This window comes from Uniformispora flossi (assembly GCF_049534875.1).
GTDB lineage: Bacteria > Actinomycetota > Actinomycetes > Streptomycetales > Streptomycetaceae > Yinghuangia > Yinghuangia aomiensis.
In genome coordinates this window covers 132,531-187,696 of record NZ_JBMULZ010000004.1, presented here as the reverse complement: position 1 = coordinate 187,696, position 55,166 = coordinate 132,531, and the positions used below count along the sequence as shown (strand labels likewise).

The following is a 55,166-nucleotide window of genomic DNA, read 5'->3' as shown; positions in this document are numbered from 1 at the left end:
CGACCTACCAGGTCCCGGTCGAGGTCCGCCCCGGCCGCTCCACCACGCTCGCTCTCCGCTGGCTCGTCGGTTACTCCCGCGCCCGTCGCGAGAAGACGATGACCGAGCGTCTGATGAACGAGCTGCTGGACGCCAGCAACGGTCTTGGCGCTGCTGTGAAGAAGCGCGAAGACACGCACAAGATGGCCGACTCCAACAAGGCCTTCGCGCACTACCGCTGGTAGTCGTCACCCCGTCGAACGAGATACGAGAGAGAAAGCCACATGGCTACCACTGCTCTTGACCTGGCCAGGGTCCGGAACATCGGGATCATGGCTCACATCGACGCGGGCAAGACCACGACGACTGAGCGGATCCTGTTCTACACGGGCGTGAACTACAAGATCGGCGAGGTCCACGAGGGCGCCGCCACCATGGACTGGATGGAGCAGGAGCAGGAGCGTGGTATCACCATCACCTCCGCTGCCACCACCTGTCACTGGACGCTCGAAGATGTAGACAACACGATCAACATCATCGACACCCCGGGCCACGTGGACTTCACGGTCGAGGTGGAGCGTTCGCTCCGCGTCCTCGACGGTGCGGTCACCGTGTTCGACGGTGTCGCGGGTGTCGAGCCGCAGTCCGAGACGGTGTGGCGTCAGGCCGACCGTTACGGCGTCCCGCGCATCTGCTTCGTGAACAAGCTGGACCGCACCGGCGCGGAGTTCTTCCGCTGTGTCGACATGATCGTCGACCGCCTGGGCGCGACCCCGCTCGTCATGCAGGTGCCGATCGGTGCCGAGGCCGACTTCCAGGGCGTCGTGGACCTGGTCCGCATGAAGGCCCTGGTGTGGTCCGCCGAGGCGGCCAAGGGCGAGATGTACGACGTCGTCGACATCCCGGCCACGCACACCGAGATCGCGCAGACCTGGCGCGAGAAGCTCGTGGAGACCATCTCCGAGCACGACGAAGAGATGATGGAGATGTTCCTCGAGGGCCAGGAGCCCACCGAGGAGCAGCTGTTCGCGGCCATCCGCCGCGCCACCATCGCTTCGACGAGCGAGGAAAAGAAGGACGAGCCGACCTTCACCCCGGTCTTCTGCGGAACCGCCTTCAAGAACAAGGGCGTTCAGCCGCTGCTCGACGCCGTCGTGCGTTACCTGCCGTCGCCCCTCGACCGTGAGGTCATCGAGGGCCACAAGGTGGGCGACGAGTCGACGGTCATCGAGCGCCGGCCGGCCGAGACCGAGCCGCTGGCCGCTCTCGCGTTCAAGATCATGAGCGACCCGCACCTCGGGAAGCTCACCTTCGTCCGGGTGTACTCGGGCCGCATGGAGTCGGGGTCGGCTGTCCTCAACTCCGTGAAGGGCAAGAAGGAGCGCATCGGCAAGATCTACCGGATGCACGCGAACAAGCGTGAGGAGATCCCGAGCGCCGGTGCCGGCGACATCGTCGCCGTCATGGGCCTGAAGGACACCACCACCGGTGAGACGCTGTCGGACAACGCGAACCCGGTCATCCTCGAGTCGATGACCTTCCCGGCCCCGGTCATCCAGGTCGCCATCGAGCCCAAGTCGAAGGGCGACCAGGAGAAGCTCGGCGTCGCGATCCAGCGGCTCGCCGAAGAAGACCCCTCCTTCCAGGTGCACACCGACGAGGAGACCGGCCAGACCATCATCGGCGGCATGGGCGAACTGCACCTCGAGGTGCTGGTCGACCGCATGAAGCGCGAGTTCAAGGTCGAGGCCAACGTCGGCAAGCCGCAGGTGGCTTACCGCGAGACGATCCGTTCGGCTGTCGAGCGCGTGGACTACACGCACAAGAAGCAGACCGGCGGTTCGGGTCAGTTCGCCAAGGTGCAGATCGGCATCGAGCCGCTCGACGCCGGTGGCGACGACAACTACGAGTTCGTCAACAAGGTCACCGGTGGCCGTATCCCCCGGGAGTACATCCCGTCGGTGGACTCCGGTTGCCAGGAGGCCATGGAGTTCGGCGTTCTCGCCGGCTTCCCGCTGGTGGGTGTGCGGGTCATCCTGCACGACGGTGCCTACCACGAGGTGGACTCCTCCGAGCTGGCCTTCAAGATCGCCGGTTCCATGGCGTTCAAGGAGGCGGCCCGCAAGGCGAACCCGGCGCTTCTCGAGCCGATGATGGCCGTGGAGGTGACGACGCCCGAGGACTACATGGGCGACGTCATCGGCGACCTGAACTCGCGCCGCGGCCAGATCCAGGCCATGGAGGAGCGCAGCGGAGCCCGCGTTGTGAAGGCTCTCGTTCCGCTGTCGGAGATGTTCGGCTACGTCGGCGACCTCCGGAGCAAGACCTCGGGCCGGGCCAGCTACAGCATGCAGTTCGACTCGTACGCCGAGGTTCCCAAGAACGTCGCGGACGAGATCATCGCCAAGTCCCGCGGCGAGTAAGACACACCGTCACGGGACATGGGGCCCGGAGTCCTTCGCGGGATTCCGGGCCACCGGCCCGCCCCAGATCACCCCGACGTCGTACGGCGTAAAGAACCAGTCCACAGGAGGACCCCAGTGGCGAAGGCGAAGTTCGAGCGGACTAAGCCGCACGTCAACATCGGCACCATCGGTCACATCGACCACGGTAAGACGACCCTTACCGCGGCGATCACCCGCGTGCTGCACGACGCGTACCCGGACCTGAACCCCTTCACGCCGTTCGACCAGATCGACAAGGCGCCGGAAGAGCGTCAGCGCGGTATCACGATCTCCATCGCGCACGTGGAGTACCAGACGGAGAACCGTCACTACGCCCACGTCGACTGCCCGGGTCACGCGGACTACATCAAGAACATGATCACCGGTGCCGCGCAGATGGACGGCGCCATCCTCGTGGTCGCCGCCACCGACGGCCCGATGCCGCAGACCAAGGAGCACGTGCTCCTGGCCCGCCAGGTCGGCGTTCCGTACATCGTTGTCGCCCTGAACAAGGCCGACATGGTGGACGACGAGGAGATCCTGGAGCTCGTCGAGCTCGAGGTCCGTGAGCTGCTCTCCGAGTACGAGTTCCCGGGCGACGACCTTCCGGTCGTGCGCGTCTCGGCGCTCAAGGCCCTCGAGGGCGACGCGGAGTGGGGCGGCAAGCTCCTCGAGCTGATGGCCGCGGTCGACGAGTCGATCCCGACTCCCGAGCGCGACGTCGACAAGCCGTTCCTGATGCCGGTCGAGGACGTCTTCACGATCACCGGTCGCGGTACGGTCGTCACCGGCCGTATCGAGCGCGGTATCGTCAAGGTCAACGAGACCGTCGACATCGTGGGCATCAAGAACGAGAAGACCACCACCACGGTCACCGGCATCGAGATGTTCCGCAAGCTGCTCGACGAGGGCCAGGCGGGCGAGAACGTCGGTCTGCTCCTCCGCGGCATCAAGCGCGAGGACGTCGAGCGCGGCCAGGTCATCATCAAGCCGGGTTCGGTCACGCCGCACACCGACTTCGAGGCCCAGGTCTACATCCTGTCCAAGGACGAGGGTGGCCGTCACACGCCGTTCTTCAACAACTATCGTCCGCAGTTCTACTTCCGGACGACGGACGTTACCGGCGTGGTGACCCTCCCCGAGGGCACCGAGATGGTGATGCCCGGTGACAACACCGGCATGACCGTCGCCCTGATCCAGCCGATCGCCATGGAGGAGGGCCTGCGCTTCGCCATCCGCGAAGGCGGCCGTACCGTCGGCGCCGGCCAGGTCGTCAAGATCCTCAAGTGATCATCGTCCCGCCCGTCGGCCCGCAAGGGCCGGCGGGCGGGACTTTGTTCGTGCCGAAAGGCATGGGAGATCACACCCCCGTTTGTTGGCGGGGCGGACTCCCCACTGTGACTACGGGGCCGCGTGTGCCGGCATCGCGCTAGCGCACGGACCTCGATTGGCCAAGGCGGCACTCCGTGTTGCATACTGGTCAAGTTGCCCGGTTCGGCCAAGGGGCCTTTGTGTGCCTTTGCCGCGAGCCCTGGCTGTGCGTTCTCACGTGTGAGGGCGTCCGGTTCGGTCGACGGGCTTCAGTGTGGACCAGCCTCCCCGCCGCCCATCGCGTGTTTGCGCGCGTGGTCGTCTCGTGGACGCATCGATGCTCAGCCGCTTGCCGCAGCGGCGCGGGCAGTGCGTTCCGTTGCTTGCTCCGGCTCCCCGAGCCTCCCCTGAAGGGGTGTTCAAGGGTGCCATGCGGGCAACAAGGCGACACGCCCGACCGCGGGGGTCGGAGGACGAGGAGCCCGGAAGGGCTTCCGGACAACACTTCCTCCCGCGACAGCGGGGGTGATCCGCAGCGGTACGAGAGAAGGAATCCAAAGCAGCCATGGCGGGACAGAAGATCCGCATCCGGCTCAAGGCCTACGACCACGAGGTCATCGACAGCTCGGCGCGCAAGATCGTCGAGACGGTGACCCGTACGGGTGCGCAGGTCGCGGGCCCGGTGCCGCTGCCGACCGAGAAGAACGTGTACTGCGTCATCCGCTCGCCGCACAAGTACAAGGACTCGCGCGAGCACTTCGAGATGCGCACTCACAAGCGGCTCATCGACATTCTCGACCCGACGCCGAAGACCGTCGACTCGCTCATGCGTCTCGACCTGCCGGCCGGTGTCGACATCGAGATCAAGCTCTGAGGACGCACCGACGATGACGAAGCAGATGAAGGGCATCCTGGGCACCAAGCTCGGCATGACCCAGGTCTGGGACGAGAACAACCGCGTCGTTCCGGTGACCGTCGTCCAGGCCGGGCCGTGCGTCGTGACCCAGGTCCGTACCTCCGACACGGACGGCTACAGCGCCGTCCAGATCGCGTACGGGCAGATCGACCCGCGCAAGGTCAACAAGCCGCTGGCCGGCCACTTCGCCAAGGCGAACGTGACGCCGCGCCGCCACCTGGTGGAGCTCCGCACCTCCGACGCCGGCGACTACGCGCTCGGCCAGGAGATCAACGCGGACGTCTTCGAGCCCGGCCAGAAGGTCGACGTCTCGGGCACCAGCAAGGGCAAGGGCACCGCCGGTGTCATGAAGCGCCACGGCTTCCACGGCCTCGGCGCCTCGCACGGTACCCAGCGCAAGCACCGCTCGCCGGGTTCCATCGGCGGCTGTGCCACCCCGGGCCGCGTGTTCAAGGGTGTGCGCATGGCGGGCCGCATGGGCAACGTGCGCGTGTCCACTCAGAACCTGACCGTCCACGCTGTCGACGCCGAGAAGGGCCTCATCCTGGTCAAGGGTGCGGTTCCCGGTCCGAACGGCGGCCTCGTCCTGGTCCGCACCGCGGCCAAGGGGGCGTGAACCACATGACCAGCATTGACGTTCTCTCGCCGGCCGGCGAGAAGACCGGCTCCGTCGACCTCCCCGCGGAGATCTTCGGCGTCCAGGTGAGCATCCCGACGATCCACCAGGTCGTCGTGGCGCAGCTCGCCGCCGCCCGCCAGGGCACGCACAAGACGAAGACGCGTGGCGAGGTCCGCGGCGGCGGCCGGAAGCCGTACCGCCAGAAGGGCACCGGCCGCGCCCGTCAGGGCTCGACCCGCGCCCCGCAGTTCGCGGGCGGCGGCGTGGTCCACGGACCCGTGCCGCGCGACTACGCGCAGCGGACCCCGAAGAAGATGAAGGCTGCCGCGCTTCGCGGTGCACTGACCGACCGTGCCGTGCACGCGCGCATCCACTGCGTGTCCGCGCTGGTCGACGGTGACGCCTCCACCAAGGCCGCCAAGACCCTTCTGGGCAAGATCAGCGAGCGCAAGCACGTGCTCCTGGTCGTCGAGAAGGACGACACGGCCGCCTGGCTGAGTGCCCGCAACCTCCCGCAGGTGCACATCCTCGAGCCGGGTCAGCTGAACACCTACGACGTGCTCGTTTCCGACGACGTGGTCTTCACCAAGGCCGCTCTGGACCGGTTCATCGCCGGCTCGCCCTCGGGCAAGTCCGCGACGGCCGTTGCCACTTCGAGCGAGCTTGAAGGGAGCGACGAGGCGTGAGCGAGACCACGCAGGTCACCAGCAAGACCTTCACCGACCCGCGCGACGTGCTGCTGAAGCCGGTGATCTCGGAGAAGTCCTACGGGCTCCTCGACGAGAACAAGTACACGTTCATCGTCCACCCGGACGCGAACAAGACCCAGATCAAGCAGGCCGTCATCGCGGTCTTCGGGGTCAAGGTCACGGACGTGAACACGATCAACCGGCAGGGAAAGCGCAAGCGTTCCAAGACCGGCTTCGGTAAGCGCAAGGACACGAAGCGAGCGATCGTCACCCTGGCCGAGGGCGAGCGGATCGACATCTTCGGTGGACCCGTCGGCTGACGGCCGCTGATACGGACGAGGACTAAGAGAAGCCATGGGCATCCGCAAGTACAAGCCGACGACTCCGGGCCGTCGTGGCGCCAGCGTCGCCGACTTCGTCGAGATCACGCGGTCCACGCCGGAGAAGTCGCTGGTCCGCCCGCTGCACAGCAAGGGTGGTCGTAACAACCACGGTCGCGTGACCACGCGCCACCAGGGTGGCGGCCACAAGCGTGCGTACCGCGTCATCGACTTCCGCCGGAACGACAAGGACGGCGTGCCGGCCAAGGTCGCGCACATCGAGTACGACCCCAACCGCACCGCGCGCATCGCGCTGCTGCACTACGCGGACGGCGAGAAGCGCTACATCCTGGCGCCGAACAAGCTCCGCCAGGGCGACCGGATCGAGAACGGCCCGACGGCCGACATCAAGCCGGGCAACAACCTGCAGCTGCGCAACATCCCGGTCGGTACGGTCGTGCACGCGATCGAGCTGCGTCCGGGCGGCGGCGCCAAGATGGCCCGCTCCGCCGGTGCCAGCGTCCAGCTGCTGGCCAAGGAAGGCGCGTTCGCGACCCTCCGTATGCCGTCGGGTGAGATCCGCCTGGTCGACGTCCGCTGCCGCGCCACTGTCGGCGAGGTCGGCAACGCCGAGCAGTCGAACATCAACTGGGGCAAGGCCGGCCGCATGCGCTGGAAGGGCAAGCGCCCGACCGTCCGCGGTGTGGCGATGAACCCGATCGACCACCCGCACGGTGGTGGTGAGGGCAAGACCTCCGGTGGTCGCCACCCGGTTTCGCCGTGGGGCCAGAAGGAAGGTCGCACCCGCCGGCCGAAGAAGGCCAGCGACAAGCTGATCATCCGCCGCCGCAAGACGAACAAGAAGCGCTAGGAGCAGGTCTGATGCCGCGCAGTCTGAAGAAGGGGCCCTTCGTCGACGACCACCTGATCAAGAAGGTGGACGTGCAGAACGAAAAGGGCACCAAGAACGTCATCAAGACCTGGTCCCGCCGCTCGATGATCATCCCGGCGATGCTGGGTCACACCATCGCGGTACACGACGGCCGTAAGCACGTCCCGGTGTTCGTCACCGAGGCGATGGTCGGCCACAAGCTCGGCGAGTTCGCCCCGACCCGGACCTTCCGTGGCCACGAGAAGGACGACCGCAAGTCGCGTCGTCGCTGACCGGCGAGCTACAAGGAAACCGAACTGAGATGAACAAGGGGACTTCAATGGAAGCCAGGGCCCAGGCGCGGTACATCCGCGTCACGCCCATGAAGGCTCGCCGGGTTGTCGACCTGATCCGCGGCGTCGACGCCGCCGATGCGCAGGCAATCCTGCGCTTCGCGCAGCAGGCCGCGAGCGAGCCGGTGGGCAAGGTGCTGGACAGCGCCATCGCCAACGCCGGGCACAACCACAACCTCGACACGAACAACCTGTACGTGTCCGAGGCGTACGTCGACGAGGGCCCGACCCTGAAGCGGTTCCGGCCGCGTGCCCAGGGCCGCGCGTACCGCATCCGCAAGCGCACCAGCCACATCACCGTGGTTGTCGCCGAGAAGGAGAGGACCCGCTAGTGGGCCAGAAGGTTAACCCGCACGGGTTCCGCCTCGGTATCACCACGGACTTCAAGTCGCGCTGGTACGCCGACAAGCTGTACAAGGACTACGTCAAGGAAGACGTCGCCATCCGCCGGATGATGACGCAGGGCATGGAGCGGGCCGGCATCTCCAAGGTGGAGATCGAGCGCACCCGCGACCGCGTCCGCGTCGACATCCACACCGCCCGGCCGGGCATTGTCATCGGCCGCCGCGGCGCGGAAGCCGACCGCATCCGGGGCGACCTCGAGAAGCTGACCGGCAAGCAGGTCCAGCTGAACATCCTCGAGGTCAAGAACCCCGAGATCGACGCGCAGCTCGTGGCGCAGGGCGTCGCCGAGCAGCTTTCGTCGCGTGTCTCCTTCCGCCGCGCCATGCGCAAGGCGATGCAGACCGCGATGAAGTCGGGTGCCAAGGGCATCAAGATCCAGTGCGGCGGCCGCCTCGGCGGCGCGGAGATGTCGCGCTCGGAGTTCTACCGCGAGGGTCGTGTGCCGCTGCACACGCTGCGCGCGAACGTCGAGTACGGCTTCTTCGAGGCCCGCACCACCTTCGGCCGTATCGGCGTGAAGGTCTGGATCTACAAGGGCGACGTCAAGAACATCGCCGAGGTCCGCGCGGACAACGCCGCGGCGCGTGCGGGCAACCGCCCGTCGCGTGGCCCGGGCGGCAGCGACCGTCCGCGTGGCGGCCGCGGTGGCGAGCGTCGTGGCGGTGGCCGCGGCGGACGCCCGCAGAACGAAGCGCCGGCGACCGAGTCCGCTGACTCCGCCGCGCCGGCTGCCGAGGCTGCGACCCCGGCGCCCGAGACCGGAACGGAGGCCTGACCCCGATGCTGATCCCCCGCAGGGTCAAGCACCGCAAGCAGCACCACCCCAAGCGCGGTGGGCGCGCCAAGGGCGGAACGGAACTCGCGTTCGGCGAGTACGGCATCCAGGCCCTGGGCCAGGCGTACGTGACCAACCGGCAGATCGAGTCGGCCCGTATTGCCATCACCCGGCACATCCGCCGTGGTGGCAAGGTCTGGATCAACATCTACCCGGACCGTCCGCTGACCAAGAAGCCGGCCGAAACCCGCATGGGTTCCGGTAAGGGCTCGCCCGAGTGGTGGGTCGCGAACGTCAAGCCCGGTCGGGTGATGTTCGAGCTGTCGTACCCGAACGAGAAGGTGGCTCGCGAGGCGCTTCTGCGCGCCACGCACAAGCTGCCGATGAAGTGCCGGATTGTCCGGCGCGAGGCAGGTGAGGCGTGATGGCGGCCGGGACCAAGGCGTCCGAGCTGCGCGACCTGGCGGACGAGGAACTCGTCGCCAAGCTGCGTGAGGCCAAGGAGGAGCTGTTCAACCTCCGTTTCCAGGCGGCGACCGGGCAGCTCGAGAACCACGGGCGGCTCAAGGCGGTCCGCAAGGACATCGCCCGCATCTACACGCTGATGCGCGAGCGCGAGCTCGGGATCGTCAGCGTGGAGGAGACCGGAGGCGCGGCGTGAGCGAGAAGACTGAGATGACTGACACCCGGGGATTCCGCAAGACCCGTGAGGGCCTCGTCGTCAGCGACAAGATGGACAAGACCGTCGTCGTCGCCGTCGAGGACCGCGTGAAGCACCCGCTCTACGGCAAGGTCATCCGCCGCACGAGCAAGCTGAAGGCTCACGACGAGCAGAACGCCTGCGGCGTCGGCGACCGCGTCCTCCTCATGGAGACCCGGCCGCTGTCCGCCAGCAAGCGGTGGCGCATCGTCGAGATCCTCGAGAAGGCCAAGTAGCGAGCGCCGGGCAGGCCCACTGAGGTGGGCCTGCGCCGCGACGTGACGATCAGGAGTTAGACGTGATCCAGCAGGAGTCGCGACTGCGAGTCGCCGACAACACGGGTGCCAAGGAGATCCTTTGCATCCGTGTGCTCGGCGGGTCCGGCCGGCGCTACGCGGGCATCGGGGACGTCATTGTTGCCACCGTTAAGGACGCGATCCCCGGTGGCAACGTGAAGAAGGGCGACGTCGTCAAGGCTGTCGTCGTGCGGACCGTCAAGGAGCGCCGCCGTGTGGACGGCTCCTACATCCGCTTCGACGAGAACGCCGCCGTCATCCTCAAGAACGACGGAGAACCCCGCGGTACCCGCATCTTCGGCCCGGTCGGCCGTGAACTGCGCGAGAAGAAGTTCATGAAGATCATCTCGCTCGCGCCGGAGGTGCTGTAAGCCATGGCGAAGAGCATGAAGATCAAGAAGGGTGACCTGGTCCAGGTCATCACGGGCAAGGACAAGGGCAAGCAGGGCAAGGTCATTGCGGCCTACCCGCAGCTCGACCGCGTCCTCGTCGAGGGTGTCAACCGGATCAAGAAGCACACCAAGGTCGGCCAGTCCGCCAAGGGTGCCAAGACCGGCGGCATCATCACCCAGGAAGCCCCTGTCCACATCAGCAACGTGATGCTGGTCGTGGAGCAGGACGGCAAGAAGGTCCCCACGCGCGTCGGCTACCGGTTCGACGACGAGGGCAACAAGATCCGGATCGCCAAGCGGACCGGTGAGGACATCTGATGACTGTCACCACTGAGGCACGGGCGCTTCCGCGTCTGAAGCAGCGCTACCGGGACGAGATCCAGGGCAAGCTGCGTGACGAGTTCCAGTTCGAGAACGTCATGCAGATCCCGGGCGTCGTCAAGGTCGTCGTCAACATGGGTGTGGGCGACGCCGCCCGCGACTCCAAGCTGATCGACGGTGCGATCAAGGACCTGATGGCCATCACCGGCCAGAAGCCGCAGGTCACCAAGGCCCGCAAGTCCATCGCGCAGTTCAAGCTGCGCGAGGGCCAGCCGATCGGCGCGCACGTCACGCTGCGCGGCGACCGCATGTGGGAGTTCCTGGACCGCCTGGTCTCCGTCGCGCTGCCGCGTATCCGCGACTTCCGCGGGCTTTCGCCGAAGCAGTTCGACGGCCGCGGGAACTACACCTTCGGTCTCACCGAGCAGTCGATGTTCCACGAGATCGACCAGGACAAGATCGACCGGGTTCGCGGCATGGACATCACTGTGGTGACCACGGCCACGAACAACGACGAGGGCCGGGCTCTGCTGCGCCACCTCGGCTTCCCGTTCAAGGAAGCGTGAGCAGCCGTCTAGGCTGAGCGTCGCAATAAGGAGAGCTGAAGTGGCGAAGAAGGCCCTGATTGCCAAGGCCGCTCGCAAGCCGAAGTTCGCGGTGCGCGGTTACACGCGCTGCCAGCGGTGCGGTCGTCCGCACTCGGTGTACCGCAAGTTCGGCCTCTGCCGCGTGTGCCTTCGCGTGATGGCGCACGCCGGCGAGCTGCCCGGCGTCACCAAGAGCAGCTGGTAAGCGAACCCCGCTTGCCGGCACCACTCCGCCTCGGCGGGGTGTCCGTTTCAAACGCTGTAGGTCCCGTCCCGCAGTCGCCTGTGGTGCCGCCCCTCTTCCGGGAGGGGCGGCCCCGGGACAGATCGCATTTCGGGAAACCGCGGCGAGAAAGGCCCTGAGGCCGTCATGACCATGACCGACCCCATCGCAGACATGCTCACGCGTCTGCGGAATGCCAACTCGGCATACCACGACGATGTCGTGATGCCGTTCAGCAAGATCAAGTCGCACATCGCGGAGATCCTCCAGCAGGAGGGTTACATCCAGGGCTGGCGCGTCGAGGACGCCGAGGTCGGCAAGAACCTCGTCATCGACCTGAAGTTCGGCCCGAACCGCGAGCGCTCGGTCGCCGGCATCCGCCGCGTTTCGAAGCCCGGTCTGCGGGTGTACGCAAAGTCCACGAACCTGCCGAAGGTGCTGGGAGGCCTCGGCGTCGCGATCATCTCGACGTCGCAGGGTCTGCTGACCGACCGTCAGGCTGCCAAGAAGGGCGTGGGCGGGGAAGTCCTCGCCTTCGTCTGGTAACGGGAAAGGAGGATAGGCAATGTCGCGTATTGGACGGCTGCCCATCCCGGTTCCCACCGGCGTGGACGTCACCATCAATGGCCGCGAGGTCGTCGTGAAGGGCCCCAAGGGCACCCTGTCGCACAATCTCGCCGCTCCGATCGAGATCGCCAAGTCCGAGGACGGCACCCTTGCGGTGACCCGCCCGAACGACGAGCGCCTCTCGAAGGCCCTGCACGGGCTGTCCCGGACGCTGGTGGCGAACATGATCACCGGTGTGACCCAGGGATACGTCAAGAAGCTCGAAATCAGCGGTGTCGGTTACCGTGTCGCGGCGAAGGGCTCCTCGCTGGAGTTCGCGCTCGGCTACAGCCACCCGATCGTCGTCGACGCCCCCGAGGGCATCTCCTTCGTCGTCGAAAGCCCGACCAAGTTCTCGGTCGAGGGCATCGACAAGCAGAAGGTCGGCGAGGTCGCTGCCAACATCCGCAAGCTTCGCAAGCCCGACCCGTACAAGGCCAAGGGTGTGAAGTACGCGGGTGAGGTCATCCGCCGCAAGGTCGGAAAGGCTGGTAAGTAGGCATGGCCGTCGGTGTGAAGATCGGCAAGGGCGTCGCGAAGAAGTCGACGTCCCGCAAGCGCCGGCACATCCGGGTCCGGAAGCGTGTTTCCGGCACCCCGCAGCGGCCTCGTCTGGTCGTGACCCGTTCCACGCGCCACATCGTGGTTCAGGTGATCGACGACCTGGCCGGTGTCACCCTGGCGTCCGCCTCGACGATGGACGAGTCCATCCGCGGCGGCGAGGGCGACAAGACCGCAAAGGCGCGCAAGGTCGGCGAGCTCGTCGCTGAGCGGGCCAAGGCCGCGGGCATCGAGACCGTGGTGTTCGACCGTGGTGGCAACAAGTACCACGGCCGTATCGCCGCGTTGGCCGATGCCGCGCGTGAGAACGGGCTGGCTTTCTGAGCCCGCTGGTCCGGACAAGCTTCGTACGACAGATGAGGATTTTCTGATGGCTGGACCCCAGCGCCGCGGTGGCGGCGCCGGCGGCGGCGAGCGTCGGGACCGGCGGGATCGGCGGGACGGCGGAGCCGCCGCCGAGAAGACCGCGTACGTCGAGCGCGTTGTCGCGATCAACCGTGTAGCCAAGGTCGTCAAGGGCGGCCGCCGCTTCAGCTTCACCGCGCTGGTCGTGGTGGGCGACGGCGACGGCACCGTCGGTGTCGGCTACGGGAAGGCCAAGGAGGTGCCGGCCGCCATCGCCAAGGGTGTGGAGGAGGCCAAGAAGCACTTCTTCAAGGTCCCCCGTATCCAGGGCACCATTCCGCACCCGATCCAGGGTGAGGCGGCGGCCGGTGTCGTGCTGCTCAAGCCGGCTTCCCCCGGTACCGGTGTCATCGCCGGTGGCCCGGTGCGTGCCGTGCTCGAGTGCGCCGGCATCCACGACGTGCTGAGCAAGTCGCTCGGCTCGGACAACGCGATCAACATCGTCCATGCGACGGTGGCGGCCCTCAAGGGTCTCCAGCGTCCCGAGGAGATCGCGGCTCGCCGCGGGCTTCCGCTCGAGGACGTGGCCCCGGCCGCTCTCCTGCGCGCCCGCGCGGGAGTGGGTGCGTGATGGCTCGCCTCAAGGTCACCCAGGTCCGATCCAAGATCGGCAGCAAGCAGAACCAGCGGGACACGCTCCGGTCCCTCGGTCTCAAGCGCCTTCACGACGTCGTCGTGAAGGAAGACCGTCCGGAGATCCGCGGGATGATTTTCACGGTGAAGCACTTGGTCACCGTCGAGGAGGTGGACTGACATGGCTGGGGAGAACCCGCTGAAGGTGCACCACCTGCGGCCCGCCCCGGGCGCCAAGACCGCCAAGACCCGTGTGGGTCGTGGTGAGGCGTCGAAGGGTAAGACCGCCGGTCGCGGTACCAAGGGCACCAAGGCCCGCTACCAGGTTCCGGAGCGCTTCGAGGGTGGGCAGATGCCCCTCCACATGCGGCTTCCGAAGCTGAAGGGCTTCAAGAACCCGTTCCGCACCGAGTACCAGGTCGTGAACCTGGACAAGCTCAGTGCCCTGTTCCCCGAGGGCGGCGACGTGACCGTCGACGAACTCGTGGCCAAGGGTGCGGTTCGCAAGAACCAGCTGGTCAAGGTGCTCGGCCAGGGCGAGATCACCGTTGCCGTCCGAGTGAAGGTGCACGCCTTCTCCGGTGCGGCGAAGGAGAAGATCGCGGCGGCCGGCGGCTCGGCCGACGAGCTGTAAAGCAACGGCTGTTTGGCAGGGGCGCCTCACCGGTAAGGTGGTGGCGCCCCTGCGTCGTCTGCGGCCAGGCCGCACACAGCACCAGGGTCCCGGTCGGAACCCCGGATTCCACTTCCGGGACCGCCGTAATTCCCCCGGTCCGTGCGACACTTCCGCGGTCCGACGCTGTTATTGTCCGTGAGGTTCCAACCGGTACCGGCCCGTACAACGCGGGACCGATCGATCAAACGACTCGCTCGCCTGAGCGAGGCGCAGGAGGCAGTGTGCTCACCGCTTTCGGCCGGGCGTTCCGCACGCCCGACCTGCGCAAGAAGCTGCTCTTCACGCTGGGGATCATCGTCCTGTTCCGGATCGGGTCGCACATCCCCGTCCCGGGCGTGTCCTTCCAGATGGTCCGCACGTGCGTCGATGCCGCGGACCAGGGCGGCCTCTTCGGCCTGGTGAACATGTTCAGCGGCGGCGCGCTGCTGCAACTCACGATCTTCGCGCTCGGCATCATGCCGTATATCACCGCGAGCATCATCCTTCAGCTGCTGACGGTGGTGATCCCACGCCTCGAAGCCCTCAAGAAGGAGGGCCAGGCCGGCACCACCAAGATCACCCAGTACACCCGGTACCTGACCATCGCCCTGGCGATCCTGCAGTCGACCGCGCTGGTCGCGACGGCGCGGAGCGGCGCGCTGTTCAACAGCGCGGGCGGCGGTGCGTGCGTCCCGTCGCAGATCGTTCCGGACCAGAGCCTGTTCCGGATCGTCGTGATGGTCGCCGTGATGACCGCCGGTACGTCGGTGATCATGTGGCTGGGCGAACTGGTCACGGACCGCGGCATCGGCAACGGCATGTCCGTGCTGATGTTCGTCTCCGTGGCGGCGGGCTTCCCGTCCGCGCTGTGGAACATCAAGCAGACCGGCACGCTGGGCGGCGGCTGGGTGGCCTTCTTCACGGTCATCGCGGTCGGCCTGCTCATGGTCGCGCTGGTCGTCTTCGTCGAACAGGCGCAACGCCGCATCCCGGTGCAGTACGCCAAGCGGATGATCGGGCGCCGTGCGTACGGCGGAACGTCGACGTACATCCCGCTGAAGGTGAACCAGGCGGGCATCATCCCCGTGATTTTCGCCTCGTCGCTGCTCTACATTCCGGCGCTCATCGCACAGTTCTCCGGCAGCAAGTCGGGCTGGGCGGTGTGGATCCAGAACAACTTCGTCAAGGGTGACCACCCGCTTTACATGATCACGTACTTCCTCCTGATCGTGTTCTTCGCCTTCTTCTATGTGGCGATCACGTTCAACCCCGAGGAAGTTGCCGACAACATGAAGAAGTATGGTGGTTTCATCCCGGGCATCCGCGCCGGCAGACCGACTGCGGAGTACCTGAACTACATCCTTACCCGGATCACGTGGCCCGGATCGCTCTACCTGGGCATGATCGCGCTCGTACCCATGATCGCGCTCGTGCTCTTCAACTCCACCAACAGCTTCCCGTTCGGTGGTACGAGCATCCTGATCATCGTGGGAGTGGGTCTGGAAACCGTGAAGCAGATCGAGAGCCAGCTCCAGCAGCGCAACTACGAAGGCTTCCTCCGCTAAATGCGTATCGTTCTTGTGGGCCCCCCCGGCGCGGGTAAGGGGACCCAGGCCCAGTTCATCGCGACAAACCTGTCGATCCCCGCGATCTCGACGGGTGACCTGTTCCGCAGCAACGTAGGCCAGGGCACTCCGCTCGGCCTCGAAGCGAAGAAGTACATGGACGCGGGAAACCTCGTCCCCGACGAGGTGACCATCGGCATGGTCCGCGACCGGCTCGCCCAGCCGGACGCCGCCGACGGCTTCCTGTTGGACGGCTTCCCGCGGAACACCGCGCAGGCCAAGGTGCTCGACGAGATTCTGGCCGGGCACGGCACGCAGCTCGACGCGGTCCTCGAACTCGAGGTCCCGTCGAAGGAGATCATCCAGCGGTTGTCCGGGCGCCGGCAGTGCCGGGCGAACGGCCACGTCTGCCACATAGTGTTCGATCCGCCGAAGACCGAGGGCGTCTGCGACGAGTGCGGCAGCGAGCTGTACCAGCGCGAGGACGACCGCGAGGAGACGGTGAAGCACCGTCTCGACGTGTACAAGGAGCAGACCGAGCCGTTGATCGGCTACTACTCCGAGAAGGCGATCCTCGTGGTGATCGACGCGACGGGACGGGTGGGCGACGTCACCGAGCGTGCGATGACCGCGTTGAAGCCCTTCGCGAAGCAGGACTGACGCGGGGGCCCTTCGGGGCATACACCCAGCGCCATGCGGCATGGGCGATCCGGGAGATCCGGGTCGCCCATGTTCGCGTTTCGGAGCGGGTATCGGGGGACCAGAGCATGACCGACGAGGCGACGCCGCACGCGGCGCGGAAGGACAGCAACCCGGTGATCAAGAGGCGGCGTAGCAAGATCGAGCGCAAGACCCCGGAGCAGATCGAGAAGATGCGCCGGGCGGGTGCGGTCGTCGCGGACACGCTGGCGAAGCTGCGCGCCGCCGCGGTGCCGGGGGCGACCACGCGGGAGCTCGACGCGCTGGCGGAGGCGTCGATCCGGGGGGCCGGGGCGGTGCCGTCGTTCAAGGGCTACCACGGGTTCCCGGCGTCGATCTGCGCGTCGGTGAACGACGTGGTGGTGCACGGGATTCCGGACGACACCCCGCTGCGGGACGGCGACCTGATCTCCATCGACTGCGGCGCGATCCTCGACGGGTGGCACGGCGACTCGGCGATCACCGTCGCCGTCGGCGCGGTGTCCGACGAGTTGGCCGAGCTGAGCCGGGTGTGCGAGGAGTCGATGTACGCGGGCATCGCGGCGGCGGTGCCGGGCGCGCGGCTGACCGACATCAGCCACGCGATCGAGAAGGCGATCCGCGCGAACGCGCCGGCGGGCGGCGGGCAGTACGGCATCGTCCAGGACTACGGCGGCCACGGCATCGGCACCGAGATGCACCAGGACCCGCACATCCTCAACTACGGGCGTCCGGGCCTGGGCCCGGAACTGCTGCCCGGCGTGTGCCTCGCCATCGAGCCGATGGTGACCCTGGGCAAGCCGGACACCTTCACCATGCCGGACGAGTGGACGGTGAAGACCACCGCGGGCGGTTTCGCCTCGCACTGGGAGCACTCCATCGCCGTCACGGCCGACGGCCCGGTCATCCTGACCCGCCCGCTGGACTGAGGGACGGGCGAGGCGCGGCGGGGTGTGCCGGCGGTCGGCTCACGGCCGGACGCTGCGGCCCCGTTGTCGCGGCGTGAACCGAGGCCGTCGGTCGGGGAGTTCGGGCCTCGCCCGGCACGCCCCCGGCGAGGCTGCCGTGGGCGTCTGCCCCGTCCTATCCTGTGCGCATGGACAGTGACGCGGCACGGCCGGTGACCGACGCGGAGCGCGAGCGGGTGACCGGCATTCTGCGGGAGCAGATGGCGTCCGGGCGCCTGGCGCTCTCCGACTACCAGGCCCGGCTGCGGCGGGTGCGTGCCGCGGCGACCGCGGGGGAGTTGGACGCCGTGCTGCGGGATCTGCCGGGGCGCCGCGACGACGGCGACGGGGAAGAGCCGCCCCACGCGGCCGCGAGCCCGTCGGCCGAGGCGGCACCCGAGCAGGCGGCGAGCGGCGCCAAGCGCGCGGGCTGCGGGGGAGCGGCCGCGACACTGGTCGCGGTGTCGGCTGTCGTCTGCGCGGCCGCCGGGTGGGCGAAGCGAACGGGCTGAGCCCGGAGGCCGCTCCACGGGTCGGCCCGACGCGGCCCCGACGACCGCCCGCGGGCCGACCGGGACCTGTGTACACCTCGTGCTGCTGCTCCTCGCCGCCCCGACCGGCATCCCGTAGGCCGTGACCCGCGTCGGCGGACCCTTCTCGCGTCCTTGCTGGTCACCCGCCGATTCCGTGGACGATTGAGCCGGTCGTGCGGCGTGTCGTGAGGCGGTGATGCGGTACCGTGCCCGGCTCGGTTTCCCATCTCGTGGGTATGTGGCTTAGACTGACTCGTCGGCTTGTCTGTGCCGCTTTTCACCACGCCTTCGACGAAGCGCCCGCTGCGCGGGTTTCGCGAGGTCCGGCTGCGGCAGTCACGGCAGCCACAGGTAGCTGATCCCGAGTAGATGAAGCGCGGAGGACATGCCCAAAAAGCAAGGGGCCATCGAGATCGAGGGCACTGTCATCGAGTCTCTCCCCAACGCCATGTTTCGCGTCGAGCTGCAGAACGGGCACAAGGTCCTCGCGCACATCAGCGGGAAGATGCGGATGCACTACATCCGCATCCTTCCGGACGACCGGGTTGTGGTCGAACTGAGCCCGTACGACCTGACCCGCGGCCGGATCGTCTACCGCTACAAGTAGGCGAGCCCCCGTCGCGCAAGCGCGGGTGCAAACCGATAACCGCCTCGGCGACGAGGGTGCCCCAGGGCGCCCTCGTCAGCACGTACCGGAGAGATCATGAAGGTCAAGCCGAGCGTCAAGAAGATCTGTGACAAGTGCAAGGTGATCCGCCGTCACGGCCGGGTCATGGTGATCTGCGAGAACCTGCGCCACAAGCAGCGCCAGGGCTGAGCAGTCACCGCGCACGCGGCACGCGATCGTCGCGCGACGCACGCACCACGTAAGAGTCGCAGCACCCGACCCCCGCAGTAGTCGAGCGCGGGACGCCACCCCCGGACGAAGGCCGGGGACCGAAGGACCCTGTGAACGGACCTTCCGGATCGGTGCTGTGCAGAACCTTCGACGAACCCAGGAGCCACGTACATGGCACGCCTTGTCGGCGTTGACCTGCCCCGCGACAAGCGGGTCGAGGTCGCACTCACCTACATCTTCGGCGTCGGTCGCACCCGCGCGCTGGAGACCCTGAGCAACACCGGCGTCAACCCGGACACCCGCGTCCGCGACCTGACCGAGGACGACCTCGTCAAGCTGCGCGACTGGATCGACGCGAACTACCGCGTCGAGGGCGACCTGCGCCGCGAGGTCCAGGCCGACATCCGCCGCAAGGTGGAGATCGGCTGCTACGAGGGCCTGCGCCACCGCCGCGGTCTTCCGGTCCGCGGACAGCGCACGCACACCAACGCGCGTACCCGCAAGGGCCCGCGTCGCGCCATCGCCGGCAAGAAGAAGCCGGGCAAGAAGTAGTCCGCTAACGCCGGATCACACGGTTCGCGTTACGCAGGACCGACGACCTCAGGAGTTTCCAGCAGATGCCTCCCAAGAGCCGCACCGGCGCCAAGAAGGTGCGCCGCAAGGAAAAGAAGAACGTCGCTCACGGGCACGCCCACATCAAGAGCACGTTCAACAACACGATCGTGTCGATCACCGACCCGCAGGGCAACGTGATCTCGTGGGCTTCCGCGGGCCACGTCGGCTTCAAGGGCTCGCGCAAGTCGACCCCCTTCGCCGCGCAGATGGCTGCCGAGTCGGCGGCCCGCCGTGCCCAGGAGCACGGCATGCGCAAGGTTGATGTCTTCGTCAAGGGCCCGGGTTCGGGTCGTGAGACCGCCATCCGCTCGCTCCAGGCGACCGGCCTTGAGGTGGGTTCCATCCAGGACGTCACCCCCGTGCCGCACAACGGCTGCCGCCCCCCCAAGCGCCGCCGCGTCTGACCTGAGTCCGAGTAGGAGTTAAAGAACCATGGCGCGTTACACCGGCGCTGACTGCAAGCGCTGCCGTCGCGAGAAGATGAAGCTGTTCCTCAAGGGCAGCAAGTGCGAAGGGCCGAAGTGCCCGATCGAGATCCGCCCGTACCCGCCGGGTGAGCACGGCCGCGGCCGTACCAAGGACAGCGAGTACCTGCTGCAGATGCGCGAGAAGCAGAAGTGCGCGCGCATCTACGGCGTCCTCGAGAAGCAGTTCCGCGGCTACTACGAGGAGGCGAACCGCAAGCAGGGCAAGACCGGCGAGAACCTGCTCCGCATCCTCGAGTCGCGTCTCGACAACGTGGTCTACCGTGCGGGCTTCGCCAAGTCCCGCGACCACGCCCGCCAGCTGGTCCGCCACGGCCACATCACGGTCAACGGCGTCAAGACGGACATCCCGTCGGCCCGCGTCAGCGAGAACGACATCGTCGAGGTCCGCAAGGACTCGCTGGAGCTGACCCCGTTCGTGGTCGCCCGTGCCGAGGCCGGCGAGCGCCCGGTTCCGGCGTGGATCGAGGTCATCCCGAGCAAGATGCGGATCCTCGTGCACTCCCTGCCCGCGCGTCAGGTCATCGACACGCAGGTGCAGGAGCAGCTCATCGTCGAGCTGTACTCGAAGTAATCCGCGGTTTTCCGCGAATTCCTTCGGGAACGTAGGACAGATTTTCGGGTCGGGCGGGCCGGGTTTTACCGGTCCGCCCGTACCCTTGCCATAGCCATCGGTGTCATATAGCGGGCACCGGAGACATGGAGGAAGACCATGCTGATCGCGCAGCGTCCCACGCTGACCGAAGATGTTGTCGACGAGTACCGCTCCCGGTTCGTCATCGAGCCGCTGGAGCCGGGCTTCGGCTACACCCTCGGCAACTCGCTCCGCCGTACGCTCCTGTCGTCGATCCCGGGTGCCGCCGTGACGAGCATCCGCGTCGACGGCGTCCTGCACGAGTTCACCACCGTGCCGGGCGTCAAGGAGGACGTCACCGACCTCATCCTCAACATCAAGCAGCTGGTCGTCTCCTCGGAGCACGACGAGCCGGTCGTGATGTACCTGCGCAAGCAGGGCCCGGGTGTGGTCACCGCCGGCGACATCGCGCCGCCGGCCGGGGTCGAGGTGCACAACCCCGAGCTGGTCCTGGCGACGCTGAACGCCAAGGGCAAGCTGGAGATGGAGCTGACCGTCGAGCGCGGTCGCGGCTACGTCTCCGCGGTGCAGAACAAGCAGGCGGGCCAGGAGATCGGCCGGATCCCGGTCGACTCGATCTACTCGCCCGTCATGAAGGTCACGTACAAGGTCGAGGCGACCCGTGTCGAGCAGCGCACGGACTTCGACAAGCTGATCGTGGACGTCGAGACCAAGCCGTCGATGCGTCCGCGCGACGCGATGGCCTCGGCCGGCAAGACCCTGGTCGAGCTGTTCGGCCTGGCCCGCGAGCTGAACGTCGACGCCGAAGGCATCGACATGGGCCCGTCGCCGACGGACGCCGCGCTCGCGGCCGACCTGGCGCTGCCGATCGAAGAGCTGGAACTGACCGTCCGCTCGTACAACTGCCTCAAGCGCGAGGGCATCCACACCGTGGGTGAGCTGGTCGCGCGCAGCGAGGCCGACCTGCTGGACATCCGCAACTTCGGTGCGAAGTCCATCGACGAGGTCAAGGCGAAGCTGGCCGGCATGGGCCTCGCGCTCAAGGACAGCCCGCCCGGATTCGACCCGACCGCCGCGGCCGACAGCTTCGGCGACGAGGACGACCACGGGTTCGCGGAGACCGAGCAGTACTGAGCGACGGATTCCCGTCGAGGGTCGCAACGCTGACCGACTCGTACGGATCACCGCTGATCGTCGCCCGGGGCTCCGGCTCCGGGCGGACCGCCCCCGGCAGGCATGCCGGGGGCTCGCGTCCGTGCCGTCCGGCACGGGCGGACTGACACCGGTACCTGATACGGCCGGTGCAGGGATATCAAGGAGAAAGAAATGCCCAAGCCCGCCAAGGGTGCGCGCCTCGGTGGCGGCCCGGCTCACGAGCGCCTGCTTCTCTCGGGCCTCGCGACCGCGCTGTTCGAGCACGGTCGGATCACCACGACCGAGGCCAAGGCGCGTCGGCTGCGTCCGGTCGCGGAGAAGCTGATCACGAAGGCGAAGCGCGGCGACCTGCACGCGCGCCGCCAGGTGCTCACCGTCGTCCGCGACAAGAGCGTCGTGCACACGCTGTTCGAGGAGATCGGCCCGCGCTACGCGAACCGTCCCGGTGGCTACACCCGTATCACCAAGGTCGGCAACCGCAAGGGCGACAACGCGCCGATGGCCGTCATCGAGCTTGTCGAGGCCCTGACCGTGGCGCAGACCGCGGTCGGCGAGGCCGAGGCCGCGACCAAGCGCTCCGTCAAGGAGCAGGAGGCCAAGGCCACCGAGGCAAAGGTCGAAGAGACCAAGGCCGAGGAGACCGAGGCTGCCGCCGACACGGAGGCGAAGGACGCCTGAGCGTCTCACCGCTGATGTAACGCAGGCCCGCTTTCCCCCTTCGGGTGGGGGAGCGGGCCTGTGGCTTTTGCGCGTGTGTCCTTTCCGCGCGGCACCTGCCGCGCCCGGTGAATGGGGTTGAGGGTGACTGCCGACGCGGGGCTGCTGCGGCTGCGGATCGATCTGGCGTACGACGGCGCCGAGTTCTCCGGCTGGGCGCGCCAGCCGGGGCTGCGGACCGTGCAGGGCACGTTGGAGCAGGCGCTGACCACGGTGCTGCGGCTGCCCAAGCCCGCGCAACTGACCGTGGCAGGGCGTACCGATGCCGGGGTGCACGCGCGCGGGCAGGTCGCGCACGTCGACATTCCCGTGGACAAGTGGACGATGGACGGCCACCAGTTGGTGCGGCGGCTGTCCGGGACGCTGCCGCGGGACGTCCGGGTGCGGTCGGTGTCCAAGGCGCCGGACGGCTTCGATGCGCGGTTCGCCGCGGAGTGGCGGCGTTATGCCTACCGGGTCAGCGACGCCGCGGGCGGCGTCGACCCGCTGCGGCGGGCCCACGTGGTGTGGCACGACCACCCGCTGGACGTGGCGCTGATGAACGACGCGGCCGGGCGGCTGCTCGGCGACCACGACTTCGCGGCGTACTGCAAGCGGCGCGAGGGCGCGTCGACGGTGCGGTGCCTGAAGGAGTTCCACTGGGTGCGCGAGACGCCGGGGGAGTCCGATGCGGGGCCGGGGTACACGCCGCTGGTGATCGCGTCGGTGCGGGCGGACGCGTTCTGCCACAACATGGTGCGGTCGCTGGTCGGCGCGATGCTGGCCGTGGGGTCGGGGCGGCGGCCGGTGGAGTGGCCGGCCGGGATACTCGCCGCGGGCAAGCGCGACTCGTCGGTGCACGTCGCGCCGGCGCACGGCCTGGTGCTGGAGGAAGTGGCCTACCCGTCGGACGAGAAACTGGCGGAGAGGGCGGCCAAGGCCAAGCGGCACCGGCTCGACGTGGTGTGACGGTCACGCTCCGTCAATTCGTGAGGGCCTTTTCCGCCGCGGACTTCGCGGCGTTGTAGATCTCCTGGGAGCGCTGTTCGCCGCGGGCGGTCAGGACGCCTTGGGCGGCGGCGTCGAGGTCGGCGCCCATCTGGTCGACCTTGGGATCGCTGCCCGTGGTGATGCGGTTCTCCGTGCCGGGGTAGCCGCCGATCAGGAAAATACCGTACCGGCCAAGGGAGTTCGTCTGCCGTAGGCAGACCACGCCCGGGGTTCCGGCGACCGGGTCGGGGCACAGCACCTGCACCGGGCCGCCGGGAAGCGCGGTGAGCGCGGAGGCGGGGTCGGCGTTGCCGTCGCCCGCGGCGGCCTGTGCGTCGCCGGGGTTCGCGAACGACGCGACCGCGACGGTGGCCGCGACGCCGTCCGGGCCCGACGCGGTGATCCGGATGAGCTGCACGCACTGGTGGCGGCGCAGGATCGTGCCGAGCGACTGGTTCGCGGCGTCCGCGCAGGTGTTGTCCAACTGCCGTGCGACGACGGTGTAGACCCGCCCCTGGACGGCGATCGTGGCGTCCGGGAAAAGCCCTTCGGCGGTGAACGGCGCGGTGTCCTTGGCCGGGTCGGCCAGTACCGCGGCGCTGCCCGGCGGGGGTGCGACGACCGGCACCGGTTTGAACGTGGGCTTGCCGCCCGCGGTGGGTGCCGAGGCCGGCTGCTTGTCCGTGCCGCTGTCGGGCCACAGGGCCCAGGCGGTGATGCCGCCGCTGACGAGGGCGAGGCCCAGCAGTGTGGCGGCGGTGCGGAGGCGCTGCTTGCGGCGTCTGCGGCGGCGCGTTTCGCGGTCCGCCATGGCGTTCCAGTCGGGTGTCCCGGAGCCGGACCGGCTTGCCGCGTACGGGGTTTGGGGCGTCGTGCCGGCGCCGTCGTACGGGTCGGCCTCGGCCCCGAATTCCGGCCCGCCGGGGCGCACCGACCATGCCATCGTCGTCTCCGACGGGCTCTCGTCGGGCACGGCGGATCCCGTGCCCGTCACGTCGTCGACGCCGCCGCCGCGGTTCGTGGTCTCCGCCACACCGCTGCGTCCGGCGTGCGCACGGCGACGGCCGCGGCCGCCCCGGCCCGTATGGTCCCCGCTCACGGCAGCCTCCCCGCGGTCGCCCGTCGGTCACAGTCCGTTTCTTCGCGCGGCAGCATAGTGGCGCGCGGGGGCCCGGGTTCGCCGCCGGTGGTCGGAACCGCTCCGCGGGCCGGATACCATGGAACCCTCGGAGGGGGCTCGGGGAGCACAGCCCCCCGACGCTCGTTTTGACCGGCACCCCGGAAACCCGGTATTCTGCCGGTTCGTTGTGCGTATTGGCTTGCTTGAGTGAAGTCGGTACGCCGGGCCGCACGAGGCCCCCGGCTGTACTTCCGGATCATTCGCGGAAGTCGCCGGGCTCAGCCCATGCGCCATCCCGTCAGCACACACTCACTGAAGAAGCGAAGGCTATCGACCGTGCGCACGTACAGCCCTAAGCCCGGCGACGTCCAGCGTCAGTGGCACGTCATCGACGCGACCGATGTCGTGCTCGGCCGTCTGTCCACCCAGGCTGCTGCCCTCCTCCGGGGCAAGCACAAGCCGGTGTACGCGCCGCACGTCGACACCGGTGACTTCGTCATCATCATCAACGCGGACAAGGTCCACCTGTCCGGCAACAAGCGGACCCAGAAGCTGGCCTACCGCCACTCGGGTCACCCGGGCGGCCTCCGCTCGGTGCGCTATGACGACCTGCTCGCGAACAACCCCGAGAAGGCCGTGGAGAAGGCCGTCAAGGGCATGCTCCCGAAGAACACCCTGGGTCGGCAGATGCTGTCGAAGCTCAAGGTGTACGCCGGTTCGGAGCACCCGCACCAGGCCCAGCAGCCGGTGCCGTTCGAGATCACCCAGGTCGCGCAGTAGTCACGGCCACAGCCTGACGATCGAAGTTTTGAACAGCCGTGTGAACGGCTGAGGATCGCAAAGAGGAGAATCGTGGCCGAGACCACTGCCGAGGTCCCCGTCGAGGAGACCGAAGAGGTCACCCTCGAGAGCTACACGTCCGAGTCCGTGGCTTCGCGTTTCAGCGAGCCGCAGCCGGGCGCCGCGACGGGCCGCCGCAAGGAGGCCATCGCCCGTGTCCGCATCGTCCCGGGCACCGGTAAGTGGAAGATCAACGGGCGCACGCTCGAGACCTACTTCCCGAACAAGGTGCACCAGCAGCTCGTCAACGAGCCGTTCAAGATCCTTGAGCTGGACGAGAAGTACGACGTCATCGCCCGCATCTCCGGCGGCGGCGTGTCCGGCCAGGCCGGTGCGCTGCGCCTGGGTGTCGCCCGTGCGCTGAACGAGGCGGACGTCGAGCTGAACCGTCCGGCGCTGAAGAAGGCCGGCTTCCTGACCCGTGACGCCCGCGCCACCGAGCGCAAGAAGCCGGGTCTGAAGAAGGCCCGTAAGGCTCCGCAGTACAGCAAGCGTTAAGTCGCCGGCTGGTCTGCATATTGCATCGGACCCCGGGGCACAGTTGTGTGCCCCGGGGTCCGATGCTTTTGTGGCAGCACTTCAGCAGCACCCTCAGCACCCTCAGCACCCTCAGCACTTCTGCACTTCTATCCACGGGAGGTCCGAAGGTGGGACGACTCTTCGGCACGGACGGGGTACGCGGCCTGGCCAACGGCCGGCTGACCGCCGAACTGGCCCTGGACCTGGCGGTCAGCGCCGCACGGGTCCTGGGTGCGGAACGCACCGGGCACGGCCGTCGGCCGTTCGCGGTCGTCGGGCGCGACCCCCGGGCGTCGGGCGAGTTCCTGGAGGCCGCGGTCGTCGCGGGCCTCGCGGGCGCGGGTGTCGACGTGTACCGGGCCGGAGTGCTGCCCACTCCCGCGATCGCCTACCTGACCGGCATGCTGGGCGCGGACCTGGGCGTGATGCTGTCCGCGAGCCACAACGCGATGCCGGACAACGGCATCAAGTTCTTCGCGCGCGGCGGCCACAAGCTCCCCGACGAGGTCGAGGACCGCATCGAGGCGCTGCTCGGCACCGAGTGGGACCGTCCGACCGGTGCCCAGGTCGGGCGCGTGCAGGACCACCCCGAGGGCCATGCCCGGTACGTCGAGCACCTGCTGGCCACGCTGCCGCACCGCCTCGACGGCCTGAAAGTCGTGCTGGACTGCGCGAACGGCGCGTCGTCGCGGGTCGCCCCGGACGCGCTGCGACAGGCGGGCGCCGAGGTCGTGACGATCCACTGCGAGCCCGACGGCCTGAACATCAACGAGGACTGCGGCTCGACGCACCTGGGCGGACTCAAGGCCGCGGTGCTGGAGCACGGCGCCGACGCGGGCATCGCGCACGACGGCGACGCCGACCGCTGCCTCGCGGTGGACGCGCACGGCAACGAGGTCGACGGCGACCAGATCCTCGCGGTGCTGGCGCTGGCGATGCGCGACTTGGGCAAGTTGCGCGAGGAGACGCTCGTCGCCACGGTGATGTCGAACCTGGGCCTCAAGCTCGCCATGCAGAGCGCGGGCGTGAAGATGGTCGAGACGGCCGTCGGCGACCGGTATGTGCTCGAAGCGATGCTGGGCGCCGGCTTCACCCTGGGCGGCGAGCAGTCCGGGCACGTGGTGCTGCTGGACCATGCGACGACGGGTGACGGCACGCTGACGGCGCTTCAGCTGCTGGCGCGCGTCGCGCAGACCGGCAAGCCGCTGCACGAGCTGGCGTCGGTCATGACCCGGCTGCCGCAGGTGCTGATCAACGTGTCCGGCGTGGACCGGGCGCGCGTGCACGTGTCGACGGGCCTGGCCGCGGCGGTCGCCGAGGCCGAGCAGCGCCTCGCGGGGGGCGGCCGGGTGCTGCTGCGGCCGTCCGGCACCGAGCCGCTGGTGCGGGTGATGGTCGAGGCGCAGACGCACGAGCAGGCCGAGTACGAGGCGAACCTGCTCGCCGATGTGGTGCGGGTCGAGCTGGCGGTCTGAGCCGCCGCGTTCCTGCCGAACGGCCTCCGCCCGGGAATCCCGGGCGGAGGCCGTTCCGCATTTCCAAATCTCTGTATTCCGGCATTCCGGCATTTCCGCATTCTCCGTAGGCCGCATGTGCAGCGGTGGGGGTGCGGTCGGACTGCGTCAGAGCTTGCGGAGCCGCAGCCGGCTCACCGAGTGGTCGGCGTCCTTGCGCAGCACGAGTGTCGCGCGCCCGCGGGTCGGCAACACGTTCTGCACCAGGTTGAGTTCGTTGATGTCCCGCCAGATGCCCTCGGCGTAGGCGACGGCTTCCGGTTCGGTCATCGCCGCGTAGCGCCGGAAGTACGACGCGGGGTCCCGGAACGCGGTCTGACGCAGCTTCAGGAAGCGGTCGAGGTACCAGCGGCGGATGTCCGTGGTGCGGGCGTCCACGTACACGCTGAAGTCGAAGAAGTCGGAGACCGCGAGGCGGGGCCGGCCGTCCGCGCCGACCAGCGCGGGCTGCAGGACGTTGAGGCCTTCGACGATGAGGATGTCGGGCTGCCGGACGACGAGGCGTTCGTCGGCGACGATGTCGTACGACAGGTGCGAGTAGACGGGGGCGGACACTTCGGCCTTGCCGGCTTTCACGTCGGAGACGAAGCGGACCAGCGCGCGCTGGTCGTACGACTCCGGGAAGCCTTTGCGGTGCATGATGCCGCGCCGTTCCAACTCCGCGTTGGGGTACAGGAATCCGTCGGTGGTGAGAAGCGCCACGTGCGGATGGTCCGGCCATCGTGCGAGCAGTTCGCGCAGGATGCGCGCGGTGGTGCTCTTGCCGACGGCGACGCTGCCCGCGACGCCTATGACGAAGGGCGTGGGGCGGCGCTCGTCGTTGCCGAGGAACGTCGTGAGCGCGGAATTGAGGCCGCGCGTGGCGCCCACGTACAGGTTCAGCAGCCGGGACAAGGGCAGGTAGACGTCGCTGACCTCGTCGAGGTCGACGACGTCGCCGAGGCCTCGGAGCCGTTCCAGTTCGTCGGCGGTCAGCGGCAGCGGTGTGTTCGCTCGAAGCCGGCTCCACGCCTCGCGGTCGAGTTCGACGTACGGAGACAGGTCGCGTGCCGTGCCGGGCGTGACAGAGGTGTGCACGGCACACATTCTCCCCGGGGCCGTCCGGCGGTCGCCTCCGGGGCGGATCCGGCGCTCCACCCCGTAGGCTGACACTCCAGTGCGGCTCGTGGGCAAACCCCACGGAAGGGATACCAGTCTGTGTGTGGGATCGTCGGATACGTAGGTGACAAGTCGGCGCTCGACGTCGTCATCGAGGGTCTGCGGCGCCTCGAGTACCGGGGTTACGACTCGGCGGGCGTGGCAGTGCTCGCCGACGGCGGCCTGGTGAGCGACAAGCGGGCCGGCAAGCTGGTCAACCTGGAGAAGGCCCTCGACGAGTCGCCGCTCGCCGAGGGGACCACGGGCATCGGGCACACCCGTTGGGCGACGCACGGCGCGCCGAACGACGTCAACGCGCACCCGCATCTGGACAACGCGGGCAAGGTCGCCGTCGTGCACAACGGCATCATCGAGAACTTCGCCGCGCTGCGCGCCGAGCTGGCCGAGCGCGGCCACACGCTGCTGTCCGAGACGGACACCGAGGTGGTCAGCCACCTGCTCGCCGACGAGTTCGGCGCGGCGGACGGCGACCTGGCCGAGGCCATGCGCCGGGTGTGCCGCCGTCTGGAGGGCGCGTTCACCCTGGTGGCCGTACACGCGGACGCCCCGGACGTGGTCGTCGCCGCGCGCCGCAACTCGCCGCTGGTCGTGGGCCGCGGCGAGGGCGAGAACTTCCTCGCGTCGGACGTCGCCGCGTTCATCGCGCACACCCGTGAGGCCGTCGAGCTGGGCCAGGACCAGGTCGTCGAGCTGCGCCGCGGCGGTGTCGAGATCACCGACTTCGAGGGCAACCCGGGCACGTTCCGCGAGTACCACGTGGACTGGGACGCGTCGGCCGCCGAGAAGGACGGCTACGACTACTTCATGCTCAAGGAGATCGCCGAGCAGCCGAAGGCGGTCGCCGACACGCTCCTGGGCCGCATCGGCACCGACGGGCGCCTGCACCTGGACGAGGTGCGCATCCCGGACCAGGTGCTGCGCGAGATCGACAAGGTCGTCATCATCGCGTGCGGCACGTCGTTCCACGCCGCGATGATCGCCAAGCTGGCGATCGAGCACTGGACGCGCGTGCCGTGCGAGGTCGAGCTGGCGAGCGAGTTCCGCTACCGCGACCCGATCCTCGACAAGCAGTCGCTGGTCGTCACGATCTCGCAGTCCGGCGAGACGATGGACACCCTGATGGCGCAGCGCCACGCCCGCGAGCAGGGCGCCAAGGTGCTGGCGATCTGCAACACCAACGGTTCGACGATGCCGCGCGAGGCCGACGCCGTGCTGTACACGCACGCGGGCCCGGAGGTCGCGGTCGCGTCGACGAAGGCGTTCCTCACCCAGCTGGTGGCGTGCTACCTGGTGGCGCTGTACCTGGGCCAGGTGCGCGGCACGAAGTGGGGCGACGAGATCACCGAGGTGATCCAGCAGCTCGCCGAGATGCCCAAGCACGTGGAGAAGGTCCTCGACACGATGGGCCCGGTGCGGGACCTGGCGCGGTCGCTGAAGGACGCCACGTCGGTGCTGTTCCTCGGCCGGCACGTGGGCTACCCGGTGGCGCTGGAGGGTGCGCTCAAGCTCAAGGAGCTGGCGTACATGCACGCCGAGGGCTTCGCGGCGGGCGAGCTGAAGCACGGGCCGATCGCGCTGATCGAGGACGGCCTGCCGGTCGTCGTCGTGGTGCCGTCGCCGCGGGGCCGCAGCGTGCTGCACGACAAGATCGTGTCGAACATCCAGGAGATCCGGGCGCGCGGTGCGAAGACGATCGTGATCGCCGAGGAGGGCGACGAGGCGGTCGTGCCGTACGCCGACCATCTGGTGCGCATCCCGGCGACGCCGGTGCTGCTGCAGCCGCTGGTGGCGACGGTGCCGCTGCAGGTGTTCGCGTGTGAGCTGGCCACGGCCAAGGGGCACGAGGTCGACCAGCCGCGGAACCTGGCGAAGTCGGTGACCGTCGAGTAGGGGTTTCGTCCGGTCGTTTCGTTCGATCGTTCGTGGGGGCGGGTCGGCCGGGTGCCGGCCCGTCCGCGTTTGCGGGAAGGCGTGTGGGCATGGCGGCGCGGTCGCGTCCGGCGGTGGAACTCGTGGATCTGAGCCTGCCGGCGGGGGCGGCGGAGGCGGATGCCGCGCCGTGGATCGCCGGGCTGCGGTCGGCGGTGCGGGGGCTGGCGCCGCGGGCGGACCAGGAGGAGTTCTCCGGGCGGGCGGCGGACACGCTGGCGGTCGCGGACGGGGACCCGTACCGCAGTCCGTTCGCGATCGTGCACGACGGCGCCGCGGTGGGGTTCGGGGTGCTGGACGCGCAGGGCTACCGCGACGAGATCGCGGGTGAGCCGGGCCGACCGGTGCTGCTGCGGGCGTTCTACGTCGCCGCGGCGTTCCAGGGCCGCGGCCTCGGGGGCGCGGCGATCGCCCGGCTTCCGGAGGCGGCGCGGACGGTCGTGCCGGACGCGGACACGCTGATGCTGACCGTGAACGTGCGCAACGCTGGGGCCCGGGCGGCGTATCTCGCGGGCGGGTTCGTGGACGCGGGCGACCTGTACTTGGGCGGCGACGCGGGGCCGCAGCACATATTGCGGATGGCGCTCGCAAGCCGGGGCGTCGGCGCCTTGTAGGGCGTTCGGGGCGGCCGGTGGCCGGGCGGGGGCGGGCCCGGCGTTCCGGAGCGGCCTGCGGGTCGGGGGCGCGTTGCGGTCAGCCGCCGAGGCTGGTGTCGCCGCGGGAGACCAGCAGCTTGTTGAGGAGTGCGTCGAGCTGACGCTGCTCGTCGGGGGTGAGGGAGGCGATGAGGCGTTCCTCGTTCCGCACGTGGCCGGCCACGATGCGGTCGACGAGGTCCTTGCCGTCCGGGGTGAGCCGGATGAGGACGGCGCGGCGGTCGTCCGGGCACGGGCGGCGTTCCACCAGGCCCTTGGCGGAGAGTTTGTCGACGCGGTTGGTGATCGCGCCGGACGTGACCATCGCGGACTTGAGCAGCGCACGGGCGTTCAGCTCGTAGGGCGCGCCGGAGCGGCGCAGGGTGGCGAGCACGTCGAACTCGGAGAAGTCGAGCTGGTGCTGCGCGAAGTACTCGCGGAGGGCGGCTTCGACGAAGACGTGGAAGCGGTTGAAGCGCCCGATCAGCGCCATGGCGGTGGCGTCGATGTCGGGGCGTTCGCGGCGCCACTGGTCGACGATGTCGTCGATGGCGTCGCGCTCGCGTCCGGGGGTGGGGGCGGGGTCGGGGGTGGGCATGTCTCGGGTCCTTCCGGGTGTCGTGGCTGTCGTGGTCGTGGTCGTCGTCGTGATCGTGGTCGTGCGGCGGGGGCTGTGCTGGGTGCGGTGTGCTGCGGCAGTTCTATCAGTCTTCATTATCTCAACGCTCGCATACTTGACGTTCACGTTTCCCTGGCGTAGAACTATCTCAACGTTCAGATAATCAGCGTTGAGGGGATCGGGGCCATGGGTGGCACGCGGATGGGTTCGGCCGGTCGGATCGGCGTCGCGGCGGCGACTGCGCTCGCACCGGCGGCGTGGGGCACGACGTACCTGGTGACGACCGAGCTGCTGCCGGACGGCCGCCCGATGCTGCTCGCCGCGATGCGGGCGCTCCCGGCGGGCCTGCTGCTTCTCCTGCTCGGCCGCAAGCTGCCGCACGGCAAGTGGTGGGGCCGGGCGGCGATCCTCGGGATGCTCAACATCGGGTTCTTCTTCCCGCTGATCTTCGTCGGCGCGTACCACCTGCCCGGCGGCGTCGCCGCCACGATCGGGGCGATCCAGCCGCTGCTGGTCATCGGGTTCTCGGCGATGATCCTCGGCGCCCGGCCGACCCGGCGGGCCGTGATCGCCGGCCTGGTCGGCGTGGCGGGTGTGGCGCTGCTGGTCCTCAAGGGCAACGCGAAGCTCGACGGCATCGGCATCGCCGCGATGCTGACCGCGATCGTGATCATGGCGCTGGGCACGGTGCTCACCCGCAAGTGGGGCAAGCCGGAAGGCGTCACCATGCTGGACCTGACGGCGTGGCAGCTGGCCGCGGGCGGCCTGTTCCTGGCGCCGCTGGCCCTGGTGACCGAAGGCGCGCCGCCGGCGTTCACGGCGGACAACTGGATCGGCTTCGCCTACCTGGGGCTGTTCGGCACGGCGGTGGCCTACGTGCTCTTCTTCCGCGGGATCGACCGGCTCGGCGCGGGCCCGGTGTCCTTCCTGTCGCTGGTCAACCCGGCCGTCGCGACGATCGGCGGGATCGTGGTCCTCGACCAGACGCTGACGGTGTGGCAGGTGCTCGGGCTGCTGCTGGCCCTCGGCGCGATGCTGGCCGGCCAGGCGCCCGCCAAGAGCCGCACGGCGGTGGTTGCCGAGGGCGGGCAGCCGGCAGCGGAGCCCGCGGCTGCGGAGTCGGAGCGGCGCGGGGCGGTCGCGGCCGGACGCTGAGCGGCGGGGACACCGCCGCTGAACGGACGCTGAGCCGCTGAACGGACGAGGGCGGGACCGGATCACCGGTCCCGCCCTCGTCGCGTGTGCGGGCGCGGCAGCCTGCGGCCGGGCGTGCGGGACCGCGTGGGATGCTGGCGCGCGTGATCGTGGGCGTGGGTATCGACGTGGCGGACATCGACCGGTTCGCGAAGTCCCTGGAACGGACGCCGGGGCTGGCCGACCGGCTGTTCACCGACGCGGAGCGCTGGGTCCGGCCCGGCCAGGAACGCGGCATCGCGTCGCTTGCCGCCCGCTTCGCCGCCAAGGAAGCCCTCGCGAAGGCACTGGGGGCGCCGCGCGGGCTCCAGTGGCACGACGCCGAGATCCGCACCGAGGACTCCGGGCAGCCGCGCCTGACGGTGTGCGGCACGGTCGCCGCGCGCGCCGCGGAGCTGGGGGTCAGAAGCTGGCACGTCTCCCTGAGCCACGACGCGGGAATCGCGTCGGCGGTGGTGATCGCGGAGGGGTGAGGGCCGGCGACGCCCGGAGCCGTGCCGGTCGGCCGTGTGGTCGGCTCGGTTACGGCGGGCGGCGCAGGGTCGGGCGCGCGGTTCTTGCCGGGCGTGCGCGACCTCCCGGACGTGGCCGAGTCCGGACCGGGGACGGCCGCCGTCCCGGGTCCGGGGCGGTCGGAGCTGCGGGCGGTCGCGGGCAGGCAACGGGCGCGGGGCGAGGCGGGTCGACGCGTTCGCACGGCCCTCCGGGAGCGCTCGGGCGTGGGGTTCGCCGTGCGGGCGACGCCCGGCCGCCCGACCGGCACAGCGGCGGCATCGGTCTTCCGCCCGCCTTCCTGCCCCGTCCCGCCCGGCCGCGCCCGGTCTCCCGCCCGACACGCCGCTCGGCCCTGGCTTCCTTCGTCCGGGCGTGCGGTTCGCCCGTGTGGCCGGTCTCCCGACCGGCGCAGCGCCGGGCGCAGCGGTGGCGTTGGTCTTCCGCCCGCCCGCCTGCCCCGCTCCCCCCCGCGCCCGGTCTCTCGCCCGACATGCCGCCTGGCCCTCCCCCTTCGTCCCGCCGTGCGGTTCGCCCGTGCGGCCGGTCTCCCGACCGGCGCAGCGCCGGGGGCCGGTCTTCCGCCCGCCCCCGGTCCCGCCCGGCGGCTTCGCTTGGCCCCGCGCCCGACACGCCGCCCGGCCCTGCCCCCTTGGTCCGGTCCTCACCCGACCCGGATTCGCCCGCCTTCCGTCGGTGTGGTTCTCTCCCCGCGCGGGCATCGCCTCGGCTGGTGCGCGTGCGGCACCGTCCGTCCGGCGGAGGCCGCGCCGGACGGGCGCGGTGGGTGCCGGTCGGGTGGAGCGAAGGGAAGGTGCGGCGGTGCGGGAAGCCCACAGTGTCGAGCAGGTGCGGGCCGCGGAGGCGGCGCTGATGGCGGTGCTGCCGGGCGGCGCGCTCATGCAGCGGGCCGCCGCGGGGCTCGCGGCGACCTGTGCCGGGCTGCTCGGGCGGGTGCCCGGCAGCCGGGTCGTGCTGCTGGTCGGCAGCGGCGACAACGGCGGCGACGCGCTGTTCGCCGGGGAACGCCTCGCCCGCCGCGGTTCCCGGGTCGACGCGCTCCTGCTGGCGCCCGAGCGGGCCCACACGGCCGGTCTGGCGGCCTTGCGCGCCGCGGGCGGGCGAATCCACCCGGCCGACGCGCCGGGCTTCCTCGCGGACGCACAAGCCCTCGTCGGCGGCGCCGACCTGGTCCTCGACGGCATCGTCGGCATCGGCGGGCGCGGCGCGCTGCGGCCGCCCGCCGGCGTCCTCGCCGCGGCCGCCGCCCGGTCCCGCGCGCTCGTGGTGGCCGTCGACCTGCCCAGCGGCATCGACGCGGACACCGGCGCGGTCGCCGCCCCGCCCCCCGGACCCGACCGCGCCGCCGGGCCCGCCGGGCTCGACGCGCCCGGCGCCGAACCCGGCCCCGCCGCCGGTGCCGCGGAGGCCGTCGAAGGTGTCGGCGGCGCGTGGCACGAAGCCCCGCCGCAGCCCGCGGACCCGGGGCTGCCCGGCGCCGCCGCCCGCGGCGACCTCACCGCGCACGGCACCGCCGCGCAGGCCCCCGCGGAAGGCGACGCGCACGCCGTGTTCGGCACCGGCATGGCGCTGACCGCGGTGCGCGCCGACGTCACCGTCACCTTCGGCACCTACAAGCCCGGCCTGCTCGTCGACCCGGGCGCCGAGTACGCGGGCGTCGTCGAACTCGTCGACATCGGACTCACGCCCCCCGAACCCGTGCTGCGCGCCGCCCAGCACGCCGACGTCGCCCGGCTGCTGCCCGTTCCGGCCCGCGAGTCGGACAAGTACGCGCGCGGCGTGCTCGGCCTCGTCGCCGGGTCGGAGCGCTACCCGGGGGCGGCCGTGCTCGCCACCGGCGCCGCGCTCCGCGGCGGCGCGGGCGCCGTCCGGTACGTCGGCCCGCGCGCGGTCGGCGACGCGGTGCTCGCCGCCCACCCGGAAGTCCTGGTCGGCGACGGGCGCGTGCAGGCGTACGCGGTCGGCGCGGGCCTGGACACCGGGAGCGAGGCCCGCGCCCGGCTGGCCACCGTCCTCGACGCGGGCGTCCCGGTGCTCGTCGACGCCGACGGACTCACCCTTTTGGCGGAACTTGGCACGTCGGCTTTGGCGCGCGTCCCCGGCGCGCTGCTGACCCCGCACGCCGGGGAAGCCGTCCGCCTCCTCGCCGGCCTCGGCCTGGCGACCACCCGCGCCGACGTCGAAGCCGAACGCCTCGCCACCGCCGCCGAACTGGCCGCCGGCTACGGCGCGACGGTGCTGCTCAAGGGCTCCACGACGGTGATCGCCGACCCATACGGCGAGACCTGGGCCAACCCCACCGGCACCCCCTACCTGGCCACCGCGGGCAGCGGCGACGTCCTCACCGGCCTGGCCGGCGCCCTGCTGGCCACCGGACTGCGCCCCGTCGACGCCGCCGTGTGCGCGGCCTACCTGCACGGCCTCGCCGGACGGCTGGCCTCCGCCGACGGCGTGCCGTGCGCGGCCTCCGACGTCGCCGCGGCCGTCCCGCGCGCCTGGGCGGAGGTCCGCCGGGCCTGACCGCCGGAGCGTCCCCGCCAGCACGACGCGGGTGCGCCTGCCACACTGGGACTCCCGCCCGCAGCCTGCCGCGGGCCACGTACCGCCGAACGACGACCGCCGAATGAGGGGATCCACCGCCCTATGCGTGCCGAAGCCCGGATCGATCTCGACGCGGTGCGGCACAACATCACCGCGGTACGGGACCGCGTCGGCGCGGCCCAGGTCATGGCGGTGGTGAAAGCCGACGCGTACGGGCACGGCCTGGTGCCGTGCGCCCGCGCCGCCCGGGAGGCCGGCGCGACGTGGCTCGGCACCGCCGTCCCCGAGGAAGCCCTCGCGCTGCGCGCCGCGGGCCTCGACGGACGGATCCTCACCTGGCTGTGGGTGCCCGGCGACCCGTTCGCCGACGCGATCGCCGCCGACATCGACATCTCGGTGAGCGCCCGGTGGGCCTTGGCCGAAGTCGAGACCGCGGCGCGGGCGACGGGCCGCCCGGCACGCGTGCACCTCAAAGCCGACACCGGCCTCGGCCGCAACGGCTGCCAGCCGCACGACTGGGACGACCTCGTCGAAGCCGCGCTCAAAGCCGAAGCCGACGGGCTCGTGCACGTCGTCGGGCTCTGGTCGCACTTCGCCTGCGCCGACGAACCCGGCCACCCGTCGGTGCCGCGCCAACTCGCCGTGTTCCACGACGCCGTCGCCCGCGCCGAACAGCACGGCGTGGTCCCCGAAGTCCGGCACATGGCCAACTCGCCCGCCACGCTGCTGCTCCCCGAAAGCCACTTCGACCTGGTCCGCAGCGGCCTGGCCACCTACGGCGTCTCGCCCGTCCCGGACCTGCACAGCCCCGCCGACCTCGGGCTGCGCCCCGCGATGACGCTCGCCGCGACCGTCGCCAACGTCAAGCACGTCGCCGAAGGCCACGGCGTCAGCTACGGCCACACCTGGCACAGCGAACGCGCCACCAACCTCGCGCTCGTCCCGCTCGGCTACGCCGACGGCATCCCCCGGCACGCCAGCAGTGCCGGGCCCGTGCTGCTCGGCGGCCGCCGCCGTACCGTCGTCGGCCGCGTCGCGATGGACCAGTTCGTCGTCGACCTCGGCGGCGACACCGTCGAACCGGGCGACGAAGTCCTGGTGTTCGGCCCCGGCGACCGCGGCGAGCCGACCGCGGAGGACTGGGCGCAGGCCGCCGGCACCATCGCGTACGAGATCGTCACCCGGATCGGGGCGCGCGTGCCGCGCGTGTACCTGGGGGCGCGATGACCGCTCACTGTTGGGGGTCGTGCGCGTGAGCGACCCCACCGCGGGAGCCAACGCGGCGCGCCGGGCCGGGATCTTCGGCGCGGCCGTCGGCGTGCTCGCGGTCGGCGCCGCGGCCGGGGTGGCCATAGAGCGCATGACGGTCGGACGGGTCCGCCGCCGCGCCGAAGCCGAGATGGACGCGGTCAGCGAGTACGGGATGCTGCACGGCGAGCCGCACATCGTCACCGCCCCCGACGGCGTCGACTTGTACGCCGAAGTCGACGGCGACCCGCGCGCGCCGCTCACCGTGGTCCTGTGCCACGGCTACTGCCTCAACATGGACTGCTGGCACCACCAGCGCGAGGCGCTGGGCGACGACTACCGGCTCGTCCTGTTCGACCAGCGCAGCCACGGCCGTTCGGGCCGCGGCACGCCGGAGAGCGCGACGATCGACCAGCTCGGCGACGACCTCTACGCGGTCATCAAGGCGCTCGTGCCGAAGGGCCCGATGGTGCTCGTCGGGCACTCCATGGGCGGCATGACGATCATGGCGCTCGCCGACCGGCACCCCGAACTGTTCGGGACGCGGGTCGTCGGCGTCGGCCTGCTCAACACCTCGGCGGGGCGATGGGCGACGGTCACCCTCGGTATCCCCGCCGCGGGCGCCCGGCTGATGCACCGGGTCGCGCCCGGGGTGATGCGCACCCTCGGCAAGCGCGCGGCGCTGGTCGAGGCGACCCGCCGGGCGGCGCGGGACCTCGTGTACGTGTTCACCGAGCGGTACGCGTTCGACTCCGACGTGGACCCGGCGGTCGTGCGGTTCACCGACCGGATGATCTCCGCGACGCCGATCGACGTGATCGCGGAGTTCTTCCCCGCGTTCGAGACGCACGACAAGCTGGCCGCGCTGCCGGTGCTCGGCCGCGTGCCGACGCTGGTGGTCGGCGGCGCGGGGGACATGATGGCCCCGGCGTCGCACAGCGAGGCCATCCACGACGCGGTGCCGGACGCGGAACTGGTGATCGTGCCGGACTCCGGCCATCTCACCCCGTTGGAGCATCCGGAGGTGGTGGATGCGGCGCTGCGCGGTCTTCTCGCGCGCGCCGCACGCGAAGCCGCCCGGCGCGGTGGCGGCGGTGGACGGCGGCGAAGCGGATCGACGGGTTCCGCCGCCGGGAAGAACGCGGCGGGTGACGCGGCCGGTTGACCCGGCCGCTCGGCCGGTGCGGCGAGCGGACCCGCCGGACGGTCCGGCGGCACGGACTCGGACGGGACGACAGGACAGAGCAGTGGGGCAGGAAACGGTGGAGACGGTGCGGACCGAGCAGATCGAGGTGCCCACCGGCGAGGCGATGCGCGAACTGGGGCGGCGGCTCGCCGCGGTCCTGCGCGGCGGCGACCTGCTGGTGCTGTCGGGCGGCCTGGGTGCGGGGAAGACGACGTTCACGCAGGGCCTCGGGGTGGGGCTCGGCGTGCGCGGGGCGGTGACGTCGCCGACGTTCGTGATCGCCCGGGTGCATCCGTCGCTGGCGGACGGGCCCGCGCTGGTGCACGTGGACGCCTACCGGCTCGGCGGCGCGGACGTCGCGGCCGAGGTGGACGACCTGGACTTGGACGCGTCGCTGGACGAGTCGGTCACGGTCGTGGAGTGGGGGGAGGGCAAGGTCGAGGACCTGGCCGAGGAGCGCCTGCAGATCCTGATCGCCCGGGCGGAAGGCCAAGACGTGGCCGAGGGCGACGACGTGCGGGTCGTGACGTTGCGGGGCATCGGGGAGCGGTGGGCAGGGGTGGACTTCGGGGCGGCGTTGGCGGAGGACAACGTGTGACCTGTGGACGACTTCGGTCCTGTGGACGGGCCGAAGCACGGGTTCACGGGTCCGCGCTTGAATGATCAAAGGGGATCCCCCCAGCGCATATGACCCGACAAGCCGATCGTCGTCCTAACGCCGCCCGGCCAGCTCCGCCGGTCCCTCCGCTCCCTCCGACGGCCCTGACGGTCCCGAAGACCCGCCGCCTCCGCCGCTCGGCGACTGCGTCGCGGTCTCGCCCGTCGACGGCGAGCCCCCGGTCGGCGGTGCCGTCGTCCCGGGAGCGCTGCTCGTCGCCGGTGCCGACGTTTCCGGCGTGGAGGGCGGTGCCGAACTGCTCGGCGGGGTGGACGTGGGCGGCTGGCTGGTCTCGGGCGCGCTTCCGCCGCCGTTGTCCGGCGGTACGGCGAAGTCCGCGACCGGTGCCCCGGACAGCGCCTTCGTCATGTAGGAGGTCCACATCCGCGTCGGCAGGTTGCCGCCGTCGACGCGGGCGAGCCCGGCCGTCCCGTTCATCGACTCGAACGCGTTCGTGGTCGGGTTCTGCCGGAACATGCCGATCGCTGTGGACAGTTGTGGCGTGTAGCCGACGAACCAGGCGGACCGGTTGTCGTCCGTCGTCCCGGTCTTGCCGGCCGCCGGGCGGCCGAGCTGCTGGGCGCGGAAGCCCGTGCCGTTCTCGACCACGGACTGCAGGACCTGGTTGATGCTGTTGGCCTGGTCCGCGGTGTACGGCTGTTCGGAGCCGTGCCCGGGCAGCCCCACGTCCTCGCCGTTGCGGCTCAGCTTCGCCACCGAGTACGCGGCGATGTGGGTGCCTTGGCCGGCGAAGGTGGCGTACGAACCGGCCATGTCGAGCGCGCTCGGCGTGGCGGTGCCCAGCGACACCGACGGGTTCGGTTCGAGTCCGGGCGTGTCCTTGTCCAGACCGGTGCGGATGGAGTCGGCGACCACCAGGTCAGGGCCGACGTCCATGCCGAGTTGGGCGTATACGGTGTTGGCGGACACGTCCATGGCGCGGGACAGCGTGATCATGCCGTAGCTGCGGCCGTCCTCGTTGCCGGGCTGCCACGGCTTGCCGTTCTCGAGGACGGGCTTGCCGTTCGGATAGGTGATCACGACGTCGTTGTTGCCGTCGTACACCGTCTGCGGGGTGATCGGGACCCGCTTCCTGCCCTTGAGGACGCCTTCGCGCAGTCCGGCGGCCAGCACGTAGGGCTTGAACGTGGAGCCGACCTGGACGTCGCGGCGGGTCGCGCTGTTGACGAACTGCTTGACGTAGTCGGGGCCGCCGTAGATCGCCACGATCTTCCCGGTGGCCACGTCGACGGACGCGCCGCCGACCCGGACGCCCACGTCGGCGCGGTTGCCCGCCGGGTCGAGGCTGCCCGCGAGCGTGCTCTGCACGGTGTCGTACATGGCTTGGGTCTTGGCTTTGTCGAACGTCGTGGTGATTGTGTAGCCGCCCGCGGCCAGCAGGTCTTCGTCGACGACGTCGTTGTCGAGCAGGTACTGCTTGGCGGTCTCGACGAGGTAGCCGTTCATGCCGGCGAGGCCTGGCTGGGTCTTCGGGTCGAGGGGCTCGGGGAAGACCATGGCGGCGCGTTCCTGCGGGGTCAGCCACTTCGACTTGACCATGCCGTCGAGGACGTAGTTCCAGCGGGCGACGGCCTTGGCGCGGCCGTGCTCGGTGGTGTTCTTGACGTCGTAGGCGCCCGGCGCGTTGATCAGCGCGGCCAGGTAGGCGCCCTGTTCGACGGTCAACTGCGAGGCGTCGACGCCGTAGTAGGCCTGCGCGGCGGCCTGGATGCCGTAGGCGCCGCGGCCGAAGTAGACGGTGTTGAGGTAGCCCTCGAGGATGTCGTCCTTGGACTCGGTGCGGTCCATCTTGACCGCGATGATCGCTTCCTTGAGCTTCCGCGACACGGTCTGCGCCTGGGTGAGGTACAGGTTTTTGACGTACTGCTGGGTGATCGTCGAGCCGCCCTGCAGCGAGGCTCCGCCGCTGGTCACCGAGTTGACCAGGCCGCGCATCGTGCCGGTGAGCGAGATGCCGGAGTCCGAGTAGAAGGTGCGGTTCTCCGCGGCGAGGAAGGCGCGCTGGACCTGGAGCGGCACGGACGACAGCGGCACGTTCTGCCGGTTGGTGGTGCCGGTGCGGGCGATCTCGCTGCCGTCGCTCCACAGGTAGATGTTGCTCTGCTTGGTCGCGCTGGCGTTCGGCTGCGAGGGAATGGGGGTGATCGCGTAGACGACGCCCGCGCCGAGGAACAGCAGGCCGATCACGAACAGCAGTGCGGTGAGGAACTGCTTCACCGACGGGATCCACTGGCGGAACTTGGACTTGCCCGCTCGCGGATAGTCGAAGGCGCGGCGGCGGCGCGGCACGGTGACCGACGGGGCGGCAGGCGGGCCGCCCGCGGGGGTGCCGGGGCCCGGTGTGTGATCTGACACTGCGTCACCGCTTCCGCTCACCGCATATCTGCCTGATCTCGAAGGCGATGATATGTGGATAAATCGGGTGGGGTGATGTTGTGCGGCGCGAACGGGTGGTCCGCGCGCGCCGTCAGGCGACGACGACGACGGACGTGCCCACGTCGACGAACTCGTACAGCGCCTTGCTGTCGTCCACCGTTTCGCGGACGCCCGCGTTCGCCTTCTTCGACCCGGTCGTGGTGCGCGGCGACGTCGTGGTCTTCCCGGTGGGCTTGCGCGTGCCGGAGGGCTGGGGCGCGTTGGCCGCCATGATGTCGTCGAGCGGCGTGTCCGTGCCGCTGAAGCCGTAGATCACGCTGCCCGCGGAACCTATGCGCACCGTGTAGACGATCTTGAGGCCGTCGCCGCCGTTCTGCGGCCCGGGGGTCTTGCCCTGGACCCGGTAGGTGCCCACCGGCGTGAGGACCGAGCCGGGCGCCACCTTGTAGAAGCGCGGCACCTTCTCGTTGGCGTCGACCAGCCACACCAGGTTCTGCCCGACCGAGTACACGACCCGCATGCCGGTCCCGGAGTTCGCCGGCACCGGCGGCTGCGAGGGCGACGCGGGCGCCTGCGGCTGCCCGGGCGGAGCCGGTGCCGGGCTGGTCGCCGACACCGCGGCGCGGCGGTCGTCCGGTGCCGAATCGGCGGCCTTCCAGGCCAGCGCGCCCACGCCGATCAGCGCCGCGACCGTGAGGCTCGCGACCGTCGTACCGGGATTCGCCATGACCATGCCCTTCGGTGACCGTGTGCGCCGCGCGGCGCCGTACCGTGCACCCACATCGTGCCAGGCGGGTGACGGCGTCCGTGCCGGGACAGCACGAAACCCCGCGGTACCGGCGACGCCTGCGGGGCGCCCCCGGTTCCGCGGGGTTCCGTGGGGATTCTCGGGTCAGCCGCCTTGCATCTTGCCGTTCAGCCACAGGAACGCGGGCTCCACGAGCTGCCGCCACGTGCCGGTCACGTGCCCGCCGCGCGGCACCGTGAACGACTCCGCCGGCACTCCCGCCTGCCGCGCCGCGAGCACCAGTTCGTCGCTGAACCTGGTCAGCCCGACCTGGTCCTCTTTGCTGGTCATCAGCCACAGCGCCACGTCCGGCGCGGGCTTCTGGTTGTTCAGCAGCCACATGGCGCTGTTCTTGTCGCGCAGAGCGGTGTCGCCGTTGAACGCGGACGTGTCGCCTTTGAAGTCGTCACCCGCGATGCTCATGCCGTAGCGGAACGCCTGCGGGTGCTGCACGGCGAGCTTGACCGCGCAGGTGCCGCCGGTCGAGTAGCCGAGCGTCGCCCACTTCTTCGGGTCGGACGACACGCGGAAGTTGCCGACCACCATGGACCGCACGTCGTCGGCCAGCCACGTGCCACGCTTGCCCTTGCCGGGCACGTCGCTGCACTGGGTGTTGTTCGAGTTGTTGCCGATGTCCGCGACGACCAGCACGAACGGCTGCGACTTGCCGCTCGCGAACAGCGGCTCGACCTGCTTCTGCACGTTCATCGCGCCGCCGCCGACCCAGCCGGAGTTGGTGCCGGGGATACCGTGCAGCAGCATCACGACAGGGAACTCGCGGTTCTTGTTCGCGGGGTCGTCGTACTGCGGCGGCGTGTAGACGTCCACCTCGCCGGTGACGCCGGACTTCGGGCCGGTGAAGCTGGTCTTCACGAACCTGCCCGAGTACGGGTCGAACTTCTGATTGCCGCCGTGCGGACCCCCGTGCGGGCCGCCCGGCGCGTTCTTCCCGGCCACCGACGGCGGCAGGTCGGGGCCGCCGCCCGAGGCCTGCTCGGCGGACACGTCGCCGACGTCCTGGCCGAACAGGTCGGCCCAGGTGACGTAGAACGGGCCGAGCGACTTGTTGACGATGATCAGCGCGCACAGCGCGGCGCACACCTGCCCGGTCACCAGGAGGCCGGCCCGCCCGGCCACGTGCAGCGGCGTGCGGCTCGCCAGCTTCGGCCACAGCGCCACGGTGGCGACCAGAGCGGCCACGACCAGCAGCACCGTCAGCCACATGAACGGCGTCCCGGCTGGACCCATGGGGAGTGCTCCTTGCTTCCTGTCGCGCTGTCGTCTCGCGTGTGCGGCTGCCGTGTCCTGCCCCGCGAGTGACCGGAATTGCGGCTGTCGGGCGGCGGCGCTTCAGTGTCTCCCGACCCGGGGGTGATCCCGTCCGTCCCGGCGGCCCCTCTCGGGCGGGATAGCCTGGGCCGGTGCTGTTGCTCGCTTTCGATACCGCCACCCCCGCAGTGACCGTCGCTCTACACGACGGATCCCGCATCGTGTCCGGTTGCACGCAAATCGACGCCCGTCGGCACGGCGAACTGCTGGCCCCCGGGATCGTCACCGTCCTCGCCGAGGCGGGCCGCGACCGGACGGAGCTGACGGACATCGCCGTCGGTGTCGGCCCCGGGCCGTACACCGGGCTGCGCGTCGGCCTGATGACCGCGCGCGCCCTCGGCGACGCCCTGGGCATTCCGGTGCACGGCATCTGCACCCTGGACGCCCTCGCGTACGCGTCCGGCCGCAGCGGACCGTTCGTCGCCGCGACCGACGCGCGCCGCAAGGAGGTGTACTGGGCGCGGTACGCCGACGCCCGCACCCGCACCGCGGGCCCGGGCGTCGACCGCGCCGCCGACATCGCCGAGTCCGTCGCAGGACTGCCCGCGATCGGCGCCGGCGCCGCGCTGTACGCCGACGCGTTCGCCGAGGTCGCCGGCCCGGAACACGTCGACGCCGCCGCGCTGGCCGATCTCGCGGTCGAGCGGCTCAAGGACGGCGGCGAGCTGCTGCCACCCGAGCCGCTCTACCTGCGGCGCCCGGACGCCAAGGTGCCGGCCAACTACAAGGCCGTCTCGCAGCCCTGAGCACCCGAAACCGGCACGCCGTCCCGCGGCGGGGACACCACCGCGGGACGGCGTGCCGGTCGGGCATGCCGCTTGGTTGTGCTGGTGGGGAGTGCTGGTGGGTAGTGCCGGTCGGTTGTGCCATCACTCGTGCGGGTTACTGCGGCGGGTGCCGGTCCAGCCAGTCCTCGAACAGCCGGTCGATCGCGTCGAGGAAGTCGTTCCCGGTGCTCGGCCGCATCCGCAGCACCTGCGGATCGTGGTCGCTGGCCTGGTCCGCGAACTCGGCGTTCACGTGCACGATGTCGTACTCGAACCGGGTGATCCGCGGGCTGGTCAGCACGTGGTCGAGGACCTGGCTGTTGCCGTTGTAGACGTAGCCGTACTGCTCGTCCGCGGGCAGCGTGGTGACCAGGCTGCGCAACGATCCGTCCGACGTCAGCTGCTGCAGCGCGGGCGAGAAGGCGAAGTCGTTCAGGTCGCCGAGCACGACCAGATTGGCCTTCGGGTCGGACGCCAGCAGCTTGCTCACGAAGTCGTGCAGCACCGCGGCCTGCCGGACCCGCTGCACCTCCGAGGTCCGGGTCGGCGGCTGGAAGCGGCTGTCGAGCGCCTGGTCGCCGCCCTTGGACGCGAAGTGGTTCGCGATCACGAACACCGTCCGGCCACGGAACAGGAACTCGGCGGCGAGCGGCTTGCGGCTGTTCGCCCACGCCTCGTCGGTCGGCGCGACGCGGCCGGGGGAGGCGGTCAGCTGGGTCTGGCCGTACCAGGTCTTGCGCACGTCGACCGCGGTCGTCGCGTCGCCACCGGGGCGGTCGACGAACTGCACGCGCTTGGGGTCGAACAGGAACGCGGTGCGGATGTTGCCGCCCGGCTGGCCGCCGTCCTTCCCGTCCTGCGGCGCGATCGACCGCCACTGGTACGCCGGGCCGCCGGCCGCGGAGATCGCGGCGACGAGCCGACTCAGGGTCTGGTCCGCGGCGACCGTGCCGTCGTCGTCCGGGCCGCTGTTGTCCTGGATCTCCTCCAGGGCCACGATGTCCGGCGTCGCCAGGTTCGTGACGATGCCGCGGGCGAGGCGGTCGAACTTCGCCTGCGTGTCCTTCGGCGACAGGTTCTCCACGTTGTACGTGGCGACCGCCAGTTCGGTGGTCTTCTGATCGCGCGTCACCTCGGGCGTGCGGCCCGCGGAGGTCAGGTGGCCGAGCGTGGTGGCGGCGATGCCGTAGCCGCCGAAGCTGTCGTACGTCATCGGACCCGCGGTCGGGCCGGAAAGGGTGTCGCCGACGTTCGCCGTCGGGAACGGGCGCTCGGCGAACGGGATGAGCGAGGTGACCTTGATCCGGCCCGGGTTCTGTGCGGTGTACGAGCCGTACAGCGTGCCACCGCCCGCCGTCGGGTTCTGCCCCAGCTCGGTGGTGACCCACAGCTCGCCGTGCGTGTTGGTGGCGCCGACGACGCGCGTGTCGGCGACCTGCACGCGCTCGCTCTCCAGCGACTCGTAGAAGTCGAGCGCGTAGGCGGACGGCTGGAGCGGCAGCGTGTCCAGCGCACCGTCCCGCGTGTAGGCGTCCGGCACGGACGCCGCGTCCAGCACCACCGCCGCGGGCAGCGGGTTGCCGGACGACGCGACCGTCCACGACGCGCCGGTGAGTTCGGTCAGCGACTGCGGCGCGGCGTCGGCGGAACCCGGGTAGTACTCCTCGACCTTGCCGGTCACCGTGACCGCGTCGCCCACCGCGACGCCCTGCGGCGTCGCGTTGCCGGTGAACACGAACAGGCCTTCAGAGGTGCGCGGGTCGTCGTCGGGCTGCGGGTCCTGGATCCAGAAGCCGCGCGACGAGCCGAACGGGCGGATCGCGGTGACGATGCCGGGGACCGCGGAGACCTGGGCGCCGTTCTTCGGCGAGACCCGCGTGGTGCCCTGGATGTCGTGGATGCGCGCGGTCGGCGCGGGCTCGCCGCCCGGCGTCCCCGGGACTTCTCCGCGGGCGTTGACCGGAGTGGGCGCGCCCGCGGTGAAGTCCGCGGCGTTGTCGTCGGTGTCGTCGGAAGACGCGTCGCGGGCGACCGCGGCACTGTTCGACGCGCCGGTCGCGGGAGAGCCTTCGCGGACGGCGGCGTTGCCGTAGCCGACGAGGTCGCGGACCCGGGTGTCGGCGGCGCACTCGTCGGGCGTCGAGCAGGTCAGCCGGTCGGCGGTGGCGGCCACCGCGACGGTGCCGGCGGTCGCGGACATCGCGATCGACCCGGCGACGTCCGGTGTCGGCAGTGCCACGGTGCCGTTCTGGCCCTTGGCTTCGGCGACGAGCAGGCGCCCGCCCGGGGCGATGCTGCCGGTGAGCGCGGTGGCCTGCCACGCGGTGCCCGCGGCGGCGGTCGCCGAGCGGTACTGCACGGTCCAGCCGGTCAGGTCGACGGCGGCGGCGGACTTGTTGACGAGTTCGACGAAGTCGTGGGTGAGGGTGGCGCCCGCGTTGCCGCCGCCGCCGTAGACCTCGGCGACGAGCACGTCGGGAGAGGGGGCCGCGGCAGCCGGATGCGCGGCGATCAGCACGGGACTCACGGCGAGCGCGCCCGCGACGGCCGTCGCGAGCGTGCGGGGAGATCGGCGCCTGCGTGGCGGCGTCGGTCGAGATGTCACCCGGATCCTCCTGATCCTCCTGGGGCGGTGGGCCGAACGGGCAAATCCTCGGGAGCGCTGGTGAACGCGGGCCGTCGCCGGAACGACGGCCGGGCCGTGCGGGGCGGAACAACGAACGGGAAAGCGGACAACTCGGCGGGCCGGGCACGGCGGATTTCTCCGCGCGTAGACCCCGAGGGAATCGAAGCAGGTCGGGCAGCGGAATCCCAGGGGGCGCGAGGAGCGGGTTGCCGGGCGCGGGGGCGTGCGCGGTCGTGGCGCGGTCGTCGCGCGGTCGTGCGGATCGCGGTGGGGATCCCTGTGTGGCCTTTGTGTGGATCTTCGTGGGGCCTTGGTCCAGGCTTGTCCGGGCCTTCGCGTCGCCTTCGCGCGGCCTGCGTGCGGCCTGCGTGTGGATTTCGCGCGGCCTTCGCGCGGCCCTCGCGTGGCCGGGGTGTCCGCTTCGCCGCCGTAGACTCGCGACATGGACTCCGCCCCCACGCTCCGCGCCATGCGCTGGTGGGACATCGCACCGCTGCTCGTGCTCGAACACGACCTGTTCCCCGAAGACGCCTGGTCCGAGGGCATGTTCTGGTCGGAACTCGCGGAGCCGGAAACCCACCACTACGTGGTTGCCGAGGACGCGTCCGGCACGATCGCCGGCTACGCGGGCCTGGCCGTGGCCGGCGGCGACGCCGACGTGCAGACCATCGGCGTCCGGCGCGACCTGTGGGGCACCGGCCTCGGTGCCGACCTGCTCGCCGACCTGCTGTCCGCGGCCCGCGCGCACGGCTGCGGGCACGTGCTGCTGGAAGTCCGCGTGGACAACGTCCGCGCGCAACGCCTGTACGAACGCTTCGGGTTCGCGCCGCTCGGTATCCGCCGCGGCTACTACCAGCCGGCCAACGTCGACGCGCTGGTCATGCGCTGCGACCTGAGCCGCACCCCTGTTCCTTCCGCTGCTCCCGCTTCTGCTGCTGCCTCGCCCGACTCGAACGGAGCCTCCGCCGGTGGCTGACGAACCCCTGGTCCTCGGCATCGAGACCTCGTGCGACGAGACCGGTATCGGCATCGTGCGCGGCACCACGCTGCTCGCCGACGCGGTTGCGTCCAGCGTCGACGAGCACGCCCGCTTCGGCGGCGTGGTCCCCGAAGTGGCCAGTCGCGCGCACTTGGAGGCCATGGTCCCCACAGTGCACCGCGCGCTGAAGACCGCAGGCGTCACGATGGCGGACATCGACGCGATCGCGGTCACCTCCGGCCCCGGCCTGGCCGGTGCGCTGCTCGTCGGCGTCGCCGCGGCCAAGGGCTACGCGATGGCGCTCGACAAGCCGGTGTACGGCGTCAACCACCTCGCCGCCCACGTCTGCGTCGACCAGCTCGAGCACGGGCGGCTGCCGGAGCCGTGCATGGCGCTGCTGGTGTCGGGCGGGCATTCGTCGCTGCTGATGGTGCCCGATGTGACGTCCGATGTACGGCCGTTGGGCTCCACCATCGACGATGCGGCGGGGGAGGCGTTCGACAAGGTCGCCCGTGTCCTCGGGCTCGGGTTTCCGGGCGGGCCGGTGATCGACCGGAAGGCCCGCGAGGGCGACCCGGAGGCGATCGCGTTCCCGCGCGGCCTCACCGGCCCCCGCGACGCGGCCTACGACTTCTCCTTCTCCGGACTCAAGACCGCGGTAGCGCGCTGGGTCGAGGGCCGGGCGCGCGACGGGCAGCCGGTGCCGGTCGCGGATGTGGCGGCGTCGTTCCAGGAAGCCGTCGTGGACGTGCTCACCCGCAAGGCGATCCGGGCGTGCCGGGAGAACGGCGTCGAACACCTGCTGCTCGGCGGCGGCGTCGCGGCCAATTCGCGGCTGCGCGCGATGGCCGCGGAGCGCTGTGCGGCGGCCGGGATCTCGTTGCGCGTGCCCCGTCCGGGCCTGTGCACGGACAACGGCGCGATGGTCGCGGCGCTGGGCGCGGAAATGGTGAACCGCAACCGGCGCCCGTCGCTGCTCGACATTCCGGCGGATTCGTCGATGCCGGTTACCGTCACCCAGGCCTGAGGAGTCAGCTGTGACCGCACCCGTGACCGCGTCGATGTGGGAGGCGAAAGCCGAACCCGGCAGCGCCGAGGCCTTGGTCGAATGGGTCTACGCGACGGCGCTCCCGTCGCTGCGCAGCGCCCCCGGGCTGACGCGTGCCGAGGTGTTCCGCAGCGCGGACAGCCGCGTCGTGGTCATCAGCCTGTGGACCGGCGACCCGGCCGGACTGCCGGATCCGCCGGCGGATCTGCTGGCACGTCCGCCGCATGCGTGGGACTTCGAGCAGGTGCAGCGCTGAGCCGTCGGATGTCGGGTTGCCGCCCGGGTCGGTGCCCGCGCTGGTGTTCGGGCCGGTACTCGTGTGGGTGTTCGGGTGCAACGGTGGGCGGCCTCGCGCGCGTGTAGTCCTCGGAGCCGTCCGTACGCGGGCGGCCCGGGGAACCGCGGTGGTCCTGAGGGTGCTCCGCGGGCCATCCCGCGACCTGCCGAGAAATCCGGCCCGTCCCCGACGAGGAGGCCTGATTCACAAGCCGGGGACGGGACGGCCGCACCGCATGGCGACGCGCCGCCGCACGTGCCATGCCTTCAGGACTTGAGTGTGCCCTGTGCACGCCGACCTATACACCCGTATCGACATTCCCGGGCCGGTCGGTTGCGCGATGGTGTATGCGGAGCCGCGTACGGTGGGACGCCGGTGTGACGCTGTGGATCGATGAAGGGCGCGGAACCGTGGCGGTACGTACAGCAGTTCGGGCGGCTCGGGCAGCTCGGACGGGGGCCCGGGTGCGGCTCGGTGTGGTGGGCGCGGTCGTCGCGGCGCTGCTCCTGGCGGGATGCGGGGACGACAACAAGCCGAAACCGTTCGGACAGAACATGCCCAGCGCCGGTGCGGTGCCCTCCGGTTCGTCCGCGCCCGGCAACAACACGCAGGCCGCCCCCGCTCCGGACGACGTCCAGGCGGCAGCGGCGCGCTGGGGCATCAAGCCGTTCGCCGCACCGCCCAAGCCGCCCGCGCAGAAGCCGGTGAAGGCGAATCTGTCGGCACCGGTCGTGGTCCGGCAGGTCCCCACCGACCAGAAGATCGTGTTCGTCACGCTCGACGACGGGGCGGAGAAGGACCCGAAGTTCCTCGACATGCTGAAGGACCTCGGCGTGCCGGTGACGATGTTCCTGAACGACACATACATCAAGCAGAACCCGGACTATTTCAAGAAGCTCCAGGAACTCGGCAACACGATCCAGAACCACACCGTCGACCACCCGAACCTGAAGACGCTGTCGGCGGAGGCGCAGAAGCGCGAGATCTGCGGCGACTCGGACGCCATCGCGGCGGCATACGGGAAGCGCCCGGTGCTGTTCCGGCCGCCGTTCGGGAACTACAACGACGCCACGCTGAAGGCGGCGGGGGAGTGCGGGATGGGCGCGATCATCCTGTGGCGCGAGTCGATGCAGATCAACGACATGCAGTACGACGAGGGCCTGAAGAAGCTCCATCCGGGCGACATCATCCTGGCGCACTTCCGCGGACCGTCGGAGCTGAAGGGCACGACGATGACGCAGATGATGGCGAACCTGTTCAAGAAGATCCAGGAACAGGGGTTCACCATCGCGCGCTTGGACGACTACGTGTGAGTTCGGTCCTGTGGTGAGGGGCGGGCTCGTCGGGGGTGGCCGGTGGCCGGATTCCGGCGGGCTTGCCTTACACGGGGTGGCCGAGCAGCATCGTCGGCGCGCCGTCGACCCGGGTCAGGAACACCGTCGCCGACGTTCGCCCGGACGGCTTGACCTTCTTCAGGACTTCCTCGGGTGTGACGGCCGAGCCGCGCTTCTTCACCGTCAGCGTGCCGATGTCGCGTTCCCGGACCAGGGCCTTGAGCCGTTTGAGGTTGAAGGGCAGCACGTCGGTGAGCCGGTACGCGTGTGCGAACGGGGTTGGCACGAGCGTGTCGGCGGTGATGTAGGCGATCGACTCGTCCACCAGCACGCCGCCGACCTCCTCGGCGACCTCGGCGACCAAGTGGGCGCGGATGACGGCGCCATCGGGCTCGTAGAGGTAACGCCCCACAGGGCCGTGCGGCGCCTGACGCGGGGTGGCCGCCGCGAGGGACGCGGCCTGCGGCAACAGCGTTGCCCGAAGCGGCTGTTCGACGAGTTTCTCGCCCCACCAGAGGACGGCTTCCTTCACGTCCCCCGCGTAGGACACCCATTCGGCTTCCATCCCCGACGGGATGGCCTCGTGCGGAATCCCCGGCGCGACCTTCGCGGCGCCGCACGGCACTTTCGCGGCGAGCGTGTCGAGGAACGACAGCGGCGGCGAGTAGGCCTCCGGATCGAACACCCGCCCCCGCGCGGTCCGCCGCGCCGGGTCGAGGAACGCGGCGTCGTACCCAGCGAGTTCGACCTCGGTCACATCGGCGCACCGCACCTCGACGCGCTCGGCGAGCCCCAGCGCCTCGGCATTCGCCGCGGCCACCGCGCACGTCAGCGGATCCCGGTCGACGGCCACCACCCGCACCCCGGCACGCGCGAGTGCGAGCGCGTCACCCCCGATCCCGCAGCACAGATCCACCGCGGTACGGATGCCCGCGGCGGCGATGCGTGCGGCCCGGTGATCGGCGACCGCCACCCGGGTGGACTGCTCGACTCCGTGCGCCGTGAAGAACATCCGCGCGGCATCGTCCCCGAACTTCGCCTTCCCCCGCTGCCGCAGCCGCTCCTGCGTCATCGCCGCGGCGACCAGCTCCGCCGGGAACTCCTTCCGCAGCCTCGTCGCCAGGGCGATCTCGTCACCGGTCCCAAACCCCCGCACCCGCTCGAGCAGCCCGCGCCCCTCATCGGCCATCAACAACGCAAAGGTCTGGGTATCCACCCACCCATTCTCCCGGTCGGTGCGCACGCCCCGATCACCCCCACACCTTGTCGACCGTATGGTTGTCGCGCGGTGTGGCGGGGTGGCAAAGGCGGCGTAGGCACGGGGGATGTGGGGGAACAGCGTGGCGCGTGAGAGCCAGAAGGCCCGAGACCACCGGGACCGCCGGGGCCACCGGCCGGGCGGCCTACGGAAGCGCCCCCGTCGAAACCGGCCGCCCACCCGCCAAAGCCTGCGCCGTGCGGCCTACGCCTGGGCGGCCTACACCGTCGCCATCTGCGCCGCCGGCGTGAACTCCTGGTTCGCCTACTCCGGCCGCACCCGCGTGCTGCACATCTCCGCGCAGATCCTCGCCGCACTCATCGGCACAGCCGTCGCCCTCGACTACTGGCGCCGCTCCACCCGCACCCCCGAAGCACCCCGCCCGGCCCCCACACACTCCCTACGCACGCATGGTGATGGCGCGGAAGGGGGGTGAAGTATGTGTCCGGGCGGCTCCCTCGCAGCGAGGGCCGTGGCGCTACCGACGAGCCCCGACAAGCACCGCGTCCATCTGCGGTCCCGTTCGCAGAATCGCTTGGTACATAGCGACTTCACCAAACCGCACGACCACACCCGTGGACTGTCAGCGGGCTCAGCAGGCGGAGGGCACTTTCACCCCGGGGCGATCCAGGACCTCGACGAACATGATCGCGCCATGGACGACGTCGAGGATGACCATCCCGCTCTCGGGGGACAACGCGATGTTCCGGTGCCCCAAGCCGTACCTGCCGACGGGCCTGGAGGCGGTGTAGAAGCTCTGGCAGTGGTCGCCGTCGCACGCGCACGTCCCGACGACGGGCATGGACGGCAGAAACGCGGCGAGGCCGTACTCCCCTTCGTCACGCAGGAGCCGGCAGAGTTCCTCACACAGTTCCGGCAGCAGCTCCGCCACACGCGGCGGCCGCCTCACCGCCCTTCGACTGGGTAGCTCATGCCCGGATTATCGTCCCGAGCCCGCGATCCCCGCCGGCGCTTCGAACTGACGGTACGCGTGCCCGATCACGATCGATCGGATCCGTACGACAGCGGTCCGTTACCGCTCGCGGCGCGCTTGGCGCAGGGGGCACAGGTGCAACACGCCCCCCGGGTTATTGGCACTCTAGTTGACGGAGTGCTAACCGAAGCCTAGGGTCTGTGATTGGCACTCTCCCCATGAGTGTGCCAACGCGACGGGCAGGTCCGGCACCCGCGACGACGGGCTTACCTGGTCGCCACCTGACAATTACCCCGTGAGATCTCCGAAGGGGGAGGTCGGATCGTGACGACCGCCAGCACCAAGGTTGCCATCAAGCCGCTTGAGGACCGCATTGTGGTCCAGACGCTCGAAGCCGAGCAGACCACGGCCTCGGGCCTGGTCATTCCGGACACGGCGAAGGAGAAGCCCCAGGAGGGCACTGTCCTGGCCGTGGGCCCGGGCCGGTTCGAGGACGGGCAGCGACTGCCGCTCGACGTGAAGGTCGGCGACACCGTGCTCTACAGCAAGTACGGCGGCACCGAGGTGAAGTACAACGGCGAGGAGTACCTCGTCCTCTCGGCGCGCGACGTTCTCGCAATCATCGAGAAGTGACGATCGCAGCCACCCGCTGAGCCAACGACCCGCCCCGGGCACCCCGACTGGGGCGCCCGGGGCGGTGTCGTTGCGCAGGCAAGGACCGCGGCGCCGTGACGGTCCGCGCGGCGGTGCGAGGCGAACCGGAACGCATCGTTTCGCACCCGCACGGCAGCGCACCGCACACGTGCCGCATCACGCGCTGAAAAACGGCTGACCAAGCCGAAGAGGAACAGAGGATTCACATCCCATGGCCAAGATTCTCCAGTTCGACGAGCACGCCCGTCGTTCGCTCGAGCGCGGCGTCAACGCGCTCGCGGACGCGGTCAAGGTGACGATCGGCCCCAAGGGCCGCAACGTCGTCATCGACAAGAAGTTCGGCGCGCCGACGATCACCAACGACGGCGTCACCATCGCCCGCGAGGTGGAACTCGACGACCCGTACGAGAACCTCGGCGCGCAGCTCGCGAAGGAGGTGGCGACCAAGACCAACGACATCGCGGGTGACGGCACCACCACCGCGACCGTGCTGGCGCAGGCGCTGGTCCGCGAGGGCCTGCGCAACGTCGCCGCCGGTGCCGCGCCGATGGACCTGAAGAAGGGCATCGACGCCGCGGTCAAGGCCGTGTCGGACGAGCTGCTCGGCACCGCCCGCGCGATCGAGGGCAAGGAAGACATCGCCAACGTCGCCGCGCTCTCCGCGCAGGACCGGCAGATCGGCGAGCTGATCGCCGAGGCGATGGACAAGGTCGGCAAGGACGGTGTCATCACCGTCGAAGAGTCGAACACCATGGGCCTCGAACTCGAGTTCACCGAGGGCCTGCAGTTCGACAAGGGCTACCTGTCGCCGTACATGGTGACCGACCAGGAGCGTATGGAGGCCGTCCTCGACGACCCGTACATCCTGATCAACCAGGGCAAGATCTCGGCGATCGCCGAGCTGCTGCCGATCCTCGAGAAGGTCATCCAGTCGGGCGGCAACAAGCCGCTGCTGATCATCGCCGAGGACATCGACGGCGAGGCGCTGTCCACGCTGGTCGTCAACAAGATCCGCGGCACGTTCAACGCCGTCGCGGTCAAGGCCCCGGGCTTCGGCGACCGCCGCAAGGCGATGCTGGAGGACATGGCCATCCTCACCGGCGCCCAGGTCATCGCGCCCGAGGTCGGCCTCAAGCTCGACCAGGCCGGCCTGGACGTGCTCGGCACCGCCCGCCGCGTGACGATCACCAAGGACGCCACGACGGTCGTCGACGGCGCCGGCGACGCGGAGAAGATCTCCGAGCGCGTCCGCCAGCTCAAGGCCGAGATCGAGAACACCGACTCCGACTGGGACCGCGAGAAGCTCCAGGAGCGCCTTGCGAAGCTGGCCGGCGGCGTGTGCGTCATCCGCGTCGGCGCGGCCACCGAGGTCGAGCTGAAGGAGAAGAAGCACCGCTTGGAGGACGCGGTCTCCGCGACCCGCGCGGCGATCGAAGAGGGCATCGTGGCGGGCGGCGGCACCGCGCTCGTGCACGCCTCCGCGGTCCTTGCGGACAACCTGGGCCTGTCCGGCGACGTCGCCACCGGTGTCGCGGTCGTGCGCCGCGCCGCCGTCGAGCCGCTCCGCTGGATCGCGGAGAACGCCGGCCTCGAGGGCTACGTCATCGTCAACAAGGTGCAGGAACTGGGCGTCGGCGAGGGCTTCAACGCCGCCACCGGCGAGTACGGCAACCTGCTCAAGGCCGGCGTCATCGACCCGGTCAAGGTGACCCGCTCCGCGCTGCAGAACGCCGCGTCGATCGCGTCGCTGCTGCTCACGACCGAGTCCCTGGTCGTCGAGAAGCCGGCCGAGGCCGAGGCGAACGGCCACGGCCACAGCCACGGCGGGCACGGCCACAGCCACTGACGCACCCCGATCCGTCGACCGGCGGGTCACGCGGTACCCCGCGCAGGACGCACGAAGGGCCTCGGCCTGCCCGCCCCGCCCGCCGCGGGCGCGCGGGCGGCGCGCCCCCCCCCCCCGCGGGCCCCCCCCCGCCCGGGACCCCCCGGGCCTTATGTGGG

Annotated in this window: 64 protein-coding genes (1 of these 64 only partly in view); 55 read left to right on the top strand and 9 right to left on the bottom strand. The window is 70.3% G+C overall.

Features of this window, described 5'->3' with window-relative positions; all coding sequences use genetic code 11:
* The 36 genes from rpsG to truA form a co-directional block, all read left to right on the top strand.
* Window positions 1-224, top strand: partial view of a 30S ribosomal protein S7 gene (gene rpsG / locus ACPA54_RS10720; RefSeq protein WP_345673595.1) — the 3' end only. Its footprint begins 247 nt before the window's first position; 224 of the gene's 471 nt are visible here — the last part of the coding sequence; the start codon falls outside the window, past its left edge; it ends in the stop codon at window positions 222-224.
* A 39-nt stretch (window positions 225-263) separates the two neighbouring features.
* A complete protein-coding gene (fusA, locus tag ACPA54_RS10715; protein ID WP_423528431.1) occupies window positions 264-2,402 on the top strand; it encodes an elongation factor G in 2,139 nt (712 codons plus the stop codon).
* A gap of 117 nt (window positions 2,403-2,519) precedes the next feature.
* The gene (gene tuf, locus ACPA54_RS10710; protein WP_345673597.1) at window positions 2,520-3,713 is read left to right on the top strand and encodes an elongation factor Tu; all 1,194 of its coding nucleotides are present in this window, start codon (window positions 2,520-2,522) and stop codon (window positions 3,711-3,713) included.
* Between the two features lie 586 nt (window positions 3,714-4,299).
* Window positions 4,300-4,608: a 30S ribosomal protein S10 gene (gene rpsJ / locus ACPA54_RS10705; RefSeq protein WP_066889903.1), complete on the top strand. Its 309-nt coding sequence runs from the start codon at window positions 4,300-4,302 to the stop codon at window positions 4,606-4,608.
* A gap of 13 nt (window positions 4,609-4,621) precedes the next feature.
* Window positions 4,622-5,266 carry a 50S ribosomal protein L3 gene (gene rplC / locus ACPA54_RS10700; RefSeq protein ID WP_345673598.1) on the top strand — a complete coding sequence of 215 codons (645 nt, stop codon included), beginning with the start codon at window positions 4,622-4,624 and terminating at the stop codon, window positions 5,264-5,266.
* A 5-nt stretch (window positions 5,267-5,271) separates the two neighbouring features.
* Entirely contained in the window at window positions 5,272-5,955 is a 684-nt protein-coding gene (rplD, locus tag ACPA54_RS10695) for a 50S ribosomal protein L4 (protein WP_345673599.1), read from the top strand.
* Entirely contained in the window at window positions 5,952-6,278 is a 327-nt protein-coding gene (gene rplW / locus ACPA54_RS10690; protein ID WP_423528430.1) for a 50S ribosomal protein L23, read from the top strand. Before rplD ends, rplW begins: the two co-directional genes overlap by 4 nt.
* Window positions 6,279-6,312: 34 nt before the next feature.
* Complete coding sequence (gene rplB / locus ACPA54_RS10685; protein WP_423528429.1) at window positions 6,313-7,149, top strand: 50S ribosomal protein L2; 837 nt, start codon at window positions 6,313-6,315, stop codon at window positions 7,147-7,149.
* Window positions 7,150-7,160: 11 nt separating this feature from the next.
* Window positions 7,161-7,442 carry a 30S ribosomal protein S19 gene (rpsS, locus tag ACPA54_RS10680; RefSeq protein ID WP_345673603.1) on the top strand — a complete coding sequence of 94 codons (282 nt, stop codon included), beginning with the start codon at window positions 7,161-7,163 and terminating at the stop codon, window positions 7,440-7,442.
* A gap of 47 nt (window positions 7,443-7,489) precedes the next feature.
* A complete protein-coding gene (gene rplV, locus ACPA54_RS10675) occupies window positions 7,490-7,834 on the top strand; it encodes a 50S ribosomal protein L22 (RefSeq protein WP_423528428.1) in 345 nt (114 codons plus the stop codon).
* A complete protein-coding gene (rpsC, locus tag ACPA54_RS10670; RefSeq protein ID WP_345673605.1) occupies window positions 7,834-8,682 on the top strand; it encodes a 30S ribosomal protein S3 in 849 nt (282 codons plus the stop codon). Before rplV ends, rpsC begins: the two co-directional genes overlap by 1 nt.
* 5 nt (window positions 8,683-8,687) lie before the next feature.
* Entirely contained in the window at window positions 8,688-9,107 is a 420-nt protein-coding gene (gene rplP, locus ACPA54_RS10665; protein WP_235054805.1) for a 50S ribosomal protein L16, read from the top strand.
* The gene (gene rpmC / locus ACPA54_RS10660; protein WP_281469068.1) at window positions 9,107-9,343 is read left to right on the top strand and encodes a 50S ribosomal protein L29; all 237 of its coding nucleotides are present in this window, start codon (window positions 9,107-9,109) and stop codon (window positions 9,341-9,343) included. The genes rplP and rpmC overlap by 1 nt, the downstream gene beginning before the upstream one ends.
* Window positions 9,340-9,618, top strand: coding sequence for a 30S ribosomal protein S17 (rpsQ, locus tag ACPA54_RS10655; RefSeq protein ID WP_423528427.1), 279 nt, complete (start codon window positions 9,340-9,342; stop codon window positions 9,616-9,618). The genes rpmC and rpsQ overlap by 4 nt, the downstream gene beginning before the upstream one ends.
* 62 nt (window positions 9,619-9,680) lie before the next feature.
* Complete coding sequence (rplN, locus tag ACPA54_RS10650) at window positions 9,681-10,049, top strand: 50S ribosomal protein L14 (RefSeq protein ID WP_235054803.1); 369 nt, start codon at window positions 9,681-9,683, stop codon at window positions 10,047-10,049.
* Between the two features lie 15 nt (window positions 10,050-10,064).
* Entirely contained in the window at window positions 10,065-10,388 is a 324-nt protein-coding gene (gene rplX / locus ACPA54_RS10645; RefSeq protein ID WP_345673907.1) for a 50S ribosomal protein L24, read from the top strand.
* The gene (rplE, locus tag ACPA54_RS10640) at window positions 10,388-10,957 is read left to right on the top strand and encodes a 50S ribosomal protein L5 (RefSeq protein ID WP_345673608.1); all 570 of its coding nucleotides are present in this window, start codon (window positions 10,388-10,390) and stop codon (window positions 10,955-10,957) included. Before rplX ends, rplE begins: the two co-directional genes overlap by 1 nt.
* 40 nt (window positions 10,958-10,997) lie before the next feature.
* Window positions 10,998-11,183, top strand: coding sequence for a type Z 30S ribosomal protein S14 (locus ACPA54_RS10635; protein ID WP_179814568.1), 186 nt, complete (start codon window positions 10,998-11,000; stop codon window positions 11,181-11,183).
* 165 nt (window positions 11,184-11,348) lie between these two features.
* Complete coding sequence (gene rpsH, locus ACPA54_RS10630) at window positions 11,349-11,747, top strand: 30S ribosomal protein S8 (RefSeq protein WP_345673609.1); 399 nt, start codon at window positions 11,349-11,351, stop codon at window positions 11,745-11,747.
* Between the two features lie 19 nt (window positions 11,748-11,766).
* Entirely contained in the window at window positions 11,767-12,306 is a 540-nt protein-coding gene (gene rplF, locus ACPA54_RS10625; RefSeq protein WP_345673610.1) for a 50S ribosomal protein L6, read from the top strand.
* A 2-nt stretch (window positions 12,307-12,308) separates the two neighbouring features.
* Window positions 12,309-12,692, top strand: coding sequence for a 50S ribosomal protein L18 (gene rplR, locus ACPA54_RS10620; RefSeq protein WP_345673611.1), 384 nt, complete (start codon window positions 12,309-12,311; stop codon window positions 12,690-12,692).
* A 46-nt stretch (window positions 12,693-12,738) separates the two neighbouring features.
* Entirely contained in the window at window positions 12,739-13,344 is a 606-nt protein-coding gene (gene rpsE, locus ACPA54_RS10615; RefSeq protein WP_231778751.1) for a 30S ribosomal protein S5, read from the top strand.
* Window positions 13,344-13,526, top strand: coding sequence for a 50S ribosomal protein L30 (gene rpmD, locus ACPA54_RS10610; RefSeq protein WP_345673612.1), 183 nt, complete (start codon window positions 13,344-13,346; stop codon window positions 13,524-13,526). Before rpsE ends, rpmD begins: the two co-directional genes overlap by 1 nt.
* A 1-nt stretch (window position 13,527) precedes the next feature.
* Window positions 13,528-13,980, top strand: a complete 453-nt coding sequence (gene rplO, locus ACPA54_RS10605) for a 50S ribosomal protein L15 (protein ID WP_345673613.1) — start codon at window positions 13,528-13,530, stop codon at window positions 13,978-13,980.
* A 263-nt stretch (window positions 13,981-14,243) separates the two neighbouring features.
* Window positions 14,244-15,566, top strand: a complete 1,323-nt coding sequence (gene secY / locus ACPA54_RS10600) for a preprotein translocase subunit SecY (RefSeq protein WP_423528426.1) — start codon at window positions 14,244-14,246, stop codon at window positions 15,564-15,566.
* A complete protein-coding gene (locus ACPA54_RS10595; protein ID WP_345673615.1) occupies window positions 15,567-16,226 on the top strand; it encodes an adenylate kinase in 660 nt (219 codons plus the stop codon).
* Between the two features lie 107 nt (window positions 16,227-16,333).
* On the top strand, window positions 16,334-17,173 hold the full coding sequence (map, locus tag ACPA54_RS10590) for a type I methionyl aminopeptidase (RefSeq protein ID WP_423528425.1): 840 nt from the start codon (window positions 16,334-16,336) through the stop codon (window positions 17,171-17,173).
* Window positions 17,174-17,340: 167 nt separating this feature from the next.
* Window positions 17,341-17,703 (top strand): DUF1707 domain-containing protein, encoded by a 363-nt coding sequence (locus tag ACPA54_RS10585; RefSeq protein WP_423528424.1) that lies wholly within the window; start codon window positions 17,341-17,343, stop codon window positions 17,701-17,703.
* A 406-nt stretch (window positions 17,704-18,109) separates the two neighbouring features.
* Entirely contained in the window at window positions 18,110-18,331 is a 222-nt protein-coding gene (gene infA / locus ACPA54_RS10580) for a translation initiation factor IF-1 (RefSeq protein ID WP_018382544.1), read from the top strand.
* Between the two features lie 96 nt (window positions 18,332-18,427).
* Window positions 18,428-18,541 carry a 50S ribosomal protein L36 gene (rpmJ, locus tag ACPA54_RS10575; protein ID WP_009740505.1) on the top strand — a complete coding sequence of 38 codons (114 nt, stop codon included), beginning with the start codon at window positions 18,428-18,430 and terminating at the stop codon, window positions 18,539-18,541.
* A gap of 192 nt (window positions 18,542-18,733) precedes the next feature.
* A complete protein-coding gene (rpsM, locus tag ACPA54_RS10570; protein ID WP_345673618.1) occupies window positions 18,734-19,114 on the top strand; it encodes a 30S ribosomal protein S13 in 381 nt (126 codons plus the stop codon).
* Between the two features lie 65 nt (window positions 19,115-19,179).
* Complete coding sequence (gene rpsK / locus ACPA54_RS10565) at window positions 19,180-19,581, top strand: 30S ribosomal protein S11 (RefSeq protein WP_345673619.1); 402 nt, start codon at window positions 19,180-19,182, stop codon at window positions 19,579-19,581.
* 28 nt (window positions 19,582-19,609) lie between these two features.
* Window positions 19,610-20,236 carry a 30S ribosomal protein S4 gene (rpsD, locus tag ACPA54_RS10560; protein WP_345673620.1) on the top strand — a complete coding sequence of 209 codons (627 nt, stop codon included), beginning with the start codon at window positions 19,610-19,612 and terminating at the stop codon, window positions 20,234-20,236.
* A gap of 138 nt (window positions 20,237-20,374) precedes the next feature.
* On the top strand, window positions 20,375-21,391 hold the full coding sequence (locus ACPA54_RS10555) for a DNA-directed RNA polymerase subunit alpha (RefSeq protein ID WP_345673622.1): 1,017 nt from the start codon (window positions 20,375-20,377) through the stop codon (window positions 21,389-21,391).
* A 192-nt stretch (window positions 21,392-21,583) separates the two neighbouring features.
* Complete coding sequence (rplQ, locus tag ACPA54_RS10550) at window positions 21,584-22,090, top strand: 50S ribosomal protein L17 (protein ID WP_423528423.1); 507 nt, start codon at window positions 21,584-21,586, stop codon at window positions 22,088-22,090.
* A 123-nt stretch (window positions 22,091-22,213) separates the two neighbouring features.
* Window positions 22,214-23,077 (top strand): tRNA pseudouridine(38-40) synthase TruA, encoded by an 864-nt coding sequence (gene truA, locus ACPA54_RS10545; protein WP_423528422.1) that lies wholly within the window; start codon window positions 22,214-22,216, stop codon window positions 23,075-23,077.
* Between the two features lie 13 nt (window positions 23,078-23,090).
* Here the strand turns inward: truA and ACPA54_RS10540 are convergent, their stop codons facing one another.
* A complete protein-coding gene (locus ACPA54_RS10540) occupies window positions 23,091-24,197 on the bottom strand; it encodes a hypothetical protein (RefSeq protein WP_423528421.1) in 1,107 nt (368 codons plus the stop codon).
* 357 nt (window positions 24,198-24,554) lie between these two features.
* Between ACPA54_RS10540 and rplM the strand changes: the two genes are divergently transcribed.
* From rplM to glmM, 3 genes are all read left to right on the top strand, one after another.
* The gene (rplM, locus tag ACPA54_RS10535) at window positions 24,555-24,998 is read left to right on the top strand and encodes a 50S ribosomal protein L13 (protein WP_423528420.1); all 444 of its coding nucleotides are present in this window, start codon (window positions 24,555-24,557) and stop codon (window positions 24,996-24,998) included.
* Between the two features lie 72 nt (window positions 24,999-25,070).
* Window positions 25,071-25,556 carry a 30S ribosomal protein S9 gene (gene rpsI, locus ACPA54_RS10530; protein ID WP_345673627.1) on the top strand — a complete coding sequence of 162 codons (486 nt, stop codon included), beginning with the start codon at window positions 25,071-25,073 and terminating at the stop codon, window positions 25,554-25,556.
* Window positions 25,557-25,705: 149 nt separating this feature from the next.
* Entirely contained in the window at window positions 25,706-27,052 is a 1,347-nt protein-coding gene (gene glmM, locus ACPA54_RS10525; RefSeq protein WP_423528419.1) for a phosphoglucosamine mutase, read from the top strand.
* Between the two features lie 147 nt (window positions 27,053-27,199).
* Here the strand turns inward: glmM and coaA are convergent, their stop codons facing one another.
* On the bottom strand, window positions 27,200-28,177 hold the full coding sequence (gene coaA / locus ACPA54_RS10520; RefSeq protein WP_423528418.1) for a type I pantothenate kinase: 978 nt from the start codon (window positions 28,175-28,177) through the stop codon (window positions 27,200-27,202).
* 111 nt (window positions 28,178-28,288) lie between these two features.
* Between coaA and glmS the strand changes: the two genes are divergently transcribed.
* Window positions 28,289-30,139: a glutamine--fructose-6-phosphate transaminase (isomerizing) gene (gene glmS / locus ACPA54_RS10515; RefSeq protein WP_423528417.1), complete on the top strand. Its 1,851-nt coding sequence runs from the start codon at window positions 28,289-28,291 to the stop codon at window positions 30,137-30,139.
* An 89-nt stretch (window positions 30,140-30,228) separates the two neighbouring features.
* On the top strand, window positions 30,229-30,792 hold the full coding sequence (locus tag ACPA54_RS10510) for a GNAT family N-acetyltransferase (protein WP_423528416.1): 564 nt from the start codon (window positions 30,229-30,231) through the stop codon (window positions 30,790-30,792).
* A 79-nt stretch (window positions 30,793-30,871) separates the two neighbouring features.
* On the opposite strand, the gene ACPA54_RS10505 is transcribed toward ACPA54_RS10510, so the two are convergent.
* Window positions 30,872-31,411 carry a MarR family winged helix-turn-helix transcriptional regulator gene (locus tag ACPA54_RS10505; RefSeq protein WP_423528415.1) on the bottom strand — a complete coding sequence of 180 codons (540 nt, stop codon included), beginning with the start codon at window positions 31,409-31,411 and terminating at the stop codon, window positions 30,872-30,874.
* 207 nt (window positions 31,412-31,618) lie between these two features.
* Between ACPA54_RS10505 and ACPA54_RS10500 the strand changes: the two genes are divergently transcribed.
* The 6 genes from ACPA54_RS10500 (at window position 31,619) to tsaE (ending at window position 38,712) form a co-directional block, all read left to right on the top strand.
* Entirely contained in the window at window positions 31,619-32,587 is a 969-nt protein-coding gene (locus tag ACPA54_RS10500; RefSeq protein ID WP_423528414.1) for an EamA family transporter, read from the top strand.
* A 131-nt stretch (window positions 32,588-32,718) separates the two neighbouring features.
* Window positions 32,719-33,099, top strand: coding sequence for a holo-ACP synthase (locus tag ACPA54_RS10495; protein ID WP_345673634.1), 381 nt, complete (start codon window positions 32,719-32,721; stop codon window positions 33,097-33,099).
* 841 nt (window positions 33,100-33,940) lie between these two features.
* The gene (locus ACPA54_RS10490) at window positions 33,941-35,659 is read left to right on the top strand and encodes an NAD(P)H-hydrate dehydratase (protein ID WP_423528413.1); all 1,719 of its coding nucleotides are present in this window, start codon (window positions 33,941-33,943) and stop codon (window positions 35,657-35,659) included.
* 123 nt (window positions 35,660-35,782) lie between these two features.
* Window positions 35,783-36,907 carry an alanine racemase gene (gene alr, locus ACPA54_RS10485; protein WP_423528412.1) on the top strand — a complete coding sequence of 375 codons (1,125 nt, stop codon included), beginning with the start codon at window positions 35,783-35,785 and terminating at the stop codon, window positions 36,905-36,907.
* Window positions 36,908-36,932: 25 nt separating this feature from the next.
* Complete coding sequence (locus tag ACPA54_RS10480) at window positions 36,933-38,093, top strand: alpha/beta fold hydrolase (protein ID WP_423528411.1); 1,161 nt, start codon at window positions 36,933-36,935, stop codon at window positions 38,091-38,093.
* Between the two features lie 145 nt (window positions 38,094-38,238).
* A complete protein-coding gene (gene tsaE / locus ACPA54_RS10475) occupies window positions 38,239-38,712 on the top strand; it encodes a tRNA (adenosine(37)-N6)-threonylcarbamoyltransferase complex ATPase subunit type 1 TsaE (protein ID WP_423528973.1) in 474 nt (157 codons plus the stop codon).
* Between the two features lie 114 nt (window positions 38,713-38,826).
* Here the strand turns inward: tsaE and ACPA54_RS10470 are convergent, their stop codons facing one another.
* The 3 genes from ACPA54_RS10470 to ACPA54_RS10460 all read right to left on the bottom strand — a co-directional run bounded on the left by ACPA54_RS10470 (window position 38,827) and on the right by ACPA54_RS10460 (window position 43,204).
* A complete protein-coding gene (locus tag ACPA54_RS10470) occupies window positions 38,827-41,148 on the bottom strand; it encodes a transglycosylase domain-containing protein (protein ID WP_423528410.1) in 2,322 nt (773 codons plus the stop codon).
* Between the two features lie 112 nt (window positions 41,149-41,260).
* Window positions 41,261-41,896: a hypothetical protein gene (locus tag ACPA54_RS10465; protein WP_423528409.1), complete on the bottom strand. Its 636-nt coding sequence runs from the start codon at window positions 41,894-41,896 to the stop codon at window positions 41,261-41,263.
* 165 nt (window positions 41,897-42,061) lie between these two features.
* The gene (locus ACPA54_RS10460; RefSeq protein WP_423528408.1) at window positions 42,062-43,204 is read right to left on the bottom strand and encodes an alpha/beta hydrolase; all 1,143 of its coding nucleotides are present in this window, start codon (window positions 43,202-43,204) and stop codon (window positions 42,062-42,064) included.
* A gap of 173 nt (window positions 43,205-43,377) precedes the next feature.
* Between ACPA54_RS10460 and tsaB the strand changes: the two genes are divergently transcribed.
* Window positions 43,378-44,031: a tRNA (adenosine(37)-N6)-threonylcarbamoyltransferase complex dimerization subunit type 1 TsaB gene (tsaB, locus tag ACPA54_RS10455; RefSeq protein ID WP_345673641.1), complete on the top strand. Its 654-nt coding sequence runs from the start codon at window positions 43,378-43,380 to the stop codon at window positions 44,029-44,031.
* A gap of 136 nt (window positions 44,032-44,167) precedes the next feature.
* Here tsaB and ACPA54_RS10450 read toward each other — a convergent pair whose 3' ends face one another.
* Window positions 44,168-46,579, bottom strand: coding sequence for a lamin tail domain-containing protein (locus ACPA54_RS10450; protein ID WP_423528407.1), 2,412 nt, complete (start codon window positions 46,577-46,579; stop codon window positions 44,168-44,170).
* Between the two features lie 541 nt (window positions 46,580-47,120).
* On the opposite strand from ACPA54_RS10450, the gene rimI reads away from it, so the two are divergent.
* The 4 genes from rimI (at window position 47,121) to ACPA54_RS10430 (ending at window position 50,295) form a co-directional block, all read left to right on the top strand.
* On the top strand, window positions 47,121-47,654 hold the full coding sequence (rimI, locus tag ACPA54_RS10445; protein ID WP_423528406.1) for a ribosomal protein S18-alanine N-acetyltransferase: 534 nt from the start codon (window positions 47,121-47,123) through the stop codon (window positions 47,652-47,654).
* Window positions 47,647-48,684 carry a tRNA (adenosine(37)-N6)-threonylcarbamoyltransferase complex transferase subunit TsaD gene (gene tsaD / locus ACPA54_RS10440; protein WP_423528405.1) on the top strand — a complete coding sequence of 346 codons (1,038 nt, stop codon included), beginning with the start codon at window positions 47,647-47,649 and terminating at the stop codon, window positions 48,682-48,684. The genes rimI and tsaD overlap by 8 nt, the downstream gene beginning before the upstream one ends.
* A gap of 10 nt (window positions 48,685-48,694) precedes the next feature.
* Window positions 48,695-48,961 carry an antibiotic biosynthesis monooxygenase family protein gene (locus ACPA54_RS10435; RefSeq protein WP_423528404.1) on the top strand — a complete coding sequence of 89 codons (267 nt, stop codon included), beginning with the start codon at window positions 48,695-48,697 and terminating at the stop codon, window positions 48,959-48,961.
* A 485-nt stretch (window positions 48,962-49,446) separates the two neighbouring features.
* On the top strand, window positions 49,447-50,295 hold the full coding sequence (locus tag ACPA54_RS10430) for a polysaccharide deacetylase family protein (RefSeq protein WP_423528403.1): 849 nt from the start codon (window positions 49,447-49,449) through the stop codon (window positions 50,293-50,295).
* Between the two features lie 67 nt (window positions 50,296-50,362).
* Here the strand turns inward: ACPA54_RS10430 and ACPA54_RS10425 are convergent, their stop codons facing one another.
* The gene (locus ACPA54_RS10425; protein ID WP_423528971.1) at window positions 50,363-51,505 is read right to left on the bottom strand and encodes a class I SAM-dependent methyltransferase; all 1,143 of its coding nucleotides are present in this window, start codon (window positions 51,503-51,505) and stop codon (window positions 50,363-50,365) included.
* Between the two features lie 151 nt (window positions 51,506-51,656).
* Between ACPA54_RS10425 and ACPA54_RS10420 the strand changes: the two genes are divergently transcribed.
* Window positions 51,657-52,010 (top strand): hypothetical protein, encoded by a 354-nt coding sequence (locus ACPA54_RS10420; protein WP_423528402.1) that lies wholly within the window; start codon window positions 51,657-51,659, stop codon window positions 52,008-52,010.
* Window positions 52,011-52,166: 156 nt separating this feature from the next.
* Here the strand turns inward: ACPA54_RS10420 and ACPA54_RS10415 are convergent, their stop codons facing one another.
* A complete protein-coding gene (locus ACPA54_RS10415; protein ID WP_423528401.1) occupies window positions 52,167-52,466 on the bottom strand; it encodes a hypothetical protein in 300 nt (99 codons plus the stop codon).
* A 366-nt stretch (window positions 52,467-52,832) separates the two neighbouring features.
* Here ACPA54_RS10415 and groES point away from each other — a divergent pair, with 366 nt between their 5' ends.
* Window positions 52,833-53,141: a co-chaperone GroES gene (groES, locus tag ACPA54_RS10410; RefSeq protein ID WP_345673649.1), complete on the top strand. Its 309-nt coding sequence runs from the start codon at window positions 52,833-52,835 to the stop codon at window positions 53,139-53,141.
* A 232-nt stretch (window positions 53,142-53,373) separates the two neighbouring features.
* Window positions 53,374-55,008: a chaperonin GroEL gene (groL, locus tag ACPA54_RS10405; protein WP_423528400.1), complete on the top strand. Its 1,635-nt coding sequence runs from the start codon at window positions 53,374-53,376 to the stop codon at window positions 55,006-55,008.
* Window positions 55,009-55,166: the final 158 nt, after the last annotated feature.

Bases quoted from the DNA above. Each gene is read 5' to 3' on its own strand.
- fusA (WP_423528431.1), top strand. From the start codon at position 264: ATGGCTACCACTGCTCTTGACCTGGCCAGGGTCCGGAACATCGGGATC.
- rpsJ (WP_066889903.1), top strand. From the start codon at position 4,300: ATGGCGGGACAGAAGATCCGCATCCGGCTCAAGGCCTACGACCACGAG.
- rplC (WP_345673598.1), top strand. From the start codon at position 4,622: ATGACGAAGCAGATGAAGGGCATCCTGGGCACCAAGCTCGGCATGACC.
- rplD (WP_345673599.1), top strand. From the start codon at position 5,272: ATGACCAGCATTGACGTTCTCTCGCCGGCCGGCGAGAAGACCGGCTCC.
- rplB (WP_423528429.1), top strand. From the start codon at position 6,313: ATGGGCATCCGCAAGTACAAGCCGACGACTCCGGGCCGTCGTGGCGCC.
- rpsS (WP_345673603.1), top strand. From the start codon at position 7,161: ATGCCGCGCAGTCTGAAGAAGGGGCCCTTCGTCGACGACCACCTGATC.
- rplV (WP_423528428.1), top strand. From the start codon at position 7,490: ATGGAAGCCAGGGCCCAGGCGCGGTACATCCGCGTCACGCCCATGAAG.
- rplP (WP_235054805.1), top strand. From the start codon at position 8,688: ATGCTGATCCCCCGCAGGGTCAAGCACCGCAAGCAGCACCACCCCAAG.
- rpmC (WP_281469068.1), top strand. From the start codon at position 9,107: ATGGCGGCCGGGACCAAGGCGTCCGAGCTGCGCGACCTGGCGGACGAG.
- rplX (WP_345673907.1), top strand. From the start codon at position 10,065: ATGAAGATCAAGAAGGGTGACCTGGTCCAGGTCATCACGGGCAAGGAC.
- rplE (WP_345673608.1), top strand. From the start codon at position 10,388: ATGACTGTCACCACTGAGGCACGGGCGCTTCCGCGTCTGAAGCAGCGC.
- rpsH (WP_345673609.1), top strand. From the start codon at position 11,349: ATGACCATGACCGACCCCATCGCAGACATGCTCACGCGTCTGCGGAAT.
- rplF (WP_345673610.1), top strand. From the start codon at position 11,767: ATGTCGCGTATTGGACGGCTGCCCATCCCGGTTCCCACCGGCGTGGAC.
- rplR (WP_345673611.1), top strand. From the start codon at position 12,309: ATGGCCGTCGGTGTGAAGATCGGCAAGGGCGTCGCGAAGAAGTCGACG.
- rpsE (WP_231778751.1), top strand. From the start codon at position 12,739: ATGGCTGGACCCCAGCGCCGCGGTGGCGGCGCCGGCGGCGGCGAGCGT.
- rpmD (WP_345673612.1), top strand. From the start codon at position 13,344: ATGGCTCGCCTCAAGGTCACCCAGGTCCGATCCAAGATCGGCAGCAAG.
- rplO (WP_345673613.1), top strand. From the start codon at position 13,528: ATGGCTGGGGAGAACCCGCTGAAGGTGCACCACCTGCGGCCCGCCCCG.
- ACPA54_RS10595 (WP_345673615.1), top strand. From the start codon at position 15,567: ATGCGTATCGTTCTTGTGGGCCCCCCCGGCGCGGGTAAGGGGACCCAG.
- map (WP_423528425.1), top strand. From the start codon at position 16,334: ATGACCGACGAGGCGACGCCGCACGCGGCGCGGAAGGACAGCAACCCG.
- ACPA54_RS10585 (WP_423528424.1), top strand. From the start codon at position 17,341: ATGGACAGTGACGCGGCACGGCCGGTGACCGACGCGGAGCGCGAGCGG.
- infA (WP_018382544.1), top strand. From the start codon at position 18,110: ATGCCCAAAAAGCAAGGGGCCATCGAGATCGAGGGCACTGTCATCGAG.
- rpmJ (WP_009740505.1), top strand. From the start codon at position 18,428: ATGAAGGTCAAGCCGAGCGTCAAGAAGATCTGTGACAAGTGCAAGGTG.
- rpsM (WP_345673618.1), top strand. From the start codon at position 18,734: ATGGCACGCCTTGTCGGCGTTGACCTGCCCCGCGACAAGCGGGTCGAG.
- rpsK (WP_345673619.1), top strand. From the start codon at position 19,180: ATGCCTCCCAAGAGCCGCACCGGCGCCAAGAAGGTGCGCCGCAAGGAA.
- rpsD (WP_345673620.1), top strand. From the start codon at position 19,610: ATGGCGCGTTACACCGGCGCTGACTGCAAGCGCTGCCGTCGCGAGAAG.
- ACPA54_RS10555 (WP_345673622.1), top strand. From the start codon at position 20,375: ATGCTGATCGCGCAGCGTCCCACGCTGACCGAAGATGTTGTCGACGAG.
- rplQ (WP_423528423.1), top strand. From the start codon at position 21,584: ATGCCCAAGCCCGCCAAGGGTGCGCGCCTCGGTGGCGGCCCGGCTCAC.
- coaA (WP_423528418.1), bottom strand. From the start codon at position 28,177: ATGTGTGCCGTGCACACCTCTGTCACGCCCGGCACGGCACGCGACCTG.
- ACPA54_RS10510 (WP_423528416.1), top strand. From the start codon at position 30,229: ATGGCGGCGCGGTCGCGTCCGGCGGTGGAACTCGTGGATCTGAGCCTG.
- ACPA54_RS10505 (WP_423528415.1), bottom strand. From the start codon at position 31,411: ATGCCCACCCCCGACCCCGCCCCCACCCCCGGACGCGAGCGCGACGCC.
- ACPA54_RS10500 (WP_423528414.1), top strand. From the start codon at position 31,619: ATGGGTGGCACGCGGATGGGTTCGGCCGGTCGGATCGGCGTCGCGGCG.
- ACPA54_RS10495 (WP_345673634.1), top strand. From the start codon at position 32,719: ATGCTGGCGCGCGTGATCGTGGGCGTGGGTATCGACGTGGCGGACATC.
- alr (WP_423528412.1), top strand. From the start codon at position 35,783: ATGCGTGCCGAAGCCCGGATCGATCTCGACGCGGTGCGGCACAACATC.
- tsaE (WP_423528973.1), top strand. From the start codon at position 38,239: ATGCGCGAACTGGGGCGGCGGCTCGCCGCGGTCCTGCGCGGCGGCGAC.
- ACPA54_RS10465 (WP_423528409.1), bottom strand. From the start codon at position 41,896: ATGGCGAATCCCGGTACGACGGTCGCGAGCCTCACGGTCGCGGCGCTG.
- ACPA54_RS10460 (WP_423528408.1), bottom strand. From the start codon at position 43,204: ATGGGTCCAGCCGGGACGCCGTTCATGTGGCTGACGGTGCTGCTGGTC.
- rimI (WP_423528406.1), top strand. From the start codon at position 47,121: ATGGACTCCGCCCCCACGCTCCGCGCCATGCGCTGGTGGGACATCGCA.
- ACPA54_RS10425 (WP_423528971.1), bottom strand. From the start codon at position 51,505: ATGGCCGATGAGGGGCGCGGGCTGCTCGAGCGGGTGCGGGGGTTTGGG.
- groL (WP_423528400.1), top strand. From the start codon at position 53,374: ATGGCCAAGATTCTCCAGTTCGACGAGCACGCCCGTCGTTCGCTCGAG.